The sequence below is a fragment of the Actinomyces sp. 432 genome (assembly GCF_009930875.1).
Taxonomy (GTDB): Bacteria; Actinomycetota; Actinomycetes; order Actinomycetales; family Actinomycetaceae; genus Actinomyces.
On the sequence record NZ_CP025249.1, the window covers coordinates 3,055,636 to 3,113,306 of the forward strand.

The 57,671-nt window shown below is 69.0% G+C and carries 39 protein-coding genes and 2 pseudogenes (2 of these 41 only partly in view); 19 read left to right on the top strand and 22 right to left on the bottom strand.

The window, feature by feature from the left end; genetic code table 11:
* Positions 1-30, top strand: the final stretch of a protein-coding gene (locus CWT12_RS12980) for a septum formation family protein (RefSeq protein ID WP_161925149.1). 633 nt of this gene lie to the left of the window's left edge; only the last 30 of its 663 coding nucleotides appear in the window; its start codon lies beyond the left edge, outside the window; the stop codon is at positions 28-30.
* 101 nt (positions 31-131) lie between these two features.
* Here the strand turns inward: CWT12_RS12980 and CWT12_RS12985 are convergent, their stop codons facing one another.
* Entirely contained in the window at positions 132-5,174 is a 5,043-nt protein-coding gene (locus CWT12_RS12985; RefSeq protein WP_237564424.1) for an acyl-CoA dehydratase activase-related protein, read from the bottom strand.
* Between the two features lie 655 nt (positions 5,175-5,829).
* Here CWT12_RS12985 and CWT12_RS12990 point away from each other — a divergent pair.
* Positions 5,830-6,597 (top strand): TetR/AcrR family transcriptional regulator, encoded by a 768-nt coding sequence (locus CWT12_RS12990; protein ID WP_161925150.1) that lies wholly within the window; start codon positions 5,830-5,832, stop codon positions 6,595-6,597.
* Positions 6,598-6,799: 202 nt separating this feature from the next.
* Positions 6,800-7,137 (top strand): annotated as a pseudogene (locus tag CWT12_RS12995) (type II toxin-antitoxin system VapB family antitoxin).
* A gap of 177 nt (positions 7,138-7,314) precedes the next feature.
* On the opposite strand, the gene CWT12_RS13000 reads toward CWT12_RS12995, so the two are convergent.
* Entirely contained in the window at positions 7,315-8,718 is a 1,404-nt protein-coding gene (locus CWT12_RS13000; RefSeq protein ID WP_161925151.1) for a uracil-xanthine permease family protein, read from the bottom strand.
* A gap of 571 nt (positions 8,719-9,289) precedes the next feature.
* Here CWT12_RS13000 and CWT12_RS13005 point away from each other — a divergent pair.
* The 4 genes from CWT12_RS13005 (at position 9,290) to CWT12_RS13020 (ending at position 14,384) form a co-directional block, all read left to right on the top strand.
* Positions 9,290-10,066: a DUF4956 domain-containing protein gene (locus CWT12_RS13005; RefSeq protein ID WP_202616220.1), complete on the top strand. Its 777-nt coding sequence runs from the start codon at positions 9,290-9,292 to the stop codon at positions 10,064-10,066.
* Between the two features lie 54 nt (positions 10,067-10,120).
* Entirely contained in the window at positions 10,121-10,960 is an 840-nt protein-coding gene (locus CWT12_RS13010; RefSeq protein ID WP_161925152.1) for a polyphosphate polymerase domain-containing protein, read from the top strand.
* A 263-nt stretch (positions 10,961-11,223) separates the two neighbouring features.
* Positions 11,224-13,095 (top strand): carbohydrate-binding domain-containing protein, encoded by a 1,872-nt coding sequence (locus tag CWT12_RS13015; protein WP_161925153.1) that lies wholly within the window; start codon positions 11,224-11,226, stop codon positions 13,093-13,095.
* Positions 13,096-13,478: 383 nt separating this feature from the next.
* Entirely contained in the window at positions 13,479-14,384 is a 906-nt protein-coding gene (locus tag CWT12_RS13020) for an alpha/beta fold hydrolase (RefSeq protein WP_161925154.1), read from the top strand.
* Here CWT12_RS13020 and CWT12_RS13025 read toward each other — a convergent pair.
* Together CWT12_RS13025 and CWT12_RS13030 are read right to left on the bottom strand one after the other, a co-directional pair.
* Positions 14,348-16,414 (bottom strand): alpha-amylase family protein, encoded by a 2,067-nt coding sequence (locus CWT12_RS13025; protein WP_161925155.1) that lies wholly within the window; start codon positions 16,412-16,414, stop codon positions 14,348-14,350. The genes CWT12_RS13020 and CWT12_RS13025 overlap by 37 nt on opposite strands.
* Positions 16,415-16,693: 279 nt before the next feature.
* A complete protein-coding gene (locus CWT12_RS13030) occupies positions 16,694-17,182 on the bottom strand; it encodes a winged helix-turn-helix transcriptional regulator (protein ID WP_237564206.1) in 489 nt (162 codons plus the stop codon).
* Positions 17,183-17,303: 121 nt separating this feature from the next.
* On the opposite strand from CWT12_RS13030, the gene CWT12_RS13035 reads away from it, so the two are divergent.
* Positions 17,304-17,918, top strand: coding sequence for an NAD(P)-dependent oxidoreductase (locus CWT12_RS13035; RefSeq protein WP_161925156.1), 615 nt, complete (start codon positions 17,304-17,306; stop codon positions 17,916-17,918).
* Positions 17,919-18,113: 195 nt separating this feature from the next.
* Entirely contained in the window at positions 18,114-18,953 is an 840-nt protein-coding gene (thiD, locus tag CWT12_RS13040; protein ID WP_161925157.1) for a bifunctional hydroxymethylpyrimidine kinase/phosphomethylpyrimidine kinase, read from the top strand.
* Between the two features lie 331 nt (positions 18,954-19,284).
* Here the strand turns inward: thiD and dnaB are convergent, their stop codons facing one another.
* Positions 19,285-20,727: a replicative DNA helicase gene (gene dnaB, locus CWT12_RS13045; RefSeq protein WP_272927755.1), complete on the bottom strand. Its 1,443-nt coding sequence runs from the start codon at positions 20,725-20,727 to the stop codon at positions 19,285-19,287.
* 453 nt (positions 20,728-21,180) lie between these two features.
* On the opposite strand from dnaB, the gene CWT12_RS13050 reads away from it, so the two are divergent.
* Positions 21,181-22,731: an MATE family efflux transporter gene (locus CWT12_RS13050; protein WP_442862535.1), complete on the top strand. Its 1,551-nt coding sequence runs from the start codon at positions 21,181-21,183 to the stop codon at positions 22,729-22,731.
* 464 nt (positions 22,732-23,195) lie between these two features.
* Here the strand turns inward: CWT12_RS13050 and rplI are convergent, their stop codons facing one another.
* From rplI to CWT12_RS13075, 5 genes are all read right to left on the bottom strand, one after another.
* Positions 23,196-23,651, bottom strand: coding sequence for a 50S ribosomal protein L9 (gene rplI, locus CWT12_RS13055; RefSeq protein ID WP_161925158.1), 456 nt, complete (start codon positions 23,649-23,651; stop codon positions 23,196-23,198).
* Between the two features lie 15 nt (positions 23,652-23,666).
* A complete protein-coding gene (rpsR, locus tag CWT12_RS13060) occupies positions 23,667-23,903 on the bottom strand; it encodes a 30S ribosomal protein S18 (RefSeq protein ID WP_161925159.1) in 237 nt (78 codons plus the stop codon).
* Positions 23,904-24,048: 145 nt separating this feature from the next.
* On the bottom strand, positions 24,049-24,654 hold the full coding sequence (locus tag CWT12_RS13065; protein WP_161925160.1) for a single-stranded DNA-binding protein: 606 nt from the start codon (positions 24,652-24,654) through the stop codon (positions 24,049-24,051).
* A gap of 26 nt (positions 24,655-24,680) precedes the next feature.
* Positions 24,681-24,968, bottom strand: coding sequence for a 30S ribosomal protein S6 (rpsF, locus tag CWT12_RS13070; RefSeq protein WP_161925161.1), 288 nt, complete (start codon positions 24,966-24,968; stop codon positions 24,681-24,683).
* Between the two features lie 248 nt (positions 24,969-25,216).
* Positions 25,217-27,580 carry a transglycosylase domain-containing protein gene (locus CWT12_RS13075; protein ID WP_161925162.1) on the bottom strand — a complete coding sequence of 788 codons (2,364 nt, stop codon included), beginning with the start codon at positions 27,578-27,580 and terminating at the stop codon, positions 25,217-25,219.
* A 225-nt stretch (positions 27,581-27,805) separates the two neighbouring features.
* On the opposite strand from CWT12_RS13075, the gene CWT12_RS13080 reads away from it, so the two are divergent.
* Complete coding sequence (locus CWT12_RS13080; protein WP_161925163.1) at positions 27,806-30,682, top strand: cation-translocating P-type ATPase; 2,877 nt, start codon at positions 27,806-27,808, stop codon at positions 30,680-30,682.
* A 100-nt stretch (positions 30,683-30,782) separates the two neighbouring features.
* Here CWT12_RS13080 and CWT12_RS13085 read toward each other — a convergent pair whose 3' ends face one another.
* The gene (locus CWT12_RS13085; protein ID WP_161925164.1) at positions 30,783-31,910 is read right to left on the bottom strand and encodes a helix-turn-helix transcriptional regulator; all 1,128 of its coding nucleotides are present in this window, start codon (positions 31,908-31,910) and stop codon (positions 30,783-30,785) included.
* A 124-nt stretch (positions 31,911-32,034) separates the two neighbouring features.
* On the opposite strand from CWT12_RS13085, the gene CWT12_RS13090 reads away from it, so the two are divergent.
* A complete protein-coding gene (locus CWT12_RS13090; protein ID WP_161925165.1) occupies positions 32,035-32,451 on the top strand; it encodes a VOC family protein in 417 nt (138 codons plus the stop codon).
* 43 nt (positions 32,452-32,494) lie between these two features.
* Here CWT12_RS13090 and CWT12_RS13095 read toward each other — a convergent pair whose 3' ends face one another.
* Together CWT12_RS13095 and CWT12_RS13100 are read right to left on the bottom strand one after the other, a co-directional pair.
* Entirely contained in the window at positions 32,495-33,463 is a 969-nt protein-coding gene (locus tag CWT12_RS13095) for an NAD-dependent epimerase/dehydratase family protein (protein ID WP_161925166.1), read from the bottom strand.
* 70 nt (positions 33,464-33,533) lie between these two features.
* Positions 33,534-34,847, bottom strand: coding sequence for an MFS transporter (locus tag CWT12_RS13100; protein ID WP_161925167.1), 1,314 nt, complete (start codon positions 34,845-34,847; stop codon positions 33,534-33,536).
* A 249-nt stretch (positions 34,848-35,096) separates the two neighbouring features.
* On the opposite strand from CWT12_RS13100, the gene CWT12_RS13105 reads away from it, so the two are divergent.
* Together CWT12_RS13105 and CWT12_RS13110 are read left to right on the top strand one after the other, a co-directional pair.
* Complete coding sequence (locus CWT12_RS13105; protein ID WP_161925168.1) at positions 35,097-36,404, top strand: MFS transporter; 1,308 nt, start codon at positions 35,097-35,099, stop codon at positions 36,402-36,404.
* Positions 36,405-36,605: 201 nt separating this feature from the next.
* Positions 36,606-37,250: a TetR/AcrR family transcriptional regulator gene (locus CWT12_RS13110; RefSeq protein WP_161925169.1), complete on the top strand. Its 645-nt coding sequence runs from the start codon at positions 36,606-36,608 to the stop codon at positions 37,248-37,250.
* Between the two features lie 114 nt (positions 37,251-37,364).
* Here CWT12_RS13110 and CWT12_RS13115 read toward each other — a convergent pair whose 3' ends face one another.
* The 4 genes from CWT12_RS13115 to serC form a co-directional block, all read right to left on the bottom strand.
* Positions 37,365-38,807, bottom strand: a complete 1,443-nt coding sequence (locus tag CWT12_RS13115) for a glycoside hydrolase family 30 protein (protein WP_161925170.1) — start codon at positions 38,805-38,807, stop codon at positions 37,365-37,367.
* Positions 38,808-38,862: 55 nt separating this feature from the next.
* Complete coding sequence (locus tag CWT12_RS13120; RefSeq protein ID WP_161925171.1) at positions 38,863-41,004, bottom strand: beta-galactosidase; 2,142 nt, start codon at positions 41,002-41,004, stop codon at positions 38,863-38,865.
* Between the two features lie 344 nt (positions 41,005-41,348).
* A complete protein-coding gene (locus CWT12_RS13125) occupies positions 41,349-42,536 on the bottom strand; it encodes a phosphoglycerate dehydrogenase (protein ID WP_161925172.1) in 1,188 nt (395 codons plus the stop codon).
* A 44-nt stretch (positions 42,537-42,580) separates the two neighbouring features.
* On the bottom strand, positions 42,581-43,663 hold the full coding sequence (serC, locus tag CWT12_RS13130; RefSeq protein ID WP_161925173.1) for a 3-phosphoserine/phosphohydroxythreonine transaminase: 1,083 nt from the start codon (positions 43,661-43,663) through the stop codon (positions 42,581-42,583).
* 916 nt (positions 43,664-44,579) lie between these two features.
* On the opposite strand from serC, the gene CWT12_RS13135 reads away from it, so the two are divergent.
* A complete protein-coding gene (locus CWT12_RS13135; RefSeq protein ID WP_161925174.1) occupies positions 44,580-44,783 on the top strand; it encodes a hypothetical protein in 204 nt (67 codons plus the stop codon).
* Positions 44,783-45,526, top strand: a complete 744-nt coding sequence (locus tag CWT12_RS13140; protein WP_161925175.1) for a hypothetical protein — start codon at positions 44,783-44,785, stop codon at positions 45,524-45,526. Before CWT12_RS13135 ends, CWT12_RS13140 begins: the two co-directional genes overlap by 1 nt.
* 63 nt (positions 45,527-45,589) lie before the next feature.
* Here the strand turns inward: CWT12_RS13140 and CWT12_RS14430 are convergent, their stop codons facing one another.
* The 3 genes from CWT12_RS14430 to CWT12_RS13150 form a co-directional block, all read right to left on the bottom strand.
* On the bottom strand, positions 45,590-50,011 hold the full coding sequence (locus CWT12_RS14430; RefSeq protein WP_337247932.1) for a type ISP restriction/modification enzyme: 4,422 nt from the start codon (positions 50,009-50,011) through the stop codon (positions 45,590-45,592).
* An 8-nt stretch (positions 50,012-50,019) separates the two neighbouring features.
* Positions 50,020-50,691 carry a restriction endonuclease gene (locus tag CWT12_RS14435; RefSeq protein ID WP_272927756.1) on the bottom strand — a complete coding sequence of 224 codons (672 nt, stop codon included), beginning with the start codon at positions 50,689-50,691 and terminating at the stop codon, positions 50,020-50,022.
* A 212-nt stretch (positions 50,692-50,903) separates the two neighbouring features.
* Positions 50,904-51,551, bottom strand: coding sequence for a hypothetical protein (locus CWT12_RS13150; protein ID WP_161925176.1), 648 nt, complete (start codon positions 51,549-51,551; stop codon positions 50,904-50,906).
* A gap of 339 nt (positions 51,552-51,890) precedes the next feature.
* Between CWT12_RS13150 and CWT12_RS13155 the strand changes: the two genes are divergently transcribed.
* Together CWT12_RS13155 and CWT12_RS13160 are read left to right on the top strand one after the other, a co-directional pair.
* Entirely contained in the window at positions 51,891-52,235 is a 345-nt protein-coding gene (locus CWT12_RS13155; protein WP_161925177.1) for a hypothetical protein, read from the top strand.
* A 40-nt stretch (positions 52,236-52,275) separates the two neighbouring features.
* Complete coding sequence (locus tag CWT12_RS13160) at positions 52,276-53,712, top strand: ATP-binding protein (RefSeq protein ID WP_161925178.1); 1,437 nt, start codon at positions 52,276-52,278, stop codon at positions 53,710-53,712.
* Positions 53,713-54,412: 700 nt separating this feature from the next.
* Here CWT12_RS13160 and CWT12_RS13165 read toward each other — a convergent pair.
* The gene (locus CWT12_RS13165; RefSeq protein ID WP_161925179.1) at positions 54,413-55,408 is read right to left on the bottom strand and encodes a hypothetical protein; all 996 of its coding nucleotides are present in this window, start codon (positions 55,406-55,408) and stop codon (positions 54,413-54,415) included.
* Positions 55,409-55,721: 313 nt separating this feature from the next.
* Here CWT12_RS13165 and CWT12_RS13170 point away from each other — a divergent pair.
* A pseudogene (locus CWT12_RS13170) lies at positions 55,722-57,067 on the top strand (integrase core domain-containing protein).
* A 392-nt stretch (positions 57,068-57,459) separates the two neighbouring features.
* On the opposite strand, the gene CWT12_RS13175 reads toward CWT12_RS13170, so the two are convergent.
* A protein-coding gene (locus tag CWT12_RS13175) for a CCA tRNA nucleotidyltransferase (protein ID WP_161925180.1) crosses the window boundary here: on the bottom strand, positions 57,460-57,671 show its final stretch. It continues 1,309 nt past the right edge of the window; 212 of the gene's 1,521 nt are visible here — the last part of the coding sequence; the start codon falls outside the window, past its right edge; it ends in the stop codon at positions 57,460-57,462.

Sequence of the window (57,671 nt, forward strand, 5' to 3'; positions counted from 1 at the left end):
ACCGGCTCCGCCCGCGGCGCCGGCAACTGATCGGCAGCTCAGCCACACCAGTGGTCCGCGCCGAGCCGGTGTTTCGCGCCGAGCCGGTGTTTCGCACCGAGCCGGCCAGGAGGCCCCGGGCGGCGTGCCGGCTACGGCCGACCCGCGCGGGTACCGACGCGCTCCGGCGCGGCCACATCCGGTGAAGTGGGCGTACCGTCCGGCACGGGCCCGAGGTCCGCGATCAGGTCCCGGGTGGTGCGGCCATCTCCCGAGGTGTTGTCAATGCCCGTCAGTGGCCGCTCCCGGTGGTCAGCCGCGGCGCCCGGCAGCGGGCCCTGCGCCCGACCGGAACCAACGCCAAGGACGCTTCCCCCGCCCGACGCCGCAGCCGACTCATCCGCTTCCTGTGACCGCTCGCTCCAAGCGCCCACAGCCCGCGCTTCCTCGGCGCGCATCGCCGCGTCCCCAGCCGCATCCTGACGCATCATGAAGGCGGTGGAGATCATCAGCTTGATGCGGTTGAGCTGGTTGACCTCGCTGGCACCCGGGTCATAGTCGATGCCAACGATGTTAGCCTGCGGGTAGCGGCGGCGAATCTCCCGGAACATGCCCTTGCCGACCACGTGGTTGGGCAGGCAGGCGAAGGGCTGGCAGCACACGATATTGGGCGTGCCGTGCTCGATCAGCTCGACCATCTCCGCGGTCAACAGCCAACCCTCACCGGCCTGGTTGCCGAGGCTGAGGATCTCGCTGGCCTTCTCGGCCATTTCCGCGATCGGGGACTCAACGTCGAACTTGCCGCCGGCGGCGGCCAGGGCGGCGCGGGCCGGGGCCTGCACCTGCTCGATGAACCAGACGGCAGCCTTCTTCTGGTAGACGGTGTTGGTCCCGATGCCGTAGGTGTCGGCCTTCCACTGGGCGGTGGTCATGCCGTTGAGGAAGAAGCCCAGCAGCCCAGGGACCACGGCCTCGCAGCCCTCGGCCTCGATGACGTCGACCACGTGGTTGTTGGCGTCCGGCTGGAACTTGACCAGGATCTCCCCCACCACGCCGACGCGCGGTTTGCGGGGCACGTCCGCCAGTTCCAGTGCGTCGAACTCGCGCACCATCTCCCGCAGCAGGCGGCGGTAGCCGATGCGCCCGCCCCAGGTGGCCGAGCGGCCCTTGTGCTCGAAGAACTCGCAGGTGATGGCGTTCCAGCGCTCGTACAGCGCCTGTGCGGAGCCGGGCACCGCCTCGTAGGGCCGCACCCGCAGCAGGCAGGTACTCAGGGTGTCGCCGATGACGACCCCCTGCAGCGCCTTGAAGGCCATGGTGGGGGTGAGCTTGAAGCCGGGGTTCTCCTCGATGCCCTGCAGGGAGACGGCCAGCACCGGAATCTGCGGGTAGCCGGCCTCGCGCAGGCCCTTGCGGAGCATGGCGGCGTAGTTGGTGGCGCGGCACATGCCGCCGGTCTGGGAGATGGCGACCACGCACTTGTCGGGATCGTGGGAGCCGTCCTCGAAGGCGCCGATGAGCTGGCCGATCACCATGATCGCGGGGAAGCAGGCGTCGTTGTTGACGTAGCGCAGCCCCACCTCGAGGTCGGCCTTGCTGGCGGACTCCAGCAGCTCGACCTTGTAGCCCAGGCGCCGCATGAGCGGCACCAGCGGCCGGAAGTGGATCGGGCTCATCTGCGGCATGAGGATGGTGTGCGTCTGGCGCATCTCCTCGGTGAACATCGGGGTGGTGGCGGCCGGCAGGCTCCGCTCGCTGCGGGCCACGCGCCCGGCGAGCGTGTGGTCGCCGTCGTCGGCGGGCGCCGGGTTCTCGCGCAGGGCGGCGCCGTCCTCCTTGCCGACGGCGATGGCGGGCGCGGTGGTGTCGACCTCGACCGGCTGGTCGTCCAGGTCCAGCGCCTGCTCGTCGACGACGGCGTCCGCCGCCTCCTCCCCGACCTCCGCGCCGGCCTCCCGCCGCCGACGGCGCGCCTGGCTGGCGGCGGCGAGCGAGCGCAGGCGGATGGTGGCGGCACCGAGGTTGGAGACCTCGTCGATCTTGAGGGTGGTGTACACCCCGCCCGCGGACTCCAGGATCTCCTGCACCTGGTCGGTGGTGACGGCGTCGACGCCGCAGCCGAAGGAGTTCAGCTGCACCAGTTCCAGGTCGTCGGCCTGGGTGACCAGTTCGGCGGCCCGGTACAGGCGCGAGTGGTAGGCCCACTGGTCGCGCACGCGCAGCTTCGGGGAGACGTTGGCGACGGCGACCGACGCCGTGGGCGCCGGCAGCCCCTCCGCGGTCACGTCGGACCAGTCGGCAGGCGCCTGCGGGTCCTCCTTGTCACGCCCCAGGCCACGGCGGATGGAGGCGACGGCGCGGGACAGCGCACCGCCCGCGACCGCGTGCTCGACGCCGTCGGCAGCGCCGCGCGAGGAGCCGTCGGGGGCAGGCTCAGGCTCGGGCAGGATCGAGTCCTCGGACAGCACCGCCATGCCCAGGGTGTTGATGACGTCGGGGACGCCGTGGTTGATCTCGGGGTCGATGTGGTAGGGGCGGCCAGCCAGCACGATGCCCTTGCGACCGTTCTCGCGCATCCACTCCAGGGTGCGGCGGCCCTCGGCGCGCACGTCGGCCTTGAAGGCGGCGTCCTCGGCAAAGCCCGCGGCGACGGCCTTGCGGGCCTCGGGGAGGGTCACGTCCCAGTCGGCGAAGACCTCCACCAGCCGCTCGGCGAGCTTGGCCGGATCGGCCAGGTTCAGGAAGGGCGCAAGCATGCGCACGCCGTCGGCCCGCTCCCCCTCGGCAGCGGCGGCGCCGTCGGCGTCCTCGCCCTCGCGAATGGCCTCGACGTTGTTGCGGATGACCTCGGGGTAGGTGGCCACGATCGGGCAGTTGTAGTGGTCGTCGGCGCCGTCGACGAGCCCGCGCTCGTAGAAGACGCAGGGGAACCAGATGGTCCTCACGCCCTTGTCGATCAGCGACTGGACGTGACCGTGGGCGAGCTTGGCCGGGTAGCACACGTTCTCGGAGGGGATGGAGTCCATGCCCTTCTCGAACAGCTCGTGGTTGGAGCGGCCCGACAGCATTACGCGGAAGCCCAGCTGGGTGAGGATCGTGAACCACAGCGGGTAGTTCTCGTACATGCCCAGCACCCGGGGCACGCCGATCTCGCCGCGGGTGTCCTGCCCCTGGCGCAGGCGCCGGTAGGCGAAGGTGCGCCGGTACTTGTAGTCGTACAGGTTGGGCATGTCGGACTTGGTCTTGCGGCGCTCCTGGGTGGCGCCGCGCTCGCAGCGGTTGCCGGACACGTGCCGCTGGCCGTCGTTGAAGGTGGTGATGGTCAGCTTGCAGTGGTTCTGGCACAGCTTGCACACCGTGGTCTCGGAGGTGAAGCCGAAGCGGGACAGCTCGGCCAGACTCATGAGCGTGCCGGGGACGCCGTCGTAGGTCTCGTGCGCCGTCAGGGCTGCGCCGAAGCAGCCCATGAGGCCGGCGATGTCCGGGCGTACCACCTCGCGGCCGGTGAGCAGCTCGAAGGCGCGCAGCACGGCGTCGTTGAGGAAGGTCCCGCCCTGCACGCTGATGCGCTCGCCCAGTTGGGAGGCGTCGCGCAGCTTGATGACCTTGTACAGGGCGTTGCGCACCACCGAGTAGGACAGCCCGGCGCTGATGTCGCCGGGGGTGGCGTTCTCCTTCTGGGCCTGCTTGACCGAGGAGTTCATGAACACGGTGCAGCGGCTGCCCAGGTCCACCGGACTGTCCGCAGTGAGTGCCGAGGCGGAGAACTCCTGGATGGACTGGCCCATGGACTGGGCGAAGGTCTGCAGGAAGGAGCCGCAGCCGGCGGAGCAGGCCTCGTTGACGGAGATGGAGTCGATGGCGCCGCCGCGGATGCGCAGGTACTTCATGTCCTGGCCGCCGATGTCGATGACACTGGTGACGCCGGGGTTCAGGTGGGCGGCGGCCCGGTAGTGGGCCATGGTCTCCACGAGCCCCTCGTCAATGCGCAGCGCGGCCTTGACAATGCCCTCGCCGTAGCCGGTGACGCAGGAGCGCACGATGCGCACGTGCTCGGGCATCTCCAGGTGGATGCGGCGCAGGATCTCGACGGCGGCGGTGACGGGATCGCCCTCGTTGCCCGCGTAGTGCTCCCACACGATGCGGTCCTGGGAGTCGATGACGACGGCCTTGATGGTGGTGGAGCCGGCGTCGATACCCAGGAAGCAGTCCTCGTAGCGGGTGGGGACACCGGCGGCCTGGGCGTCGGCGGGCGGGGCGGGCCAGCCGACCCGCTCCACCGTGGCCCGGGCGTGGCGGGCGCGGAAGGCGGCCAGCTCGGCGTCGTCGGCGAACAGGGGGCGCATGCGACTGGCGCCCGTGCCGGCGGCGCGGCGGGAGGCGAGGCGGTCGGCGATCTCGGTCAGCGGCGTCGGCTCCCCCTCCGCCAGGAGGGCGGCGCCGACGGCGACGTAGAGCTGGGCGTCGTCGGGGCAGGTGAAGGAGTCGACCTGGTCGGCCAGGGTGCGTTCGAAGGCCCGGCGCAGCTCGGGCAGGAAGTGCAGCGGACCGCCCAGGAACATGACGTTGCCGCGGATGGGGCGGCCGCAGGCCAGGCCGGCAATGGTCTGGGTGACCACGGCCTGCAGCACGGAGGCGGCCAGGTCCTCGCTCGCGGCGCCCTGGTTGATCAGCGGCTGCAGGTCGGACTTGGCGAACACGCCGCAGCGCGAGGCGATCGGGTAGAGGGTCTGGTACTTGGCGGCCAGCTCGTTCAGGCCGGAGGCGTCCGTGTGCAGCAGTTGCGCCATCTGGTCGATGAAGGCGCCGGTGCCGCCCGCGCAGGTGCCGTTCATGCGCTGCTCGGGGGTGGGGTGCAGGTAGGTGATCTTGGCGTCCTCGCCGCCGAGTTCGATGATGACGTCGGCCTCGGGGTTCTTGGCCTGCACGGTGCGGGTCTCGGCAATGACCTCCTGCACGAAGGACAGCCCCATCAGGTTGGCCAGGCTGAGCCCGGCGCTGCCGGTGACGGCGCCGCGCACGCGCGCGCCCGGGAGGGCGGCGTCGACCTCGGCCAGCAGGCGGGAGACCTCGCCGCGCACGTCGGCGTTGTGGCGGCGGTACTCGGCGAAGACCGGCTCGGGGAAGGGCTCGCCCGCGACCGGCTCGGGCATGAGCACGAGCTTTACGGTGGTGGAGCCGATGTCCAGTCCCATGCGCAGGGTGGCGGCGTGGTTGGAGGCATCGGCGCCGGGGGTCGTTGCCGCGGACGGGGCCCCGGCTGCGGTGACCATGCCGGTGGCGCGCCGGGTGGGGAAGGCGGGCATGCCCAGCGGAATGGCCATCAGGGACGGGGCGGTGCCCGGCTTGGGAGGCTGAGGCATGTCCGCTGGGGCGGGCGCGGCGTCTGGGGCGGGCGCGGCGTCCGGGGCGGGCACGGAACCGGTCCCAGACGGCCCGGGCGCGCGGCGCAAGCCTGCCGACGCGGTCGCGGTGCGGGAGCGAGCGTCGGCGTAGTCGCGGTCATCGTTCTGGAACATGCATTCACCTCTCGACCCAATGGGCGATGTCGCCTGTCGTGGCGGAGTCGTGGCCCGCAGTCGCATAGAACCGTAATCACGCACGCCGCCCCACTTCAACGGCGTTGAAATAACTCTGGCCCAGGTCTTTAGTCCCAGCCGATTTTCCCTGGAAGCGCCGCATTACGGCCCTCCAGGCACCTCCCAGGCCCTGAACGCCGTTGAATACTGCGTCGACTCGATCACCTAATTCAGGGAGAATCAGGGAGCGCTGACTGACCGCAGACGGATGCCTCCGCGATCGCTGGGCGCTACCCAACCGGGAGCCAGCCCGATCAACTAGCCTCTAGGCATGAACGACGTGGCCACAACCCCTGGGGCCAGTTCCCAGAATCGTTCGCGGCGCCTTAACCCGGGCGTCCCCACCCCCGCTTCGGATGGCACCGCCAGCACCCCCGCCGGTATTGCCGCCGCATCCGACACTGGGCGTCGTCGGGGTCCGCGCTCCAGCGGCACGGGCACGCAGTCCACGCGCGAGGCGATCCTCGCCGCCGCCCGCGCCTCCTTCCTGGCCAAGGGATTCGCCAAGACCACCATCCGCGGGGTCGCTCGGGACGCCGGCGTGGATCCGGCGCTCGTGTCCTATTACTTCGGCACCAAGGGCGACCTGTTCGGCGCCTCCATGAATCTGCGCATCCGCGCCAGCGAGGAGATCGCCAGGGTGGTCTCCGGGGACATCCGCACCGCCGGGCCGCGTCTGGTGCGACTGGCGATGACCGCCTGGGACGACTCCTCCGGCGGGGCGACCTTCCGCGCCCTGCTGCGCTGGGTGGCCACCGACGACGGCGCTCCCGAGGCGGTGCAGACCTACGCCACCGAGCAGATAGCGGTGCCCGTGATGCAGGCCCTAGAGCAGGCTGGGGTACTGGGACCCGACGCCCGCGAGCGCGCCACGCTGGCCGGCAGTCAGCTAGTGGGACTGGCCATGATCCGTTACACCTACCGGGTTGAGCCGATCGCCAGCGCCTCCGTGGATCACCTGGTGGAGGTGGTGGGGCCGACCATTCAGCACTATCTGACCGGTCCGCTGCTGCGGCGGCAGGCAACGGAGAACCACTGATCCGCCTCCCGCGCCCGCCGTCGCCGGGATACGCCCGTACGCGCCGGTCCCTAAAGGCCTGGAGGTCCGGAGGGCCGCCGCGCTGCCCGTAACGGCTGGCGCGACCGCCTGCGGCACACCTCCGGGCAGGCGTTTGCGGGGCGGGCCGTCCGAATACCGTTACCTATCCCGGTGTGTCACACGTTCCCGTTAGCATGGGGGCGTGATCTTCAAGGCCGTCGGCGACTGCGCCCCCTACCCCGCACACGGGGTCACGGCGCAGCGCGACTGGGCGGCCATCGCCCCCGGCAGATCCGGCTCGACCAGTTGGTTACTACGCGCGCCCAGCTGGATCTGCGCGGCCTGCTTGACGACGATTCCACTTTCTACGGCGACCTGTTCGCCCACGTGATCGCCTGGAACGGGGAGCTCTACCTGGAGACCGGGCTGCACCGGGCCCTGCGTGCCGCACTCCAGGGGCGCACCTCCATCCACGCGCGGGTGCTGGAGCTGACCAACGACGGCCACCCCCTGCCCGCCCCGCCACCGCCCACGGAGTAGACGGCGGCGCGAGCAGACGGCAGGTGGTGGAAAAGTGTCCGGATCCGGCACAAACGTCGTCCGGGCGTCTCGCGGCGAGCTGCAAAACGGCGCGATTCCAACGTTTTGAATAACCGCGATGGGCGCTGTCGAGTTGTTAATGCCGATTCTGGACAGTTTGCCGACTGGTGCCCCGCGTCACCCCTGCCGACGAGCCCGCTTGGCGTAGGCCGGGCCCTCGAGCTCGGTGCCCGCGGGCGCCGACGCCGGTGAGGCCTCCTCCAGGTTCGTGCCCCGGGCCCGGGAGATGGCGCGCATGGCGTGGTAGACGACGATTGCGGCCAGCGAGCCCAGGGCGATGCCGGCGAAGGTCATGTCGCCCCAGCTGAAGGTGTAGTCGGCGATGGCGATAACCATGGCAACGGCCGCCGTGTTGAGGTTGACCGGGTCGGAGAAGTCCACGCGGTTCTGCACCCAGATGCGCACCCCGAGCATGCCGATCATCCCGTACAGGACCGTGGCCGCCCCGCCCAGGACGCCGGCCGGGATGGTGGCGATGATGACACCGAACTTTGGCAATAGGGACAGCCCCAGGGCGGTGGCGGCGGCGATCACGTAAGCGGCCGTGGAGTACACGCGTGTGGCCGCCATGACGCCGATGTTCTCCGCGTAGGTGGTTGTGCCCGAGCCGCCGCCCGCGCCCGCGAGCATGGTGGACAGCCCGTCCGCGAACAGCGCGCGGCCGGTGACGTCATCGAGGTTCTCCCCCGTCATGGCGGACACCGACTTCACGTGCCCGATGTTCTCCGCAACCAGCACCAGCACCACCGGGATGAAGAGCCCCAGGAGGCTGAGGTCAAAGGTGGGGGCGCGGAACTCCGGCAGGCCTAGCCAACCGGTCTGGGAGACCTGGGAGAAGTCCACCTCGCCGCGCACGCAGGCGGTGGCGTAACCGATCAGCACGCCGATGAGGATCGACAACCGCCCGATAATTCCCTTGAACAGTACCGTGATCACCAGGATCGACACGATCGTCACCAGGGCGGTCACCGGGGCGGTCTTGACGTTGTTCCAGGCACTGGGCGCGAGGTTGAAGCCGATCAGGGAGACAATCGCACCGGTGACAATGGGTGGCATGAGCCGGTCGATCCAGCCGGTGCCGGCCACGTGGACGATTACGCCGATGAGCGCCAGCAGCGCGCCGACGGAGATGATCCCGCCCTGCGCGAGGGAGGCCCTGGCCTCGTCCAGCGGCACGCCCGCGTCAGCCGCATACCCGGTTACCGCCCCGATGGGCGCGATCAGGGCGAAGGAGGAGCCGAGGTAGCTGGGCAGGCGGCCGGAGGTGATAAGGATGAACAGCAGCGTGCCCAAGCCCGTGAAGAACAGGGTGGTGGACGGGTCGAAACCCGTCAGCAGTGGCACCAGGAAGGTTGCGCCGAACATGGCGACGACGTGCTGCACGCCGATGCCGACGGTGCGGGGCCAGCTCAGGCGCTCGGCGGGAGTGACGACCTCACCGGGGGCGATCGAGCGACCATCCCCGTGGAGGGTCCAGCCGCGAAAACGGCGCTTATTGGTAGAGGTCTGGTCCGAGGGCACGTGGGCTCCTGTCGCGTGAGGGGACGGGAACCGGCGTGCTGGAAGAGCTCCCCGCACGCCGGAGCAGCGGGGCCCGACGTAGCCCCGCCGGGGTACCAGTGTAGGAGCCGTGCGATGGCCGCGCCGCCACGACCAGTCGGCCACCAGGTCCAACTGGAGGAGCCCCGAATGCCCGGTGCTCTCCTGCGTGCACGCTCGCCGTAAGGCCGGGGCAGGTGCAGCCCCGCGTCACGCCCCAAACCGGAAAGCCATTAACGTTCGTCTTGCTAGTCGAAGAGGGCGTGCTCATTCCGGGGATCGCCAGGGCCCTGCCCCGCACAGCAGGCTCGAAACGAGCCTGCGTAGTATGCGTGGCAGGTTTGAACACCGCGCATAAGCACGCATGGAGTAGCCCAAAATGAGCAACCGGGAATCTAGATGAGCGGACGCATGCAAGATCTGCTCGACGTTTAAATCGATCACATACGTTCACAACATGCGTTTCACATGATTAACATAGAAACGCCACCTTTACTAAGAGCTGGTCCGAGGCGGCAACAGCCGTCCCCTCCCTAACGAACGGAAGCAGCTTATGTCCCTCAGCACTCTTGCCTACATCGCAATCGACCTGGTCGCCCTCATCCTGCTGGTCGGGGTCCTGTACACACGACGGCACGCCCGCAAGGACCTGCTGGCGGCCTATGTAGGCGTGAACGTCGGCGTCCTGGCGGTCACACTGCTGCTGTCTACGGCATCCGTAGGCGCGGGCCTGGGACTGGGCCTGTTCGGCGTGCTGTCAATTATCCGCCTGCGCTCCACCGAGCTGTCCCAGCACGAGGTCGCCTACTTCTTCGCCGCGCTGGCCCTGGGGCTCCTGGGCGGGATCACCGCCGCCCCACTGGCGATGACGGCGCTGCTGATGGGGCTCGTAGTCGCCTCACTGTGGCTCGCCGACCACCCGGCACTCATGCGCCGCAGCCGCCACCAGATCATCATGCTGGACCGGGCCATCACCGATGAGGACACCCTCATCGCCCACCTGGAGCAGCTCCTGGATGCGCAGGTGCGCACGGTGGAGGTTCAGCGCCTCGATCTGGTCAACGACACCACCCTCGTTGACGTGCGCTTCCGCATCCCCAAGTCGGGCCGCTCCAGGGTGGCTGCCGGAGCACCAGGTCGGCCTGCTACGAGCGCCCCGGCACCCGCCGCGGCGGCCACCTCACCCGCACCCCGGCCGGCGCCGGCCCCCTCCCAGCCCCGTCACAGCGCCGACGCCGCAGCCACCGCCTCGGCCGAGGCCTCCAGCTACCGGTTCCCGCCCACAGTCTCATCCGCGGTCCCGCCGGCTGCTCCGCCGGCGATCCGCTGACTGCCAAACGGCGACCCACGCAGCTACAGCCTCAAGCGACCGGAGTACACCATCATGACCCAGCACCTGCGCACCTCTCATCTGGCGGCAATCACCCTGGATGAGCTCAACGCCGCCGCCGGACTGCTCACCCGCATTGACCGCAAGTACCTCCTCCCGCTGGCTGCGGCCCAAGATGTCGTCAACTCCCTGAGCGGGCAGGCACGCGTGCTGCGGATTGACGGCCTGCGCAACTTCGCCTATGCCTCCACCTACTTCGACACCCCCGAACTGGACTCATACCTGCTTGCGGCCCGCAAGCGTCGTCGCCGCTTCAAGGTGCGCACCCGCTCCTACCTGGATTCTGGTCTGTGCTTCCTGGAGGTCAAGACTCGGGGACCGCGCGGCGCCACGGTGAAGAAGCGCATGCCCTGCGACCTCGACGACGCCGACCGCATTACCGCGGACGGGCGCCGCTTCGTGGCCGAGTGCCTGTCCCTCGCCGGCACCTGCTCGCCGACGCGTGCCGCCGCCGTCGCCGAGGACCTGGTGCCGGTGCTGAGGACCTCCTACGAGCGCTCCACCCTCAACCTGCCCGCAGCCGGCGCCCGGCTCACTGTTGATACCGGCCTGCTCTGGACCGCCGTCGGCCCCCAGGACTCCGACGGCCTGGGCGAGGCGACGGCGTCGGTCGGAGACCTGGCGATCGTTGAGACCAAGAACCCGGCCACGCCGTCACCTGCGGACCGGTTGCTGTGGGCACAGGGGCACCGCCCAGCGCAGATCTCCAAGTACGCGACCGGCATGGCGCTGCTGCACCCGCAACTGCCGTCCAATAAGTGGCACCGAGTACTCGGCCGCGAGCTCGCCGACCAACGCCATGCGGGCCCCGGCAGCCTGGCATCCGCCGCCTGAGCCAGCAAGTCAGCAACCGCCCCGGCTCGGGGCATCCGGCTCAGCCCGGAATTCACCCGCAGCGGTGCAAGACCGCCGCGCCCGGGAGCTGAGGCAATTCCTCGGCACCACGCAGTCACAAGGAAATCGGCTCCGTGCACCCTTTTTAGCGCCGTAGCCGGGAAGCCGCACCCGCACACACTTTCAACTACCACCGCCAGTCACTTCACAGCAATACGAGGACATCACACATGAATTTCTCAGCCAAAAACCCGCTCAGCAGCATGACGGGCAACGGTACCGTCCCCGCCCGGCGCATTCACACCCGGCTCTTGCTCCCGCTCGCCGCGGTCGCGCTGGCCGCGGGCTGCTCCGTCGGCAGCACCTCCAGCGCCGCATCATCCGGGACGGGTATCGAGGCCGACACCTCCTCCAGCACTTCCGGCACGGCCTGGACCACCATCACCAGCGAGGTGGCACAGGCCTCCACCGGCGCCAGCGCCGCCGAGATCCTGGCGGCCAACGCCGATACCTCCGCGGTCACCGCGGCCGTGACCGCGGACGACGACGCCGGTACGTACGCCGCCGCCTCCGCCACCACGATCACCCTGTCCGGCGACTCGGCGAGCGTCGACGGCGACGGGGCCGGCGGGGTGAGCGTCGACGGCGGCACCATCACCATCGGCGCCGCCGGCACCTACGTCCTGTCCGGCGAGCTCACGGACGGCCAGGTGATCGTGAACGCCGACGACGCCGAGGTGCGGCTGGTACTCGACGGCGCCTCCATCACCAACGCCGACGGGCCGGCCATCGACATCCAGGACGCGGGCAGCGCCGTCGTCGTACTGGCCGAGGGGTCCGAGAACACGCTCACCGACGGGCAGACCTACACCGACACCTCTGCGGACGCCCCCACGGCGGCCCTGTTCTCCTCCGACACCGTGGTAATCACCGGCACCGGTGCGCTGACCGTCACCGGCAACCGCAATGACGCCATCTCCTCCAAGAACGGCCTGATAATCCAGGGCGCGCCCACGCTCACGGTGGACGCCGTCGACGACGGCATCCGCGGCAAGGACTACCTGGTCATCGCGGGCGGCACCATCACCGTCACCGCCGGCGGGGACGGGCTGAAGTCCACCGAGGACGACGACGAGACCATGGGCTTCATCGCCCTGGGCGCGGCCGACATCACCATCACCTCCGGTGACGACGGCCTGTCCGCGACCACCGACGTCACCGTCGACGGCACCACGCTCGCCGTGACCGCGGGCGGCGGGCAGGCCAATGCCACCCAGGAGGAGGGCTTCGGCGGGGCACCCGGCCAGCCGGGTGGGGCCGCGACCGGCTCGGGCAGCGCCGTCGGCACGGAGGACGCCACGGACACTGAGGACGAGTCCAGCGCCGACGAGTCCACCAAGCCCAAGGGCGTCAACGCGGGCGTCAGCTACACGCAGGAGGAGGGCACCGTCACCCTGGACGCGGCCGACGAGGGCCTCCAGGGGGCATTCATCAACATCTCGGGCGGGTCGCTGACCATCACCGCGGGTGACGACGGTATCAACGCCACCAACGGTGACTACGTGATCGAGGGGTATGAAAACGTCGACTCCGAGTCCGATGACGGCGCGGTGCTGACCATCTCCGGCGGGCAGGTGCAGGTGTCCTTCACCTACTCAGACGGCATCGACTCCAACGGGTCCGCATATGTGACCGGAGGGCAGGTCGTCGTCTCCGGCCAGGCGGGCGCCATGGACGGGGCGGTCGATGTCAACGGAGAGAGCCAGCTGATCGGCGTCACCGGTTCCCCGAGCGTGTCCGCGGGTGACACCATTACCGTCACCGGCGCGGACGGCACCTCCTGGGAGATGACCAGTGTCTTCACCTCGCAGTACCTCACCGTACTGGGCCTGACCGAGGGCGAGGAGTACACGGTGGCCACCACCTCGGGCGGTTCCGCCACCGGCACCGCCGCAGCCCTAAGCTCCGGCATGGGTGGCGGCATGGGCGGTCAGGGCGGCATGGGCGGCCAGGCGCCGTCCGGCGACGTCGGCGGCCTGGGCGATCCCGGCGCCCCCTCGGGCAACACCAACGGCGGCTTGGGTGGCGGTCCCGGCCAGGCTCCGGCCGACGGAACCCAGTCCACCGAGTCCTGAGGCGGGCCTGCGCACGGCGGCCTGAGACGCCGGTAGCCGTGCGCAGGCCAATCTGGCTCTTCGCGTGTGAGGGTGTGGCGGCTCGCGTGTTGCAGAGTCCGGCACGGTGAACCGGCAGGCTCACCGTGCCGGACTTGGCTGTCGACAACCCCGGCGTCTGGAAGCGGGTCCATCTGCAACGCCGCTTCGGGGTTAACAACGCCGGTTAACCGTCTGCTGAAGGGCGCCGAGGTATACAGCAGGCCGTTAAGTAGCGTTGTTAACGTCCAACCGGCGCAGTAGACACCTCGCCCCACCACCGCACCCGTAAAACGCTAGGAGCCGGGAAACGGACATAGCAGACGAGTTCGGGACCACCAGTGGCGGCGGCATAAGCTCCGGGCATGACCACCGTTGAGGCACCCGCCGTCGCGCCACTCGCCCGCCACCTGGCCGGGCCGCTGGATGACCACGCCGCGCCGGTACTCGTCCTGTCCCACGGCATCACCGACTCGGCGGCCTGCTGGATCGAGGCGGTGGACCGCTGGTCCGCCTTCGGCTACCGGATCGTCGCCCTGGACGCCCGCGGCCATGGTGACTCCCCGCGCTGGGAAGAGCCGGACCTGGCAAACCAGACGACGACCGGCGAGCGCCTGGCCACCGACCTGGTTGACGTGCTGGAGGACCTGCGCGCCCACGGCCTGCGCGGCGAGGGGCCACTGCGAGCGCCACTCGCCGTCGTCGGGCACTCCATGGGCGGGGTGACCAGCCTGGACGTGGCCGCGCACCGACCCGACCTGGTAGACGCCGCCGTCGCCGAGGATCCGGCCTTCGTCACCCCGGTCTGGCGCCATCTACTAGCCATTAACGCCTACCGCCAGGTGCGGGAGATGCGGCAGATCGCCGCCGACCCGCAGGCGCGCTTCGAGCTGGAGATGCGCAACAACCCCACCTGGTCGCGGCGGGAGACCCGCGCCAGCGTCGAGGCCGCATGCGGCGTCGACCTGGCCTTCATCGCCCAGGGCTGCGTCTCGCCGCCGACCCCCTGGGAGGAGGTCATCGACTCCCTGGCGGTGCCGACGCTGATCGTCACCGGCACCGAGCGGGTGGTGCTGCGCGGTGACAACCTCACCAACATCACCCGCCGCGCCAACGCGTCTATCGAGACGGTCGTGATCGAGGGTGCGCCCCACTGCGTGCGCCGCACCTACCCCGACCGCTTCCACGCCATCACCGACCCCTGGCTCGCACGGCGCATGGGCGCCGGCCCGCGTCAGTCAGTGGAGCGCACCAGCCACCAGGCGGCGTAGGGCGGCACCGGCACCTGGCCGTCGCCCGCACCCTCCAGGCTGGTGGACCCGGAGGGCACCGTGTCGGTGAGCACGTCCACCGCTCCGAGCACCCCGTACTCGGCCAGCCGCGCCGCGGGCACGGAGCGCCAGTCCGGGGTCACGTTGTACACGCCCACGAAGCTGCCGCGCGGGTGGTCGCGGAAGGTGACCAGCACGCCGTCGTCGTCGACGGGGGCGACGATGGTGCGCACATCCGCGCTCAACTGCGGCAGTGAGGCCCGCACCTTGCCCATGTGGGCCAAGTCGGTAAAGACGCGGCCCGGCACCGTGGAGCGGTCGTGGCGCTCGGCGACGGCGGCCTCGCTCAGCCGCGGGCGGCCCGCCCAGCGGGAGTCGGACTCGTGGCCCGGCTCGGTGTCCCAGTTGGGGTCGTTGAACTGCGCCAGCTCATCGCCGCTCCACAGCACGGGGATACCGCCCCAGCCGTAAATGATGGCGTAGGCCAAGCGCATGGCGTTGAAGCGCTCCTCCAACCAGGTGCGCAGCTCCTCCTCGCGCCAGGCGGGAGTGTGCTCGTCGATCCCGGCCACCGCCTCCGCCGCGGCCTCAATGCCGATCAGGGAGGCCGCGGTGCCGGCGGTGCGCCGGTCGTTGGTGACCGGGTTGTACTGGAAGGTCAGGCCACGGGCGTCACTCATCGGGTACAGGCCCGTGTACCAGTCGGCCAGGAAGACCCGGTGCCAGTAGCCGGTCAGGCCCACCGCCTCGGCGTCGGCGTCATCGATCGCCCAGCCGATATCGTCATGGCAGCGGATGTAGGTGATCCAGGTGGCCGTTGACGGCTCGATCGGCAGCGAGGAAAGCGTCTGGGCGGCCAGGCTCACGGACCGGCTGGCCAGCATGGACCAGATCTGCACCATCAGGGAGTTGTGGTAGGCCAAGTCGGAGACCTTGCCGGTGTAGCGTCCCTGTCCCAGGTACTGCAGCAGTTCGGTGGGGGCGACGATCGCCTCCGCCTTCAGGGCGATGGCGGGGCAGGCGATGCGGGTGAGTGCCCGCAGCACCTCGGTGATGGAGTGGACCTCGGGCTGCCCCTGGCAGTCGGTGCCCTTGCGCTTAATGGTGAAGGCGATAGCGTCCAGGCGCAGCACCTCCACCCCGCGGTTGGCCAGCTCCATGACGATCTCGACGAACTCCTCCATCACCTGGGGATTGCGCCAGTTCAGGTCCCACTGGAAGGAGTTGAAAGTGGTCCACACCCAGCCGTCGAGGTCCTCTTCCCAGGTGAAGTTGCCCGGTGCGAAGTCGGGGAAGATCTCCGGCAGGGTGCGCTCGTACTCGTCTGGCTCGGTGCGGTCGGGGTAGATGAGGAAGTAGTCGCGGTAGCGCTGCTCGCCGGCGCGGGCGCGCCGGGCCCACTCGTGCTCCCGCGCCACGTGGTTGAGCACTAGGTCAATGACCAGGCTCATGCCCTCCTTGCGCAGCTCACCGGTCAAGTGCTCCAGGTCGTCCATGTCACCCAGGTCGGGTCGCACGGAGCGGTAGTCGGCAACGGCGTAGCCACCGTCAGAGTCGCCGGGGCGGGGGGTGAGCAGGGGCATGAGGTGGAGGTAGCTGACGCCCAGCTCCCGCAGGTAGCCGATGCGCTTCTCCACGCCGCGCAGGTCTCCGGCGAAGCGCTCGGTGTAGCCGGAGTAGCCGATGCGGGAGGGGTCCTGCACCCAGGCGGGGTCAAGGGTGCGGGCCAGATCGAGGTGGCGCAGCTCGGAGCTGCGGGCCGCATAGGTACGGGCGGCCTCCGCCAGCAGGCGAACCGCGGTACTTCCGGCAGCGGGCTCGCCGTAGAGGGTGAGCAGGCCGTCGACTACGTCCGGGTACCAGCGCTCTACGCGGGTCGTGAAGATCTCACGCTCAGCGCGGGACAGCTCAGCGGTGGCGAGGGCGGTGTCAATGGCATCGCGGACCTCCTGGGGCACGGCGGCAGCCGCGGCTCCGGTGGACCAGGTGGATGCGGGGCCGGTGGGGTCGGCGGGTGTGGGAGCGCTCATACCTATATGGTCCCCGATTCAGCGGCTGAGCGGGAGCACTTTCGGGCGGCGATGCCGCCGCAGGCACGACAGGTGTCACAAATTGCACCACTTTAAGGGCGCCCGCCAGCGCACCTGCGTAGCGATCCGCGCAATTCCGCGGCAGAATCGACCAGGCTCCGGGGAGGTGCCCGGAGAGTGGTGCATTCTCTGACACTCATAGCCGCATCCGGTGCCCGCAGACACTCCTCAGACTTCCCGCAGACATGATCCGGCACAACGCGGGCGGATAGCGGTCACCTACTCCTCGGGCTGGAGGTGGGCGCGGTCGTAGGCCTCGCGATGGGCCAGCACCTGCTCGGCGTTGCCCTCCGCCCAGGCGCGCAGCGCGGCGATCGGCTCCGCCAGGCCGGCACCGAGCGGGGTGAGCGTGTAGTCCACGCGCGGCGGCACACCCGGGGTCTGCTCGCGCAGCACCAGCCCGTCCCGCTCCATCGAGCGCAGCGTCTGCGCCAGCACCTTGGGTGTCACGCCGCCCACTGCCTGACGCAGCTCACCGAAGCGCCGTGGTCCTTGCACCAGCACGGCAACGATCAGCGGGGTCCAGCGGTCAACGACGTGCCGCAGCACAGTGCGCGACGGGCACTCGGGCGACAGTACGTCATAAGCGGCGAGCGGCCGGCCTGCGTTGGCGCCCGTGGCGGCGGGGACGGCCTGCGCCGCCTCGGCCGCGGGCACAGCACCCATCCCCGCCGCAGCGGGCGCGGCAGCATCCATTGAATGTGACACGAGCAACTCCATAGTTACCTTGAGGTACTTGGTTTCAAATAAATACCTTAACAGTGTGGCCGCCGCACCGCGAGCAAAGACGGCGCACGACCCGCAAAACCACAAGCACTAGGAGCCCCCCATGAACATCACCGTCATCGGCGGAACCGGCAACACCGGCGCAGCCGTCGTGGCCGAGGCCGCCCGCCGCGGACACACCGTCACCTCCGCCTCCCGCTCCGGTCGCCACGCCGAGGGTGCCGCCAAGGACGCGACCGCCGACCTGACCGATACCGCCGCCATCGTCGACCTGATCAACGCCGCCGACGCGACCGTGATCGCCGTCTCTCCCGACCGTACCGGCGGCCCCGTGCAGCCCACCGTCGACGCCTTCAAGGCGCTGATCGCCGCCCGGCCGACGGGCAGGCTCGTGATCGTGGGCGGGGCCGGCTCGCTGCTCAACGCAGACGGCAACCGCCTAGTCGACTCACCCGACTTCCCCGCCGAGATCAGGCCGGAGGCCCTGGCCTTCAGCGAGGTGCTTGAGGCCTTCCGCGCCGCAGGCGACGCCCTGGCCTGGACCCTTGTCTCCCCCGCTCCGGCCTATCCCTCGGAGCAGTCCACAGGCGCCTATGTGGTCGGCAAGGACAGTCCGGTCGGCGCGAACCTGTCTCCCGCAGATCTGGCCATCGCGCTGGTCGATGAGATTGAGCGCGACGCGCACCGCGGTGAGCGCTTCGCCGTAGCCAGCGCCTAGCCGCTCGCCGTACGGGCGGCGCCGACGTCGCTCTGGAACGGCCGCGCAGCCGGGCTAACCGGGTGCCCCACCGCCGACGTGCTGCGTCGGCGGTGGAGCAGGTGCCGGTGCTTCGCCATCCGGGTGCGGCGGCGAAGCACCGGCATATGAGCTTCTTTGTAGACACGCGCCTACGCTCGGGGCATGCTTTGCCGCATGGCAAGCACAACCGCGAGCACCACTGTCCCCGCAACCCCTCCCATCGCCCTGGCCATCGCCGGCTCCGAGGCCTCCGGTGGCGCCGGCGCCCAGACCGACCTGAAGACCTTCCACCAGCTCGGCGTATTCGGCTGCACGGCCCTGACCTGCATCGTGTCCATGGACCCCAAGAACAACTGGGACCACCGGTTCGTGCCGATCGACCCGCAGGTGATCACCGACCAGATCGAGGCCTGCGCCACCGTGCACACCGCGATCGACGCCGTCAAGATCGGCATGCTCGGCACCGCCGCCACGATCGACGCCGTAGACGCCGCCCTGGAGCAGTACCAGTTCCCGAACCTGGTGGTGGACCCGGTGCTGATCTGCAAGGGCCAGGAGCCCGGTGCCGCCCTCGACGTCGACAACGCCCTACGCGCCAAGATCCTCCCCCGCGCCAAGGTCACCACCCCGAACCTGTTCGAGGCCGCCACCCTGGCCGGGGTGGATGAGATCACCAGCGTCGAACAGCTCAAGGACGCCGCCAAGCGCATCTACGACCTGGGCGTACCCAACGTCGTGGCCAAGGCCGGCCCCACGCTCGGCACCGGCACCGCGCTCGACGTCTTCTACGACGGCCAGACCCTGGAGGTACTGGAGGTGCCGGCGGTCGGAACCGAGCGCATGCACGGCGCCGGCTGCACGCTGGCCGCCGCCATCACCGCCGAGCTGGCCAAGGGCGCCACCCCGCTGGACGCCTGCGTCACCGCCAAGAACGTGGTCTCCGCGTCGGTGAACCCCGGCATGCACGGCAACATCCCGTTCACCTACGTCTACCAGGGCTTCTACCGCGGCTGACGGCACCGGAGCGCGCGCCGGGCCGACCGTGAACCACCGATCCGGCCGACGGCGCCGAGCAGCCCGCCGACCGCTGCCCGGCACGACGGTTCACGTCGCCTCAGCAGACGATTCACGACCTTGGGGTGCGTTCCACGACCACCCCGGGGTCGTGGAACGCACCCCAAGGTCGTGCAGTGCGACGAAGGTAGTGGAGTACGCCCGCCTCAGCCGAGCTCCCACAGGGCGGACACCGGCAGCGCCCACAGCGAGCCGCCCAGGGTGTGGGCCAGACAGCGCCTGTGCGCAGCCCTCGCGCACGAGCGCGCGGTGCCCAGCGCCCCCACTCGAATCACTCGTAGGCCGGCTCGGGCGTGATGTTGCGCGCCATGTTGGCGAAGCGCGACAGGTGTCCCTGGAACGCCACCGGGATGGTGCGGGTCTGGCCGTTGCGGTGCTTGGCGACGATGATGTCGGCCTCGCCCGGCCGCTCCTCCTCCTGGTAGTACTCGGGCCGGTGCAGCAGCATGATGACGTCCGCGTCCTGTTCCAGCGAGCCGGACTCGCGCAGGTCGCTCATCTGCGGCTTGTTGCCAGTGCGCTGCTCGGGCCCGCGGTTCAGCTGGGCGACGGCGACCACCGGGATGTCCAGCTCCTTGGCCAGCAGCTTCAGCGAGCGGGAGAACTCGGAGACCTCCTGCTGACGCGACTCGACTTGCTTGCCAGAGCTCATCAGCTGCAGGTAGTCCACCACCATCAGCCCCAGCCCGTGGTGCTGCTTCAGGCGCAGCGCCTTGGAGCGGATCTCCGGCATGGTCAGGTTCGGGGAGTCGTCAATGAACAGCGGCGCCTCGGAGACGGGATTGTAGGCGCGCGCAACATCCTCCCAGTCGCGCTCGTCCATCTGGCTGCCGCCGCGCAGCTTGTTCATAGCCACGCCCGACTCGGCCGACAGGATGCGCATCATCAGCTCCATACGCCCCATCTCCAGGGAGAAGTAGCACGAGGGGATGAGGTTGCCGTCGGCGCCGCGCGAGTGGATCGACGCTGAGCGGCAGAAGTCGACGGCGAGCGTGGACTTACCCATGGCGGGGCGCGCGGCCACGATGATCATCTGCCCGCCGTGCAGGCCGCCTAGCAGCTCGTCCAGCTCCACGAAGCCCGTGGGCACGCCCCGCATCTGCCCGTCCTCGCGGGCCTGGCCGGCCTCGATCTCAAGGTTGGCCTCGTTGAGCAGTTCCCCGACGGGCACGTAGTCCTCCCGCTCACCCTCCTTGTGGGCGACGGCGTATACCTCCGACTCGGCCAGCGTTACGAGCTCATCGATGTCACCGGCGTCGGTGGAGTAGCCGAGCTGGGCGATGCGGGTGCCGGCCTGCACCAGGCCGCGCATCAGCGACTTCTCCTTGACAATGCGCGCATAGTAGGCGGCGTTCGCGGCGGTGGGCACGGTAGCCATCAAGGTGGCCAGGTAGGGCGCGCCGCCGATGCGCTCGAGCTCGCCGCGCTTGGACAGCTCATCGGCGACGATCAGTGGGTCAGCCGGCTCGGACCGGTTATACACCTCCACGATCGCGTCAAAGATCGACTCGTGCGCGGGCTTGTAGAACTCGGGGCCGCGCAGCACCTCAATGACGTCGGTGATCGCCTCCTTGCTCAGCAGCATGCCGCCGAGCGTGGACATCTCCGCCTCCAGGTCCTGGGGCGGGACCCGATCAAAAGTACCGTCGTAGCGGGCGTCAACCGGGCGGTCCTCGCCACGGGCGCGCGCGCCGATGGTGTCGACGTCGGTCATCTGTCGGTCACTACCCTCCCCTGCAGCGCCCCACCCAGACGGGTCGCGCCGCGACACTAGCGGGCCGGCCGGGCGGTCGCAAACGGTGACCTCTTGCAGGCTGTGGGCAACCACCGCCGACGTGTGGAAAACCCCCACCTGCCTGTGGGCGACGCGCCGCGCAGGGTGTGGAGCGCCCTCCCTCCCACGATCCGCACACCTCCGTGAAACCCCTGGAATACACCGGAATCCCGCCCCGAGTGGCCGACGGTCACAAGCCACAGCACCCCCGCTCCAAACCGCAATCAAAATCTGTGGATAAGTGGGTATTCCTGTGGATGAACCTCAACCTCGACCTGAGGGACTGCCCCGCAACCTCACATGCTCCCCGCCCGTGCCGCGCCGCCCGCGCACGGTCCGTTCTCAGCGGCGCATGAGACACTGGCCCGCCCCCCCACCCCGATGGAGTATCGCGTGCCCGACTCGCCTGCCTCTCGCTCCCGCACAACGCGCTCAGGCGCCGACCCGAGCGATTCCGCCCCGTCCAGCATCACGGCACGGGTGGCGCCCGCCTCCCTGAACCGCCAGGTCCTCTCCCTTGCCCTGCCCGCCCTGGGAGCGCTGGTCGCCGAGCCGCTGTTCGTGCTGATCGACTCGGCGATGGTCGGCCACTTGGGCGCGGGCAGCCTCGCAGGCCTGTCGCTGGCCTCCACCCTGCTGACCACGATCGTGGGCCTGTTCGTGTTCCTCGCCTATGCGACGACGGCGACCACCTCCCGCCGCTTCGGTGCCGGGGACCGGGTCGGCGGCCTGAGGGCAGGCATTGACGGCGCCTGGCTGGCGGTACTGCTCGGCCTGGTGGCGGCGCTCCTGCTCGCCGTCGGCGCCCCGTGGGCGGTGGGGGCCATGGGGGCCGACGGCGCCGTGGCAGATGCCGCCGTCGCCTACCTGCGCGCCTCCGCGCCCGGCCTGCCAGGCATGCTGGTGGTCTATGCGGCCACGGGCACGCTGCGCGGCCTGTTGGACACGCGCACGCCCTTTGTGGTGGCTACGGCGGGAGCGGTCGGCAATGTGGCCGTGAATGCGACGCTGCTGTACGGGGTGCGCATGGGGATCGCCGGCTCCGGCCTGGGCACGGCTATCGCACAGACAGCGATGGCGGTGGCGCTGCTGGTTCCTGTGATCAGGGCGGCGCGCGCGGCGGGTGTGCCGACCTCGCCGCGGGCTGCGGGCCTGCGCGCCTCCTTGGGCACTGGTGCGCCCCTGCTGGTACGCACCTTGTCGCTGCGAGCGGCGATCCTGGCGACGGTCTGGGCCGCTACCGCTCTGGGGGCGACGGCGCTGGCCGCCCACCAGGTGGTCAACGCGCTGTGGAACTTCACCGCCTTCGCCTTGGATGCGCTCGCCATCGCCGCGCAGGCACTTGTGGGTACTGCCCTGGGGCGGGCCGAGGCCGCGCGGGCGGCACAGGTTGCCGCGGATCAGACCTCTGCTACGCCAACCGACCCGAGCTCCCGGCGTACCGGTTCGGGTCTGGCCGAGCGCCGGACTCCCTCCTCAGCGTCCCCGCAGGCATCCGCCGTACCGACGGTGCCGGGTAGCGGCCCCACGGTCGACGCCGTGCTGCGCCGCTGCCTGGCTTGGGGCGTGGCCGCGGGGGCGGTGATCGGCGTGGTGCTTGCGGCCGGAAGCCCATGGCTGCCGCACCTGTTCACCTCCGACCCAACGGTGCTCGCCGCCTCCCGGCCGGCCCTGCTGGTCGCGGCCACCGCAATGCCGCTGGCGGGAGCCGTCTTCCTGTTCGACGGCGTGCTCATGGGGGCCGGTGACGGCCGCTACCTGGCGTGGGCGCAGATGGCGACCCTGGTGCCGTACCTGCCGCTCACCGTCATCATCGCCCAGGGTGGGGCGGTAGGCGGCAGCAACGGCCTGGTGTGGCTGTGGGTAGCCTTCGCCTGGGTGTTCATGGGCGCGCGCGCCCTGGTGACGGGCCTGCGCGCCCGCTCCGACGCCTGGCGGCACTGAGCGCGGGGCACGGAGCCATCGGTTATTACTACAACCACTCGCATACAGCCGTCGTAGCAGGGCGCAACGACTTCCGCGGTGAGCACGCGGCCGTCAAAGCACAGCCCACCCCGGGCGGGACAGGAGGCTGGCGGGACCTGACCGTTCGTGCTCTCGCCCGACGGTTCGTACCTTCAGGACGACGCTTCGTACATCATCTCGACGGTTCGGCACCCCGAGGTACGAACCGTCACCAGAAAGTACGAACCGTCGGAGCCAAGTGCCGAAGCGTCAGCCCGATGCCGCCCGCAACAGCACGCCCTCACCCGTAAACCGGCCTCGACAGCCCCGCGCTCTCAAACCGGAAGCGCCACACACGGGCACGGCTAACACGTTCCATCCGGCGGCCGCGCACAAAGCCGTAGCCGACGCGCCTGGCGGCGCGTCGGCTACGGCGTGCTTGTTCGTGTCGGCTGCTACCCGGTTCAGCGGGCGGCCACGACGTTAACCTCAAGCGGGGCAACAACGTCGGTGTGCAGTCGCACGGAGGCGCTGTGGCGACCCGTGGACTTGATCGGACGGAGGAGCTCGATCTTGCGCCGGTCAATGGCCGGGCCACCGGCCTCCTTGACGGCGTCCGCAAGCTGTGCGGTGCTGACGGCTCCGAAGAGGCGGCCGTTATCACCGGAGACGGCGCTCACCGTGACAACGTTGCCCGCCAGCCAGGCGCGGGCCTCCTGGGCCTGCTCCAGGGAGTCAATGGCGCGCTTGCGGCGTGCCTCAGCCATCTGGTCGATCTGGCGCTGGGCGCCCTTGGTCCACGGGGTGGCCAGCTTGCGGGGCAGGAGGTAGTTCCGGGCGTAGCCGTCCTTGACCTCCACAACCTCCCCGGCTGCGCCGAGGTTGGTCACGTCGTGCGTGAGAATGAGCTTGGTGGTCATGATCTGCGCCTCCTATCAGCGGGTCGAGCTCGTGTAGGGCAGCAGGGCCATCTCGCGGGCGTTCTTGATAGCCCTGGCGATCTTGCGCTGATCCTGCACGGAGACGCCGGTCACGCGGCGGGCGCGGATCTTGCCGCGGTCCGAGATGAACTTCCGCAGCGTAGCGGTGTCCTTGTAGTCAATGGTGCCGACCTTGACGGCCTTCACCGGTGCGATCTTCTTCTTCGGCTTACGAAGCTGGGGCTTCGCCATGGTGGTACTCCTTGGCTTGGGCGCCCACTGGCACCCGTGGGTCTATTGCGAGAATGATGCGGGGCGACGACCGCGCCCACGCGCCCGGCCGAACCGGGCGAAGAGTTGTGTTTGCGCTAATGCTGCACAGTTAAGGAGACGTGGGTCAGAACGGGGGCTCGTCACCGAAGCTGGTGGCGCCACCGGTGGCCCAGGGGTCATCCGCGGCGCCGCCGGCCGGGGCGTTGTAGCTGCCCTGCTGGCCGCCCTGGCTGTAACCGCCCTGACCGCCCTGGGAGCTCTGGTAGCCGCCCTGCTGGCCGCCACCCTGGTTGTATCCGCCCTGCTGGCCTGCGTTGTAGCCGCCGCCCTGAGAGCCCTGGTTGAAGCCGCCCTGGCCGCCCCCGCGGGGCTGGCGGGTGACCTGAGCCTTGGCGTAGCGCAGCGACGGGCCGATCTCGTCCACCTGCATCTCCACCACCGTGCGGTTCTCGCCCTCACGGGTGGTGTATGAGCGCTGCACCAGGCGGCCCTGCGCGATCACGCGGGTGCCCTTGGTCAGCGACTCGGCCACGTTCTCCGCGGCGTCGCGCCAGATCGAGCAGCGCATGAACAGGGTCTCCCCGTCGCGCCACTCCTGGGCCTGCCGGTCGAAGCTGCGCGGGGTGGAGGCGATGGTGAAGGAGGCGACCGCCGCCCCCGAGGGCGTGAAGCGCATCTCGGGGTCCGCAGTCAGATTCCCGATAATCGTGATGACGGTATCGCCGGCCATTGCTTGTCTCCGTTCCGGTTAGGCGCTCAGGCCTCGGGGCGCAGCAACTTGGTGCGCAGCACCGACTCGTTCAGCCCGAGCTGACGGTCGAGCTCCTGGGCGATCTCCGGCGTGGCGGTCATGTCAACCACCACGTAGATACCCTCGGACTTCTTCTTGATGTCGTACGCCAGGCGCCGCTTACCCCAGACGTCGGTCTTGTCCACGGTACCCCCGTTGCTGGGGACGACCTGCAGCATCTTCTCGAGCGTGGGAGCGATGGTGCGCTCATCCGTCTCGGGTGCGAGGATGATCATGATCTCGTAATGACGCATGCTTAGTACCCACCTCCTCTGGTCTGAAGCGGTCACGGTCTCTCCGTGACAGGAGGGTGATGCGTTCGACCGCGCCGCCGCTTACGCGGGTGCGTACGCCGACGAGGCAGTCCGCCCGTCACCATACCCGAGGGCGCCGCCCGCCTTAAAGGCGACGACGGCGCCACTCGGCGTGTGGTGTGCCACGCTCCTTCACCCGGCTCTACGGCAAGCGCCAAGAAGCCGCGGCACACGCGCAGAGGTTGAGATCATCCGCCCTGCTGGCCCCAGCCCTGACCTTGCCCCTGGCCCTGATCAGTCTGCTGGTTCTGGTCGCCCTGCTGGTTCTGCTGCTCTTGATTCTGGTCGTTCGGGTTCAGAGTGCCGCCGTTGTCGGTGTCCTCCTCATCGCCCTCATTCTGCTGGTCGGTCCCGGAGTCCTCGTCATCGTCCTCCTCGGCGTCCGTAGCCTCCTCGGTGGGCTCCGCAGTGGGCTCCGCGGTGGGCTGCTCCACGGTCCCCGTACTCTCCTCCACCGGCGCCACTGGCGCAGGGGTCCCGTACAGGCCACCGGGGGTGTAGGAGCCGGCCGTGCGCTCGGGGAAGTACTCGATCGGCAGCTCCGCGAGCGCCGTGGCCATGTACTCGGTGAAGATGTCAGCCGGGTACGTCGAGCCGGTGATCTCGCCGTAGTAGCCCCAGGGGGTGATGGACTCCTCCGAGCCGTCCTCCCCGGTCTGGTAGAGCGTCACCGCAGTGGCGATCTGCGGGGTGTAGCCGACGAACTGCGCCGACTTGTTGTCCGAGGACGATCCGGTCTTCGCGGCCACCGGCCGCCCCAGCGCAAGCGCCGTGGTCCCGGAGCCGGCATTGACCACCTGCTGCATGGCGTAGGTCGAGTCCGCCATGACGTCGTCGGAGAAGACCTTCTCCCCGTCGGTGGATCCGGTGTAGGCCACCGCGCCGGCCGGGTTGGTGACCGAGTTGACGATGTGGGTGTGGTGCTTGGTGCCCTGCGCGGCGAAGGTCGCATAGGCGGTGGCGATGTCGATCGTGTGGGGTGAGGCCGAGCCGAGGACGTTCTGCACGTAGGCGTCCAGGCCCAGGGTGTCCTCCGGATAGCCCGCGCGCACCGCGACCTCGTTGGTGACCTCCGGGTCCACGTCCCGGTTGAGCTGGAGGTAGGTGGTGTTGATCGAGTAGGTGGTTGCCTTGACCAAGTCCGACCAGCCGTAGGAGACGTTCTGGTAGTTCTGGAAGGTGGCGCCGTCGATGACCATGGGCGAGTCGCCTACGTATCCGTTCGCGAGCGTGTCCCCGTTCTCCAGGGCGGCCACCAGCGCGAAGGGCTTGAAGGTGGAGCCCGCCTGGGCGACGGCGTCGGTGGAGGAGTTGACCTGGTTGGTCAGGTAGTCCTCACCGCCGTACAGGGCCAGAATCCCGCCGGTAGTGGCGTCAATGGACACCAGGGCCGCACGCAGGTTCGGCGAGGCGCCCTCGGGCAGGTTCTCGACGGCGGCAACGGCGGCGTCCTGGTCCTCCTTGTCGATCGTGGTGACGATCTTGTAGCCGCCGGTGTCGATGTCCTCGGCCTCCATGCCGGCATCGGCCTGGAGCTCGGCCCGCACCAGCTGCAGCAGGTACCCGGTGGGCCCGCCGTAGGTCTCCTTCGTCTGGGTGGCCACGGTCTCCGGCAGCTCAGCGGAGTCGTACTCCTCCTGGGTGATGTAGCCGTCCTCAAGCATGTAGTCCAGGACGCGCTGCCAGCGGGCGGCGGCCTGATCCGGGTCCAGGGCGGGGTCCCAGGCGCTGGGCGAGGGCAGGATGCCTGCCAGCAGCGCCGACTCCGACACTGTCATCTCGGAGGCCGGATGCCCGAAGAACGCCTCGGATGCCGCCTCGATCCCGTAGGCACCGCGGCCGAAGTACACCGTGTTGAGGTAAGAGCCGAGGATGTCCTGCTTGCTCATCTCCCGGTCGATCTTGATGGCCATGATCGCCTGCTTGAACTTGCCGGAGTATGAGCTGGTGGTATCGACGTAGTAGTTCTTGATGTACTGCTGCGTCAGCGTGGAGGCGCCCTGGAGGGAGCCGCCGCGCATGTTGTTGACGAAGGCGCGGACGATGCCCTTGGGGTCAATGCCGTTGTTGGAGTAGAAGGAGCGGTCCTCGGAGGCGACCACGGCGTTGCCCACGTAGTCGGGCAGCTGGGAGGCGTCGATGATCTCCCGGTCCACCTCCGCGAACTCGCCCATCACGGTGGTGCCGTCGGCGTAGTAAACGGTGGTGGTCTGCGCCTGGGCGAACTCGCTGGGCTCGGGCACCTTGATCATGGCGTAGGCGACGGCGAAGCCCGCCACCGCCATGACGATCAGGAGCAGGAAGCTGCCCAGGAGGAAGCGCCAGCTGGGCAGCCAGCGGTGAATCGGCCCCTTGCCGGCGCGCGGGTAGTTGAACCGCCGCCGCCCCGAGGACGCCTGGTCGGCCCGGACCGCGGCGGTGGCGGGGTGCCTGGCGTTGCGCGGCTTTAGGACAGCGTTCTTACGGGGCTTGTTGACCCGCCCGGCGTTGGCCGCCTGGGCGAGCTTCCGGCCAGTGGGGCGGGCACCGCCCTGATTCGCGGAGTCTGCCATGCGCTCCTCTTCCTCTACGCAGCTTCATCCGGCTTCATCACATCACGTCAGGGCCGCCCGGGGCCACTGTTCGGGCTGTCAGATGCGTCTATTCCGCGCATTGCGCACCCAGGCACCGCCCATAGGCGCCTTCGCAGCCGCTGGGACAGGGATGGGACCGCGCTGAATCAGTGCCCGCGGCGAACGGTGCTGGTACCGCGCCTGCACCGCTGGTGAGATACGGGTATGAGCGCACGCACCGCCACTGCTCCCGCCGCGCAATCGCCAGCGGCCCCGTGGGCCCTGCCGGGAGTCGACGTCGCCGCCGACCTGGGTACCGATCCCGCCACTGGCCTGAGCGCCGCCGACGCCGCGGCCCGGCTGGCCTCCGACGGCCCCAACGAGCTGCCCAGCAAGCCGCCGGTGCCGGCCTGGCGGCGCTTCCTCGCCCAGTTCGCCGACCCGCTGGTCTACCTGCTGATCATCGCCATCGTCATCTCGGCGGTGGCCTGGGTGCTGGAGGGCGCGCATGGCGTGCCCGTGGACGCCCTGGTGATCCTCGCGGTGATCACCCTCAACGCGGTGCTCGGCTTCGTGCAGGAGAACAAGGCCGCCGACGCCGTCGCCGCCCTGTCCGCCATGACCCAGGCCTCCTCCACGGTGCTGCGGGACGGGGTGCGCGTCGTCGTCCCCTCGGCGCAGCTGGTGGTTGGGGACGTGCTGATCCTGGGCGAGGGCGACCAGGTGGGCGCCGACGCGCGCCTGCTGAGTGCCGCCTCCCTGCGCGTGATCGAGTCCTCCCTGACGGGTGAGGCCGACGCCGTCTCCAAGAGTGCCGACGCCGTGGCCGCGGACGCCGACCTGGCCGACCGCACCGCCATGGTCTTCCGCGGCACCTCCGTGGCCCAGGGCTCCGGCCAGGCCGTGGTCACCGCCACGGGCGGCGCCACCGAGATGGGCGCCATCGCGCGCATGCTCGACGCCGTCGAGGACGAGGACACGCCCCTGGAGCAGGAGATCACCCGGGTGTCCAAGCTGCTCGGCGGCATCGTGGTGGCCATCGCCGTGATTGTGGTGGCCACCCTGCTGGCACTCGCGCCCGAGCGGGACGCGCAGTCCTTCATCGACGCCCTCCTGCTGGGGGTATCGCTGGCGGTGGCGGCCGTGCCGGAGGGGCTGCCGGCGATCCTGTCGGTGGTGCTGGCGCTGGGTGTGCAGCGGATGGCGCTGCACCAGGCGGTGGTCAAGAAGCTCAGCAGCGTGGAGACCCTGGGCTCGGCCTCGGTGATCTGCTCGGACAAGACCGGCACCCTGACCCGCTCGGAGATGACCATCCAGGAGGTGGCCACCGCCTCCGGCACCACCGTGGTCACCGGCATCGGCTACGAGCCCAACGGCGACGTAGCCCCCGACGCCGACCGTGACGGACGCCCTGACGACGAGCCGCTCGCGGGCGCGCTGCGCGATGAGGTCACCGTGGTCCTGTCCGGCGGGGCCATGGCCTCCGACACCGAGCTGGCCGAGGATGCCGGGGTCTGGAGCGTCGTCGGCGACCCCACCGAGGGATCCTTCCTGGTGGCGGAGCGCAAGCTCGGCACGCAGGGCAGTCGCGAGGGCCGTTTCACCCGGGTGGGCATGGTGCCCTTCACCTCCGAGCGCAAGCTCATGTCCGTGCTGTACACCGACGCCAAGCACGGCACCACCATCCTGATGGCCAAGGGCGCCCCCGACGTGCTCATGGAGCGCTGCACCCGGGTGCGCGTGGGCGAGGTCGACCAGCCCCTGGACGCGGCTGCGCGCGCGGAGTTCAACGCGCATATCGCAGACATGTCCGGGCGGGCCCTGCGCACCCTGGCGGTGGCCTACCGGGACCTGGACGCCGACGAGGCGGCCGCCGTCGCCACGGCGGGGACCGACGGCGTCTTCGACCACCTGGAGCACGGGCTGACACTGGCCGGCGTCGTCGGAATCATCGACCCTCCCCGCCCGGAGGCTGCCGCCGCCGTCGCCGAGGCACACCGGGCCGGGGTGCGCGTACTCATGATCACCGGCGACCACCCCGCCACCGCCGGACGTATCGCCGCCGACCTGGGCATCGCCGCGCGCGGGGCCCGCGTGCTCACCGGCCGGGAGCTGTCCGGCATGGATGACGCCGCGCTGGCGGACGCCGTCGGGAGGGTGAACGTGTACGCGCGGGTGGCGCCGGAGCACAAGCTGCGGATCGTCGGGGCCCTAAAGGCGCAGGGGCAGACGGTGGCCATGACCGGCGACGGCGTCAACGACGCTCCCGCCCTGCGCTCCGCCGATATCGGCGTGGCCATGGGGGTGACCGGCACGCAGGTCACCAAGGAGGCCGCCACCATGGTGCTGGCGGACGACAACTTCGCCACCATCGTGGCGGCCATCCGGGAGGGCCGCCGGATCTTCGACAACATCCGCAAGTTCCTGCGCTACCTGCTCTCATCCAATATGGGTGAGGTGCTCACCGTCTTCGGCGGGGTAGTGCTGGCCGGCGTGATCGGGCTGACCGGACACAGCGAGTCCGGGGTGGTGCTGCCACTGGTGGCCACGCAGATCCTGTGGATCAACCTGGTCACCGACTCCGGGCCGGCCCTGGCGATGGGTGTGGACCCGAGCGTGGAGGACGTCATGGGGCGACCGCCACGCCGGCCTGACGAACGGGTCATTGACGGGGCCATGTGGCGCGGAGTGCTGCTGGTGGGCGCCGTCATGGCGGCCGCGACGCTCGGCACACTCGACATCTTCCTGCCCGGCGGGCTGATCGAGACCTCCCTGAGCGTGGACGACCTGACCACCGCACGCACCGCCGCCTTCACCACCCTGGTGCTGGCGCAGCTGTTCAACACCGTCAACTCCCGCTCGGAGACGGTCTCCGCCTTCCGGCACCTGCTGGTCAACAAGTGGCTGTGGGGCGCGATCGCCCTGGGCGTGGTGCTACAGGTGGCGGTGGTGGAGGTGCCGCTGCTGCAGGCAGCGTTCTCCACTGCGAGCCTGGACCTGGTGCACTGGGCGGTGGCCGTGGCCATGGCCTCGCTGGTGCTGTGGGTCGATGAGCTGCGCAAGCTGGTGCGCCGGGCGCGCCTACGCAACCCAGAGTACTGACCGACCGCCCTCCACCACCGAGACCGGCACTTGTAACACACCGAGACCGGTAGAAGCGACGTGCCGAAATGGTGGTGTCAGGGGTGGTTGGTGCCACCGTTCACTCCGCCTCATCCTGATCCGCATAATCGGCCAGCAACCGCGCGGCCAGCCCACGCATGCGCGCCCGCAGGTCACGCGGCTCAAGCACGCGCACGTCCCCTGCCAGGCGGGGCAGCGCCTCCAGGGCGTGGGAGACATCGGCGAAGACCACGCGCGCCCGCAAGGGTGGGCGGTCTCCTCCCGTGGACGCAGGAGTCTCGCCATCGACGACGGCGATATCCGTCTGCTCCCCGCCACCCTCGATCACCTCCGCCTTCACCAGGCTGCGCAACCGGCCTAGGGCGGCAGGCCGCACCTCCAGGAGCGCGGGCAGAGGATGAAACCGGGAGCGGAAGCGCTCGCGGGCGGCATGCCACTCGGCGAGTAGATCGAACTGGACGTCTACAGGTTCTGCGGCGCCTGCAACTGCGACCCTCCCGAAGCCGGTCGACTTGCCGGACCCGTCCTCCGACCCCGCCGAGGCCGACCACGATTCCGCACCGTCGGCCTCGCATGTCTCCAAATCGTCAATGCGGTCCAGGCGGAAGAAACGGGTCCCGTGCTCCGAGCGTCCCACCAGGTACCAGTCGGAGCCGGCACACAGCAGACCCAGGGCCGGGATGACCACCTCGCGGATCCTGCCCGACTCGCCCGCCGTGTACCGGAAGCGAACGCTACGTCCGTGCTCGACCGCCGCCAGTGCCTTCTTAAGCCACGGTCTCCCGCCGACGCCGGGCAACCACCCCTCGGGGTCGATGACCACCCGGGATCCGAACCACAGCACGTCTCCCGAGCTCTCGGATGATCCCCGTCCGGCCGCGGAGACGGCAACCTTGTCGAGCGCCCGGCCGACGGCGTCGTCGAGACCCAGGGCACCGGCGCCCGCTAGCGAGACGACCGTGGCCAGCGCCCGGGCCTCATCCTCATCCAGCCCCAGCAGGTCCGGGCGCCAGTGCGGCAGCAGGCTCACTCCGCCGCCGCGCCCCTGCTGCGTGTAGACCGGGACGCCGGCCGCTGACAGGGCCTCGACATCACGCATGACCGTGCGGACGCTGACTTCGAGGTAGTCGGCGAGCTCGGCGGCCGGCGTCGGCGCGGTGCGCCCGCTCAGCATCCAGATCATGCGCAGCAGCCGATCCGCGCGCATCTGCCCTCCCCATCCATGACAGAAGATGTCTGGTTTTTCGTTTCAGACTTGAGCCTAGCCGGTGACGGCGGGCCCTGCCCGCAGTCCCGGCCGCCACCGAATACAGTCGCAGAAGGAGATCGCGATGAAAGCCGACCTCAGTGCCTATATCAGCTTCGCCGGACAGGCGCGCCAGGCACTCACCTACTACCGCGAAGCCCTGGGCGGAGAGCTGGACATTGAAACCTTCGCCGCCTGGGAGGTTCCCGCCGAACCGGGCCACGAGCAGGACGTGCTTTACGGCGTGCTGCGCACATCGGACGGCTTTGTGCTGCGCGCGACGGACCGACCGTTGTCAGAGGCGCCGGTGCAGGTGGGCTCCGCCGTCGCCCTGTGCTTGAACGGGCAGGAGCGCGAGCGCCTAATCGCCTGCTGGAAGGGCCTGTCCCGGAACGCACAGGTAGCCGAGCCCTTGGAGGAGACGCCCTGGGGAGACCTCAACGGGGTGCTCGTCGACCCCTTCGGTCTGCGCTGGATCTTCAACATCGGCGCCTCGGAGTAATGCGAGTGGGCGCGCCAGCGCGACCCTGCCGGACGCACAGCGCTCAGGCGACTGTCTCAATACCCGCCGAGTTGAGCAGGTCCCGCACGGTCATCGCCAGGGGCCGGGGCAGAAGACCAAGCTCCTCGCGGGCACGCCTACTGGAGACCGCTGGGTTGTCGGCCAGGGCGCCGAGCGTGGCCGGGGTGAACACGTCGGTGCCGAGCCGACTACCCACCGCCTCCCCGAGGGGCGCGAGCGGCCGCGCCCACTCCAGGGGGAGCGCCAGGCGCAGCGGAGGTCGACCGGCCAGCACCGCTCCGAGGGACATCACAGTCACGAGCTGCGCGCGTATGCCGCTCAGCAGGTAGGAGCGTCCCGACCTGCCCCAGTCAAGGGCCACGGCGATACCGGCGGCGACGTCCCGCACGTCCACCCAGTCGAAGCCGCCCGCAAGCGTCGCCGTCCGGCGTCCCCGCGCCGCGGCAAGGATGAGAGAGTTGACACGCGATCCGTGATCGACGGGGCCGATGATCCCCGTGGGCAGGCAGATCACCGCGTCCAGGCCCCGCGCCGCCTCGGCCAGCACCGCCCGCTGACCGACGGCCTTGGAGCGGTCGTAAAGCGGGCGGCCCGCACCCGCCAGTGGCGTCGTCTCGGTGATGACTCCACCCGCGGAGCAGTCCAGGGCGTGGATTGAGGAGCAGTGCACCATGCGTATGCCACGGCGCCGGGCCTCGGCCGCCACCAGCGCCGGGCCGCGGGTGTTCAGCTGCCAGGCCGCGGGGTCGCGGCGCCACAGGGTGACTCGCGCGGCGAGGTGGACCACGGCGTCGCAGTCCTCCATGGCCTCATGCAGCTGCCGGGAGTCCAGCACGGAGCCGGTGACCCACTCGACGCCGACTGGCGGGGCGGCGTCGGAACCCGGAGGGTGCGGCCCCATGGCCCGTACCTGCCAGCCCGCTGCCGCGAGCCGCGGCAGCAGGTTCAACCCGAGGTGCCCGCCGCCGCCGGTCACAAGAACACGCTTCACCCCTCAAGTGTCTCGCAAAGGTCACGTTGAGGCCACCCCTGCGCACCTATTGACCTGTCCTATGCGGGCCTCACCCCAGACCCGGCAGGTCGGCCACCTCGCGGGGCCGGTCGCCCAGCGCCCGCACACCAGTCCGGTAGGCCAGCGCCACGCACCACACGAAGCCCACCAGGGTCACCTGAACCGCCCGTGACCAGCCGACGTCGGGCAGCACCAGCACGGCCGCGCCGGCCGCCACGCACTCGGCGGTGTTGAACAGCACGTCGTAGATGGAGAAGGCGCGCCCGCGGTAGGCGTCGGCGGTGTCGCCCTGGACGATGGTGTCGACGGCGATCTTGGCGCCCTGCACACCCACGCCGAAGATGAAGATCCCCGCGGTCATGACGGCCTGCCGGTAGGTGGCCACAACCAGCAGCTGCCCGATGCTGCCGCCGAGCAGGCACATGACGATCCAGGTCGACGGCGCCACACGCTCATGCGCCAGGGGGGTGAGCACCACCGCCAGGCCATGGCCGGCGACCATGGCCCCCATCAGGGTGGCGAAGATGGCGAGCCCCGTGTCGGCGTCCTCGGGGGCGGCGAGCAGGTTGCGGGCGGTCAGGATCATGGTGATCACTTGCATGCCGTACACGAAGCGGTGCAGCGCCATGGTGGTCAGTGCCAGGCCGGGGGTGCCGCGGCGCACCAGGTAGCGCACCGCGTTGACGAGATCGCCCGCGGTGGCCGCGAGCGCGGCGCCGAGGCCGTCGGCGGCGGGCCTATCCGGGCCGAGCTGTCCCGCGCCGAGCCGGGTCACCACCCCGGCGGCCAGCACGTACAGCACCATGGCGCTCAAGAGGCTGGCGGTGTCCTGCGCGGTCCCAGCCGGCAGCGCCAGCCGCAGCACGAAGCCGATGACCGCGCCGAGCGCGGTGGCCGCGCCGCCCAGGGTGGGCACGATCGAGTTGGCGGTCAGCAGCCGCCGGTGGTCGATGATCTGCGGGAGCCCGGCTGACAGCACCGACAGCAGGAAGCGGTTGATGCCCAGCGCCACCAGCACCAGCACGTACACCGCCGGTCCTATGCCCCAGGCCCGCAGCGCCAGCGTGGTCAGTGCGATCACGCCGGCACGCGCCAGATTGCCGTACAGGAGGGTCTGCCGACGCCGCCAGCGGTCGATGAATGGCCCGGTGAAGGGGCCGACGACGCTGAAGGGCAGCAGCATGACCACCAGTGCCGCGGCCACGCCCGCGGCACTGGTCATGTTCTGCGGCTGAAAGAAGAACAGGGTGGCCAGGCCCGCCTGCACCATGCCGTCGCCGGTCTGCGAGACCAGGCGGACCCCCAGCAGGGTCCGGAAGGCCGGGACGGAGGCGAGGTCCTTGAGGTCGTCGGTCAGGCGCATGGGTCAAGACTTCCCCATGCGAGCGCCGACGACGGTTAGCGTCCGCTGTGAAATCCGGCGACTCGCGCGGGCTCCTCAGCGCACAGAGGCTCACCGGCACATCCGTGTGCCAGCGCGTAGGGCGAACCGTACGCCCGCGCTTGCGGGTTGACAGGCCATCCCCCGGCGGTTAGTCTCACTGTCGCACTTACTAAGTAGTAAGTAACTCGCCTTGGCGAACACAGCCGTTCGACGAAAGGGCCCACGCACATGGCACAGCAGCCCGCGCACGCCACCGAGAATGACACCTCGACCCCATCCAACCTCGCACCCGACACCGGCTTGCCGCTGCCACGAAGCGCGATGGTGCGCTTCGGCATCGGCTTCCTCTGCATCTCCCTGCTTTGGGCGACCGGCCTCAACACCATCGCCGCAGTCCTGCTGCCGCAACGCCTGAAGGACATCGGCGTCGACAACCCCACCGCCCTGCTCGGCACCATCTCCGCGGTGACCGCCATAGTGTCACTGTTCTCCAACCTCATCTTCGGCAACCTGTCCGACCGCACCCGCTCCCGCTTCGGAAAGCGCAGCCCCTGGGTCATCAGCGGCGGCGTACTCGGCGGCCTGTGCCTGTTCGCCATCGGCATCCTCACCAACGCCGGCCTAATCACCCTGGTGTACTGCGTGTGCATGGTGGGCCTGAACATGATGCTCGCCCCGGCAGTGGCCGTGCTGTCCGACCGCGTGCCCGAGACGATCCGCGGCACCATGTCCACCTTCTGGGGAGTCGGCGCCTCCATCGGGTACCCGATCGGCGCAATCGTCGGTGCCCGCTTCATCTCCGAGTCCGGCGCCGCCGTCTCCGGCTTCACCCTCGGCGGCATCCTGATGGGCATCGCCGGCATCTTCGCCGTTCTGGTGTGGCCGCGCGAGCGGTCCTCCGTGAATGAGGCCTCAGACGCCGGCACTCTGAAGGACCTGCTGGTCTCCTTCATCCCGCCGATCCACGGGGCGGCCGACTTCTGGAAGGCCTTCATAGGCCGCTTCACGATGCTGGTGTCCTACCAGATGATCAACGCCTACCAGCTGTACATCATCCAGGACTACCTGGGCCTGTCCACCACGCAGTCCGCGGCCACCGTGACACTGATGTCCACCATCACGCTCGTGGTCGGCCTGATCGGCGGCTTCATCGGCGGCCCGCTCTCCGACCTCCTGCACCGCCGCAAGGTGCCGGTAGTCATGGCCTCCCTGTGCTTCGCCCTGGGAGTTGCCATGCCCTGGATTATGCCGACCACTACGGGCATCTACCTGTTCGCCTTCATCGCCGGCTTCGGCTACTCGGTGTACAGCTCCGTGGATCAGGCCCTGAACGTGGACGTGCTGCCCAACCCCGAGACTGCGGGCAAGGACCTGGGCATCCTCAACGTCTCCACCACTCTGGGCCAGATGTCCGGACCGGTGATCACCTCCGCGATCGTCACCGCCACCGGCGCGTACACGCTGGTGTTCCCCGTGTCTATCGCCTGCGCCGTCGTCGGCTGCTTCTCCATCCTGGCGATCCGCTCGGTGCGCTGAGCACAACCCAGCGCGGCCGACCGGGGTGTTCGTCCCCCGGCCGGCCGTGCCTTGCCGTCGCCGTCCGCGACAGACGACCGCCGTCCGCCTCCCTGCCACCTGTAGAACCGCGCAGTCTCGGCAATCCGTAGTCGCGCCGTCGGCGCTGCGGGAGCGCTTGCCCCACTCTCGGGGCAGTGGGCCGCCCAGTAGGATCGGCGCATGCCGCCATCGTCCTCCACCAAACGCCACCGCATGACCGCAGCCGAGCGGCGCGAGCAGATCGTGGAGGTCGCCACCGAGATGGTGGCCAAGCACGGGTTCAACGGGCTGTCGCTGCAGGAGGTGGCCGACGCCGTCGGCATCACCCAGGCGGGGCTGCTGCACTACATCGGCACCAAGGACGGCCTGCTGGAGCTGCTGCTGGATGACCGCTACGACCGCCAGGGCACCCCGCAGGACTTCATCGACTCCGGCGACCCTGCCGCCACCCACCCCGAGGGCATCAGCCTGCCGGCCTACTTCCGCTACCTGGTGGCCTTCAACGAGGCTCGCCCGGAGCTGATGGAGCTGTACATGACGCTGGGGGTGGAGGCGACCGACCCGCGCCACCCCGCCTACGAGCGCTTCATCGACCGGCCCGACCAGGTGTGGGACTACTACTCCACCTTTACCTGGAGGCTGCCACCCGAGGTCATGGCGGCGGGCGGCTGGGAGACCATGCGGCCGCTGGTGGAGATGGCGATCGAGGCGATGGACGGGGCGCAGATCCGCTTCTTTCGCCGCCCGCCCATCTCTCTGACCGAGGAGTGGGCGCGCTGGGAGGCAGTCCTGTTCCCCTCCCCGGTCTGGGACGACTACCGCTAGCACTTCCCCATGCATTGCACGACCCCGGGGTACGTTTTACGACCCCGGGGTGGTCGTGGAACACACCCCAAGGTCGTAAAACGTCACCAAGGTCGTGGAATGCCTGCGCGCGGCTCAGGCCAGCGGCTTGGCAGCCACCTCCACGTGCTCGGCGGGCACCACCACGGTCACCAGCGAGTCGGCCGGGGCGGTGAAGGACACGTTCTTGTTCCCCACGCCCACCACGAACTCCTGCGGGGTGGTCATGTCATTCTGGGCGGCCACCACCACCGAGCCATCGGGGTTGTGGAAGGCCAGCAGGTTCTCATACCCCGTGTAGGACAGGGTCGGCACGAAGCGCGCGCCCGGCTGCACGAAGCCGGACAGGTGCCGCAGCACGTAGTACTCGTAGGTGAAGCGACTCTTGCCGGTGGCCGGGTCCACGGTCACCAGGGAGTTCTGGCTCCAGCCCCAGCGGGAGACGCCGCCCTCGTCCAGCGCCAGGTTCCAGTAGTCGTAGACGCTGGCGCCGTTGTTGAAGTAGTGGCGCATCATCGTCCAGGCGTAGCGGGCGTAGCGCCAGTCGTTCTTGCCGTCGCCGCACTCCTGCTCGGACTGGTAGATCTTCAGCTCCGGGTGGTTGTGGTGGACGAAGGGCACCGCCCGCTTGCCATCCCACTGGAAGCCGACGCCCTCGATATGCGGACCCACCTCCGGATCGGCCAGGACCTTCTCCACCATGGTGTCGTCCGGGCGCTCCATGGTGCCGAAGAAGACCTTCACGCCGCGCCGCTCCATCTGCGGGATCAGGTGCTTCAGGAAGGCGATCAGTCCCTCCGGCGTCCAGGTGCAGGCAGGGTAGATCTGGGCGGAGTTGAACTCGTTCTGCGGCATGACCATGGAGATGTCGATGCCGCGCTCGGCGTAGGCGTCGATGAACTTGCCGAAGTAGCGGGCGTAGGCGTCCAGCACCTCCTCGGTGAGAATCAGCCCGTCGGTGCCCTCCTCGATCTGGTTGTCCGGGGACAGGCCGTTGTCAAAGGCGGTCTGCTCGCTCATCGGGTTGGGGGCGGCGCAGGCGTAGTGCTTATTGCGCTTGAACCAGGACGGCGGCCCCCAGGGGGAGGCCCACAGGGTCAGGTCGGGTCGGTGGGCCTTTGCGGCCTGGATGTAGGGCACCAGGGTGGCGTCATCGTGCTCGACGCTGAAGTGCTCCAGGGCGAAGTCGCCGTCGACCTCGTCGTAGGAGTACCAGTCGGTGGCGAAGTCGTTAGCGCCCACCGGCATGCGGCACACGGTGAGGTTGGTGCCGACGCCGGGCGCGAAGACCTGCCGCAGCACCTCGCTGCGCTCGGCCTCGGACAGGCGGGACAGCGCCACCCAGCCGAGCTCGTTGAAGCAGACGCCGAAGCCGTCGATCTCCTGTGCGGGTGCGTCCAGGCGCAGGAAGGCGCCGGGGAAGGTCTGCATCGGCTCGATGGTGACGGGCGTTTCCGGGGTGAACCAGGGGTCGGCCTCGGTGGTGGCGTAGAACTGGAAGCCGGCGGCGGGGGTGTTGGCGGGGCTGGTGTCGGTCATGGGGTTCTCCTAATGGTGCGGGTTTTGTGCTTCGTTGCGGTTTGCCCGGGGCGGCTCAGGCCTCGACGGCGAGGACGCCCCAGGCGGGGATGGTCACGGTGGCGCCGGCCTCCAGGCGAGCGCCCGGGGCGGCGACGGCTCCCAGGACGTCCTCCCCGCCCTGCGGCAGGGCGATCTCGACGGCGTCGCGGGAGTAGTTCAGAAAGTAGCTCAGCCCCCGGCCGCGGCCGTTGGTGCCGCGGCGCACGGTGACGGTGCCGGCCAGGTCCTGCGCCCAGTCGGTCACGCCCGCCCGCTCGGCCACCAGCCGCAGCACGGCGCGGGTCAGCGCCGGAGCGGTCATGGTGGCCAGGTGGGTGATCGAGCCGGCGCCGACGGCGCGGGTGGCGACCGCCGGCCCGGACCAGGCGTGGTGGTCGTAGGTGGCGAGCACCTCCACCTCGGCGTCGCCCTCGCGGGCGTCGGCGTCGACGGGGGTGAGCAGCTCCATGAAGGTGGAGGCGGCCAGCTCTGCCGGATCTGTCGGGCCGACCGCGACGCCGTCGTCCAGGGCCGCGGCGAGCGCTCCCACCGGGCGCAGGGCGACGCCGTCGGGGCGGGTGAACTGGTCGGTGCCCAGGCCCAGCAGGCCGGACAGGCCATGGGGCTGGCGGTCGGTGAAGACCTGCAGGTTCTCGTCGGCGACGCCGGCGCGGAAGGTGGTGACCAGGTGGCCGCCGCCGGCCACATAGGCGCGTAGGGCGTCGGTGGTGGCCTGGGGGGTGACGTACAGGGCGGGCGCGACCAGTACGGCGTAGCGGCCCAGGCGCTCGACGGGGGCGTCGGCGGGGACGACGTCGACCTCCAGGTTCAGGTCGAACAGGGCGTCGTAGAGCCAGCGGAAGACGTCGTTGTAGTTGGCGCCGCCGCCGGCGTACTGGCGGGGGAAGCCGGCCTCGAGGCTGAACCACTCCAGGGCGGTGTAGGCCTCGTTGGAGACCATGATGGCGATCCGGTTGTGCTTACGCAGGCCGGTGAGGGATTCGGCATGCTCGGCCAGTTCGCGGCCGATCGTGACGGCCTCCCGGTAGGTGGGGTTGGGCGTGTAGTCCTGGCTGAGCAGGCCCTTCCAGTAGGTCTCGAAGGAGTTGTGGATGGAGCCCCAGTGCCAGTACATGACGCCGCAGGCGCCGGAGGCGAGGTGGGAGTATGCCTGCAGGCGCAGCTGGCCGGGGTAGGGCAGCCAGCCCATCTGCCCCTGAGCCTGCGTCTCGATCACCAGGTAGGGGTCGCCGTCCTTCAGGGAGCGGGAGATGTCGCCGCCGAAGCCGATCTCCCTGCCGGTGAGCTGGTCCTCGCCGGGGTGGTAGATGTCGACGCCGGCCAGGGTGACGGCGTCGGCGGCCCGGAAGTGGTCGACGGCGGGCTGGATGCCGAAGGAGTAGCCGCGCCACTCGTAGTCGAAGTTCTGGGTGACGAACTGGTCCTCACGGCGGTACTCATCTACGATGGCGCGCTGCCAGGCGAGGAAGTCGGTGACCAGGCCGCGGCGGAAGGCGTCGAAGGCGGCCGCCAGGGAGCCGTTGATGGTGCCGGTGACGTCGGGGAAGTCCTCCCAGGCGTTCACGCGGTTGGACCAGTAGTTCAGGCCGAACGCCGAGTTCAGAGCGTTGAGGCCCTCCTGCCCGGCGCCGAAGCGCTGCTTGAGGTGGTCGACGAAGGCGCGCTGGATGTCGGCGTTGGCGGCGTCGTAGTACTTGGTCTCGTTGTCCAGTTGGAAGCCGACCACATGCGGGCGCGGCGCGGTGTGCTCTACCAGGGCGCGGATGGCGGCCTCGGCGTAGTGGCGGTAGGCGGGGGCGAGGATGTTCATGTTCTGGCGCGGCCCGTACTTGTTGGGGCCGGCGGCGGTGACACCGAGGACCTCGGGGTGGCGGGAGGCCAGCCAGGTGGGGATGGCGGCGGTGGGGGTGCCGATGATGACGTCCAGGCCGTGGCGCTGCGCGGCGTCGAGGGCGCGGTCGATGTGGGTGAAGTCGAAGACGCCGGGGGCGGGGTTCCAGGTGCCCCAGGTGAACTCGGCGATGCGGATCGTGGTGAAGCCCGCCTCCACCATCATCTGCATGTCGCGTTCGAGCCGTTCGGGGCCCGCGGCGGCGGGGGTGTACTCGTCGTAGTAGGCGGCTCCGAAGATGAGCCGGTCCGAGTGCTGCGTCATTGTGCCCTCCTGCGCGGCGCCGTCGCCGCTTATCTAGTAGTTACTAAATAGTAGATCAGATGGGTGCGGAGCGGAAGGGCCGGTTCCAGTGGAAATCACCGGGCAGGCGCGGCTCACAGACGGTAGAAGTGTCCATCTCTCGCCACTTTGCGCTCTTCATCCACCGCACAACGTCAGCTCCCCGGCATTTGCCCAGGTCAGAGCCGGTATCCATTAGCCCCGCGGTTGCGTGACTGGTGAAAGTGTGGAGAGATGGACACTTTTCCCGGTGGCGTTGCCAGGCGCAGCCACGTTGCAGAACGCAAGTGCCCCCGCTCAAGCCGAGCGGGGGCACCGCCGACGCCTCAGGCGGCGGGCTCGATGGCGCGGGCGGACAGCACGCCGTCAATGGCGCGCAGCTGGTCGAGCACGTCCTCACCGAGCTCGCCCTCGACGTCCACGAGCGTGACAGCGAGGTCACCGCGGGAGCGGTTAAGGAGGTTAGCGATGTTCTGGCCGCGCTCGGCCACCAGGGTGGAGACCTGGCCGACCATGTTGGGCACGTTCTGGTTGACGATCACCAGGCGGCGGGTGCCGGGCTCGCGCGGCAGCACCGCCTCGGGGAAGTTGACCGAGTTGTGAACCTGGCCGTCCTCAAGGAAGCCGCGCAGCTCATCCACGGCCATGACGGCGCAGTTGCGCTCGGCCTCCTTGGTGGAGGCGCCCAGGTGGGGCAGCGAGATGCACTTGGGGTGCTTGTGCACGGCGGTGGAGGGGAAGTCGCACACGTAGCCGCCCAGGGTGCCCTCGTCCAGGGCGGAGACGACCGCTGCCTCATCCACGATCTCAGCGCGTGCGAAGTTCAGCAGCACCGCCGTCTCCTTCATGATGGCGATGCGCTGAGTGGAGACCAGGCCGCGGGTGGACTCGATCAGCGGGACGTGCACGGTCAGGATGTCGGCGCGGCGGAACACCTCCTCCATGGATTCGGCGCGCTCCACCTCGGCGCTCAGGTGCCAGGCGTGCTCCACGCTGATGCCGGGGTCGAAGCCGACCACGTTCAGGCCCAGCCCGAGCGCAGCATTGGCGACCTGTACGCCGACGGCACCCAGGCCGATCACGCCCAGGGTGCGGCCGGGCAGCTCGAAGCCGACGAACTGCTTCTTGCCGGCTTCGACGGCGCGGGCGATCTCGGCGTCGTCACCGGTGAGCTCGTGGGCGAAGCGGGCGGCCGGGATGAGGTTGCGGGAGGCGATGAACAGGCCGGCGAGAACCAGCTCCTTGACGGCGTTGGCGTTGGCACCGGGGGTGTTGAACACCGGGATGCCGCGCTCGGTCATGGCGGCGACGGGGATGTTGTTGGTGCCGGCGCCGGCGCGGGCGATCGCCATCACCGAGTCGGGGATCGGCACGTCGTGCAGCTTGGCCGAGCGCACCAGCAGGGCGTGGGGCTCGGTGACATTGCCGCCGACGTCGTAGCGGTCGTCGGGGAAGCGGGACAGGCCGGCGCCGGAAATGGCGTTGAGGGTCTGGATGCGGAACTGCTTGGTCATGGCTGTACCTTCTCCTGGGTTCTGCTGAGCTTCCGGCGGCGCCGTCAGGCGCGGGTGCGCTCGAACTCGGTCATGTAGTCGATCAGGGCGGTGATGCCGTCGGCGGGCATGGCGTTGTAGATGGAGGCGCGCATGCCGCCGACGCTGCGGTGGCCCTTGAGGTTGGTCAGGCCGGCGGCGTCGGCGCCAGCGAGGAACTCGGCGTCGAGGGCGGGGTCGGCCAGGGTGAAGGGGATGTTCATCCAGGAGCGGGAGCGGGCCTGAACGGGGTTGTTGTAGAAGTCCGAGGCGTCGATGGCGGCGTACAGGCGCTCGGCCTTGGCGCGGTTGCGCTCGCCCATGGCCTCCAGGCCGCCGGTGGACTCGATCCAGTGCAGGATCAGCCCGAGCAGGTAGATGGAGAAGGTGGGCGGGGTGTTGAGCATGGAGTCGGCCTCCGCCATGACCTTCCAGTCCCAGATCGCGGGCACGTCCTCGCGGGCGCGGCGGAGCAGGTCCTCGCGCACGACGACGATCGCCAGGCCCGCCGGCCCGAGGTTCTTCTGAGCGCCGCCGTAGATGACGCCGAAGCGCTCGACGTCGATGGGGCGGGAGAGGTAAGTGGAGGAGAAGTCGGCCACCAAGGGGACGTCGCCGGCGTCAGGGATGTAGGGGAACTCGACGCCGCCGATGGTCTCGTTGGGCGTGTAGTGCAGGTAGGCGGCGTCAGCGGGGACGGTGAAGGAGCCGGGCTCGGGGGTGGTGGTGTAGGCGGAGGCGGCCTCGTCGGCGACGACGCGCACGTCCACGCCCTGGCGGCCGGCCTCCTTGATGGCCTTCTTGGACCACTGGCCGGTGTTGAGGTAGGCGGCGGTGGCGCCGCGGGCGGCCAGGTTCATGGGGATCGCGGAGAACTGGCCGGTGGCGCCGCCGGCGAGGAAGAGGACGCGGTAGCCCTCCGGGACGCCGGCGACGCGGCGGAAGGCGGCCTCGGCGTCGGCGGCGCAGGCGACGAAGTCCTTCCCGCGGTGGGAGACCTCCAGCACGCTCATGCCGGAGCCCTGCCAGTCGGTGAGCTCGGCGGCGGCCTGCTCGAGCACGGGCAGGGGCAGTTGTGCGGGGCCTGCGGAGAAGTTGTACACGCGCATGGCTCCACGATAGCCGGGGCGTGGGGCGCGGCCGTAAAGCGTCTCATGGGGCGGGGCTGCCTCCGTCCGGCCCGTCCCAGCCCGTCTGGCCCGTCCCAGCCCGTCTGGCCCGTCCCAGCCCGACCCAGCCCGTCCGGCCCGTCCTAGCCCGACCCCGAAGTCGTCTGCTACGCCGGTTCGGGGTTAACAACGCCAGTTAACGGCCTGCTGTATACCTCCCAGCCCTTCAGCAGGCCGTTAAGTAGCGTTGTTAACGGGAAAGGGGCGTAGCAGACGGCGCCGCGGGCACGATCACCACTGCCGACAACGCCCGCCCCGGCCAACGCCAACTTCCCGCCACACACCACCGACGCCGCACACCGCCACACGCCGCGAGCCGACAACGCCGCGCACCACCGCCACCGCCCCGCACCCCTACAGCCACAGGTCACGACGCGGCCCCACAAGCATCCTGTTGCGCATCGCAATGTACGCATAGATTCGGAACAACAACGGAAGAAGCCCCGGTGGGCAGGACGGCGACCATCACCGTTCCGGACAGCCTGGCTGCTGAGCTGGATCAGCGTGTGGCATCAGGCGCGTACGCCAGCCACAGCACCGCTGTAACTAACAGGATCCGTGAACTGCTCAACCGCGAAGATGCACTCGATTCCCGGCTCCACAATGAAGTGGGCCCGGCCTATGCCGAGCTACGCGAGGATCCCACCCGCGCCTTGTCACCCGAAGCAGTGCGCGCACACATTGCCGGCATCCATGCCCAACCAGCGTCCAGAGCCTGAAGCGAAAGCCCGCCACGTCACCTACTCCCGCCCGCCTGGGTACACACGGCGACGGTGATGGAGCGGGCGGCCTGCTAGGGGCGCTGGTTCCTGTCATACGGTGCGGCTACAGTGAAGGGAGCAGGAAGGAGGCCCGCATGTCAGCACCCACGAACAACCTGGTCCGCGTGTTCACGGAGGATGAGCTCAAGGCTCGGGAGTCGGATGTGGTCGATAAGCTCACGCGTCGCTTCGGCAGTCTTGAACGCGCGCTTGAGCGCGAGGAGGACTGGGACTACGACGAAGACGAGGCCACCCTCTTCTCCGAGTATCACGCCGTCACCTTCCTACTGTCCGACTGATGGAGGACTTCTCGGCGCAGGAACGCCAGACCCACGACTTCGCGGCCCAGACCACCGCCACCGTGCGCACGGTGTGCCCCAATGCGCCCGGTTTCGTCGCTGATGCCGCTACCCACAAGAACGTCTGGAAGGCGACGGTGGCCACCCCAGGAGACAAGCCGGTGGTGCTGACCGTGGGCGGGAGGCGCCTGCTGAAGTTGAAGGTCAGCTACGAGTGCACGGCGTCAGCGCGCCACTCCTTCATGCTGGTCGAGAAGTCGGCCTTCATCCTGCTGCCCGCAAAAGGCAGTGAGCCCCTGGTACGGCTGGAATATCTACGCCACCCGCACTCCGACGTGCCGTGCTGCCACCTCCAGGTCCACGCCCATCGCGATGACTGGACCTTCGCCATGACCCGTGACGGCGTCGGAAGCGCAAGACGCGAGGTGGCCCGCCGGGCCAGTGCGGAGCGGGCCCCGCAGCTGTCTGACATTCACTTTCCTTCGGGAGGTCCACGACTGCGGCCCACCCTGGAGGACTTCCTGGAGATGCTCGTCCATGATCTCGGAGTGGACCACACCGAAGACGCCCTGGAAGTCCTCGAAAAGCAGCGTGCGGCCTGGCGATCCGATCAGGTGCGCGCCATGACGGCCTCTCTTCCCGATGTGGCCGCAGATGTGCTGCGCGATGCGGGGTACACGGTGACTGCACCGGACGACGGCAGCATTGATCCCGACCGGCAGGCCTGGCTTACCCGCTACTGACCACCGAGTACGCCAGCTCCCGCCACAAATCGGCGAATACATGACGCGCCCGCCGGGGTGCGGTCAGTCGCGCACGTCCAGCGGGGGCAGGGAGTTCACGATCTGCTGCGTGCGCACGGAGACAGTGGTGACGCGGGCGATGAGGTCGAGGAGGTTGCGGGGCTGAGGCCCCGCCATGTTCCCCTGGCCCGCACCCTCGGCCATCCAGTCGTTGGGGTCGTTGACGATGCCGGAGGCCTTGTCGGTCTTCACCTGGTAGCGGTCGATGAGCCAGTCCAGGCCGCTGCGCGAGCCCAGCAGGTAGTCCTGCGCCGCCTCCGGGATGCCCGAGATGGTCACGTGCTCGTTGTAGACGATGCTGGTCTTGTCGGCGACCGGATTGCCGTCCGCCCGGGTCTTGGCGTAGCGCAGCTTGGTTACGTGCAGCAGCGCCGGGTCAATCCGGTCGCGCTCCGCCCACGGCACCTCCTTCCCGTCAACGGTCACGGTCAGCTCCCACGGCTCCACGGTCTCGTAGTCCAGGTGGAGGTCGGCCAGCCCGCGCCCCGCGGTGGCGATGGCGACGAAGTCCGCGCGGGAGGCGACCAGCGGGATGCGCGGCAGGGACTTCTTCAGGTCCGCGCCGTAGCGGCTGCGGTAGTCGGGCGAGTGCAGCAGCCCGTATACGTAGTAGAAGACGTCATCCTTGCTGACCGTCGGCCCGTAGGCCTCCCGGTAGGCGTGCAGGGTGGCGTCAGTGATGTTGTCCACGCGCCGGTAGCCGCCGATCACCTCACCCGCGACCTCGCCGTCCAGGCTCCCGCCCTCATCGCCGACGACGGCGCCCGCAGTCAGGTCGAGCATGCCCGCGTCCCGGGCGGGCTGGTCGACCGGCTCCCAGGTCCAGCGCGGGAAGAACTGGCCACCGCTACCCGCTCCGGTGACATGCAGATTCGGTACTCGATCAGTCATCAGCGCCGAGAACGGAACGGCGGACGCTTGACCAACTATGTAGAACCCCAGATTGTCGTGCGCCGGCGTGGGGAAGTAGCGGTGCAGGACTGCCGGGAGGTAGATGATCCCGTCGGAGGCGTTCAGCCACTGCTTACAGAAGGGCCGGTAGAGACCTATGTAGGTGGCGTGCGCGTTATAGTGAATAACACGGTCCTTTTCCGCAGACCGGTATAGATCGCGAGTCCACTTGATCTGGGTCTCGTCCGTGGTGACCAGGTCCTTAGCCGCAACACCCGCGGACAACTCGGTGGCATGATCGCTGTGGATGCGCTGCCGCTCGGCGTTATAAGTACCGATGAGACGCTGGCAGGATTCCCGCAGAGTCGCCGCGGAGAAGTTGTACACCCAGGCGTCGCGTCCGGTTTCGACTCCACGCGAGTACGATCCGAAAACCGGTGCCTGCCCCTCACCGATTGACTGCCAGCTTCCGTAGCGGGGGTCGCGCTGGTTGATCCAGTCGCCGGCGGCGTTGGGAGTGATCACCTCCCAGTTCATGGCCTCAATGCGCGAGCCGCCCACGATGCGCAGCTTGTCCTCGCGGCTCAGGTAGTCGCCGATGTCCCGGTAGTGCAGTACCGCCGGCCCGCTGTGGGCGGGGTCCTTCACCAAGAAGGTAATCGCGACGGTCGCGCGCGAGCCGCCTCCGAATACCTTCCCTCCCTCGCGCCGCGAGAGTTCCCCCGCGGTGCGCTGATTACCCCGCAGGTTGAACACGTAAATGTGCGCGAACTCCTCGGCCAGGCTGAGCCGCACGCCGTCGGCGGTGTTGGCATCAATAAAGCCGCCGTTGGTGACGAAGCCGATCACCCCAGCGTCGCCCAGCCGGTCGGTGGCCCAGCGGATCGCCCGCAGGTAGGAGTCGTACAGGGAGTTCTTGTTGGTGCCCGTGGAGCGGGCCGCATAGGTTTCGGCGATCCGCCGGTCCAGGTCCGGATAGCGCTGGTTGGCGTTGTTGTCATTGGCAGACTCCTGCCCCACCGAGTACGGCGGGTTGGCGACGATCAGCCGAATGTCGAGCTTGCGCTGGGCGGCGGCGCGGTCGTTGTTGGCCACGAAGAAGCTCGTGTCCAGGGTGCCCTCGCCCTCACTCATCTGGAAGGTGTCGGCCAGCACGATCCCGTCGAAGGGCACATAGCCGCCGTCGTCCGCTCCCTGCGCCCCGGCACCGGCGTCGTTCCCAGCCTGCTGCGCCTGCCCGAGCAGGTCGCGGTAGGCGACCTCAATGTTCGCCGTCGCGATGTAGTAGGCCAGCAGCAGGATCTCGTTGGCGTGCAGCTCACTGGCGTACTTGCGCGCCAGGTCGGCCGGGGCGATCAGCCCGGACTGTAGCAGGCGCACAATGAAGGTGCCGGTACCGGTGAAGGGGTCCAGCACGTGCACACCCGCGTCGGTGACACCCCTCCCGAAGTGCTCACGGGACAGGTGGTCCACGCTGCGCAGAATGAAGTCGACGATCTCCACCGGCGTGTACACGATCCCCAGGGACTTCGCCGTCTTGGCGAAGGCCTGGGAGAAGAACTTCTCATACAGCTCGGTGATGATGCGCTGCTTGCCCTCGGCGTTGTCGATGCCGGCGCAGCGCTCACGCACGGAGGTGTAGAAGCCCTCAAGCTCCTCGGTCTCCGCCTCCAGGTTGGCGCCGTCGAGCACGCGCAGCATCCGCCCCATCACCTGGGCCACCGGGTTGGTGGCGGAGAAGTCGTAGCCATCGAATACGGCGTCGAACACCGGCTTGGTGACCAGGTGCTGGGAGAGCATGTCGATCGCTGAGTCCGGGGTGATCGAGTCGTTGAGATTGGCTCGCAGGGCGTCGAGGAAGTGCGCGAACTCCGGGGCGACCGCCGGGTCCGCCACCCGCTGCTCCAGGCGGGCGCGGTGGCGGGCGGCAATCTTGGCGACATCCTTGGCCCACTGCTCCCAGTAGCGGCGGCTGCCGACCTTCTGGACCAGGCGCGCGTAGATCGCCTCCTTCCACTTGCCCAGTGACGCCAGGTCGAAGGCCGCCTGCTCACCCAGGTCTGCCGCGTCGTCGTCGGGATCGTAGGCGGGCGTGCCGAAGGGATCGATGATGGCGACCTTGTCCGGCTTGGAGCGGTTGAGGTCGATCTTGTTGACCATGGCGTCGAAGCGCTCGTCATGCGCGCGCAGCGCCTGCAGCACCTCCCACACCACGCGGAAGGTGTCATTGTCAGCCAGCACGTCCTCCGGGGCCATGCCCGTGGGAATAGCCACCGGCAGGATGATGTAGCCGTAGCGCTTGCCCGGGGCCAGCCGCATGACCCGCCCCACGGACTGCACAATGTCCACCTGGGACTTGCGCGGCGATAGGAACATGACCGCATCCAGGGCGGGCACGTCCACGCCCTCACTCAGGCAGCGGGCATTGGACAGCACCCGGCAGGACACCGCACCGTCGGCGTCGTCCTCACCGCCACCGGATCCCTGGCTGCTATCGGCGCCCGACGACAACGCTACCGGCTCGACCGTAGTCTCGCCGGAGAGCCAGCCCAGCAGGCGGTTTCGCTCCATGATGTTCATGGAGCCATCCACGTGCCTGACCTCGACCGACCCCAGCCGCCGCTGCAACCCGGCATCATCGCCGCCCGCCGGAGCGACGGCGTCGTCCCGCTCGGGCAGGCCGCTGCGGTAGTCCTCGGCGACGTCGTTGAAGGATGCGGCGAAGCGCTTGGAGCTTCTGATGTCCCGGGCGAAGGCGACGGCGGTGCGCATGGGCTGAACGTCCGAGCCGTACTCGGACAGGTTAACGGAGCGCTTGGCCAGTGCGTTCCAGCAGCCGACGATGCGGGCGGCGTCGTCCAGGGTGAGCTCGCCGTTGCGCGCAAGGGAGGACTGCATGCGGGAGGCGACGGCGTCCTCGGAGACGGTCAGGACCAGTACCTTGTAGTCGGTGAGCAGGTTGCGGGAGACCGCCTCGCCGAAGCCCAGGCGGAAGAGCTCCTCGCCGTAAGTGTCGGCGTCGTCCATGGAGGCGAGCACCGCGTTCTTCTGGCCGGCGCGCGCCTTGGTGGAGTCGTCGTAGATGCGGGGAGTCGCCGTCATGTACAGGCGCTTGCGGCCACGTAGGTAGGCGTCGTCGTGGACGCGGACGAAGGCGGACTCGTCCGCTCCGGCGAGCGTGGCGCCGGTGGTGCGGTGGGCCTCGTCGCAGATGATCAGGTCGAAGTCTGGGGCCCCGAGTTCCTGCGCCCGGGCGACGACGTCGATGGACTGGTAGGTGGAGAAGACCACCGTCATGGGGGTCACGCCGTCGACGGGGGCGGCGGGCCGGGTGAGCCGACGGGCGAGGGCCTCGGCGTCGGTGGTGGCAGGGATCGCCAGGTCGACCACCGAGATGTCCTCGCTCAAGTTGGTCTTGCCGCGGCTCTTGCCGACCTTGTTGTCTGAGCAGGCCGCGAAGGACCGCAGCGGCTCCTGGGCCTCCGCGCTCCACTCAAGCAGCGTCTGCGACAGCAGCGCAATGGAGGGAACCAGGAATAGGGCTACCCCCCCCCGCCGCTTCCAGCCATGGCCTCGGCAATGCGCAGCGAGGTGAAGGTCTTACCGGTGCCGCAGGCCATAATGAGTTTACCGCGGTCGGCCGTGGCGAGCCCCTGGGTCACCGCGTCCAGTGCGCGGCGCTGGTGCTCGCGCAGCGTCTTACGGCCAGCGCGCTCCATTACCTCGGGGGTGGCGAGGTTGAACTTGTCCCAGTCGATGGTGGAGTTGAACAAGTCCCTCAAACCGATACGGGATACCGGGACGGCCTGGTTCTCCACGGTGGCTGCGGCCGCGGAGTTCCACTTGTCGGTGGTTGACACGAACAGACGCGAGCTGAACTCGCCTGTGCCCGACTCAGCCAGGAAGGAGTCGACGTCGCCCTTAGTGACCTGGGACTGCGGGTCATAGAACTTGCACTGCACCGCGCACAGGTCACCGGTGTCGCGCTCGCGGGCCACCAGGTCGACGCCGCGGTCCGGGCGGGCGCCGCGCCCCGGCCAGTCCTTCCACATCCAGACCTCGTCAAAGCGCTCGGCATAGCGGGGGTCGGTCAGGAGGAACTGCCGGACCAGGCGTTCGAAGCTCGTGCCCTTGCCCCGCTGCGTCTGCGCATTGAAGTACAACTCGTCAAGGAGGGCTGCGACGCGGGACTGGTTCTCGGGCGACTGGCTCACGCAGGGCAGCATAGGCGTGGCGAGCAGCGAGCGGGCGTGTTCCGGTCTACAAACTCGGGCTGCGCTCGTCGACGGGCACACGTTGGGTGGATGCAAGCACCATGGCCCATCGCAACCGTATTCAGAGCATGACTCGGCTCACCGACATCAGTCATCCCGAACTCGGAACCGAGACCATCCTGCCGTCGTCGACCGCCTGATCGCCTAGGCGGTCAAGACTGATTCTCCCAATGGGAGCGGAGGAACCGCTTCTTCCCGTAGAAGTTGATCTGGTGATCGCCCCACCAGGAGAGGAACTCCTCTGCGGTCTCACCGTTGTGCTCTAATTCGAAGGCGCTATCGAAGGATGCGATAACGCCGTCGGTGGCCTCCGCGAGCGCCGCCGCGGCCAGACCGTAACCGGTCGATGCAACGGCCGGCCCAGCGGCGTTGCGGTACTCGCTCCAGTAGTGCCGACGTGCGTCGATCAGGTCAAGCGTCTCCGGGGCGAGCCGGTGGGCTAGCTCGGGAAGCAAGCCCCAGCGTCCGATGAACGAGGGGTAGGCGAGGGCATCGGGATCGTCTTCGTAGATGAGGTCGTCATCGTCGCGCACAAGGCACTCCGGCCACGAGTTGCTATCCCAGACACCGTTGAGCCAGTATCCGAATCCAATCTCCAAACCCGGCGTCCAGCGCACGTCGGGCGGGACCATGCGCAGTTCCTCGCCCCGCTCCCGCGGATAGCAGGCAGTCACGTCAAGGGTCGAGTCGATGCCGTGCCTGGCCAGGAGCTCACGAAACAGCTCCTCGGTTCGCGCCCGAGTCTGGTGCACCAGCGGGAAGACATCCGTCGTGGAGTAGACGTCGATCGTCGTTGACATGCAGAGAGCATACAAATGCCGACTGACATGAATAGTAGGCACCAGTGCCGTCGCCCTCCATACGCTGAATCGCCGTGCCCCGTGCCGACTCGGGGTCTGACATCTACTACGCCGGTTCGGGGTTAACAACGCCAGTTAACGGCCTGATGTATACCTCCCAGCCCTTCAGCAGGCCGTTAAGTAGCGTTGTTAACGGGGAAGTGGCGTTGCAGACGAGAAGAGCGAGTCCCTGTCAGCTCGTAGATCAGGTTGGTTGCCGACACCACCCACCCCGACGCTTCCTGCGCATGCTCAAGCGCACCATGACGTGGTCCAAACGCGGCACCTCTACGGGCGCGGGTGAGCCTCGGCGCCTTCATTGCTGCCGACCACCTCGCCGGAAGCACGTCCACGACGCTTAACGCCACACTTACCTCCCCCGGCGGCCGGTGGGCCGAGGTCGAGGTGACATCGGGCAGCTCCCAGATCGAGAAGGGCGCCCGCTCACTGGCCCGCACCATGCAGCAGATTGACACCTCTGTGGTCGGGAAGCCGGTACTCAAGCCGGTGACCACCGGCACCGGCACGACGGAAACCCTGCCGAACGCCCTCAACCCTGACACAGAACGCCCTGGGCCACCGCGCACCGCCCAGCCCCGAATCAACTTCGCACTTAACTTCACAACTTACTTCACACACTGTTAAGATAGTTGCGAAGTGTGAAGAAGGTAGGACGCAGCAGCCCATGGACTCCGAGCAACTCTCCACCATCGTCGACCAGCTCCGGGTCATCGGCACCGACCAGCAGGTGCTCGAGGTCAAGTCGAGCGTCGGCAAGGACATTCGTGCCACCCTCAGTGCCTTCTCCAACTCCGCAGGAGGCACCATCCTCATCGGTCTCGACGAGGCACAGGACTTCGCCCCCGTCCCGCACTTCGACGCCGCCCGCACCCGGAACCAGCTCGTTGCCCGTTGCGAGCAGATGACCCCGGTAGTCCGTCCCCTCATTGAGATCGTCTTACTGGGTAAGGCTCCTGTCGTAGTCGCCACGATCCCGGAGATCGAGCCGCGCCACAAGCCCTGTTACGTCACTGACCAGGGGCAATACGGCGGCTCCTACACCAGATCGGGCGACGGCGACCATCGCATGACCCAATACGAGGTTGAAAGGCTCCTGGAAGAGCACACTCAGCCGCGGTGGGATGAGGAAGTGGTGCCCGACGCCACCCTCAACGACCTCGCCGACGACGCCCTGGGGGCCTTCCTTGATGGTCAACAGACCCTCCGCCCCAAGACTTTCGCCGACGGCGACGACACTGCCCGTGAACGCCTGCGCATAACCCGGGACGGGCGCCCCACCCTCGCGGCGCTACTGGCGTTTGGAGAGTATCCGCAGCAGTTCTTCCCAAGATTGACCGTCACCTTCGCCGTGTTCCCCGGTACCGACCGGGGCAGCGTCACCGAGGGCGTGCGCCTGCTCGACAGCGCCACTCTGACCGGTCCGATTCCGGAACTCGTCGAATCCGCCGTCGACGCCGTTCGTCGCAATATGCGCACGGCCGGCCTGATCGGGGATACCTTCCGCACGGATATGCCCGACTACCCACTAGTCGCCGTGCGTGAGGCCGTGGTCAACGCCCTCATGCACCGGGACTACTCGCCGGCCGCGCGCGGCGCACAGGTACAGGTCAGCATGTTCGTCGACCGGCTCGAGATCATGAACCCGGGCGGTCTATACGGCGCCGTCACGGTAGAGACCTTGGGCCAAGCTGGTGTGAGCACAAGCCGCAACCAGCGCTTGTCAACCCTATTGGAGTCCACCACCTTCCCCAATGGTGGTGCCGTGGCCGAAAACCGCGGTACCGGAATCGCGGTCATCCGGCACGCCCTTGCCGAGGCCCTCCTGCCGCCGCCCGAAATCAAGAGCTCGGTCACCAGCTTCACCATCACACTCCGACGCCGGCGCGTCGTGCCAAGGGAGCGGAACGCACCCGCTCGAGACCGTATCGCCGATTACCTCACCAAGCATGAGAGCGCCTCGGCCGCCGAACTCGCCGAGACCTTCACCCTCAGCCGCAGCACCATCCAGAACGCCCTGAGGGGATTGATTGCCGACGGGACAGTGGAGGCGACCGAACCTCCGCGTAGCCCGAAGCAGCGCTACCGCTTGGCACGCCAGTAACGTCACGCTTAACTTCACAGGGTGTGAAGTTGGGCGTGAAGTTGACTGGTAAGTCCGGCATCAACGCCGTTCGACCCAGCCAGCCGCCTCCATTCAGTCCGCGAACCTCCGCCTTCCGCCTCACTTACCGCATGGACACGCGGGACTCATTGGGTCATGACTACCTGCCCGCGTCGTCGACGCCCAGCTTGGCCGCACCGTGCAGCAGATTGACACCTCCGTGGTCGGGGAGCCGGTCCTCAAGCTGGTGGTCACCGGCACCGGCCCGTCGCCGCCCGGCCGGCCCGTCCCAGCCGCGAGGGCGTTTGCTACGCCGGTTCGGGGTTAACAACGCCAGTTAACGGCCTGCTGTATACCTCCCAGCCCTTCAGCAGGCCGTTAAGTAGCGTTGTTAACGGGAAAGGGGCGTAGCAGACGACAAGAGCGCATCCTCCAGCAAGTGGCCCAGGGCTAACACCGTCGCCGACGCCGCAACCGCCACCCGCTACAGGCCACCCGTCTCGCCGCCTACCGCATGCCGCCGCCTGGGGTTGTGCCCTCCTCCAGGGGGGTGAGGCAGGGAACCGGACCGCATACACCAAGAGAGCGCCGCCCCTTCACGACACGACCAGGGGATGGCGCAGGGAACCGGGCCGCATACACCCGGCGCTTGCGGCTCGCCCCTTAGGCTGATGCGGGACATCACCACCGATCCGCACCCCTACAGCCACAGGTCACGACGCCGTCGCACCCCGCGCGCGCTCTCCGGCGGAAACAGGCTCTCCACCCGCCGCACTAGCCGCTCGGGATCGGCCAGCTCCCGCCACTCGAAGCGATGCACCGTCCACCCGCCGCGGCGCAGCACCATCTCCCGCTGCTTCTCCGCGCGCACGTCCGCCGACGTCGCCAGCTTGCCGTAGCCGTCGAACTCCAGGTCGACCATGGCGCTGTCCACAGCGACGTCGAGGAAGTACTCGCGCGCATCGTCGCCGATCCAGCGCCGCTGTGTCACCGGTTCGGGCACCCCGGCCACATCTACCGTCCAGCGCAACACGCTCTCACCCGGCGACTCCGCGAAAGGATCCGCCCGCTCCACCGCCACCCTGGCGCGGCGCTTTCCGTGGCGCTGGCCCTGGCCCTCCACCATGCGCATCAGCCGCTCGCGCGCCGCATCGACCTCCATCTCGCCGTAGCAGCGCCGGTTGAAGCGATCGGGTCTGCACACCACCCGCAGGGCGGCATCCACCACAGGCAGTGACTCGCGCACCGGCAGGTCGAAGGCGCAGTCCATGGCTGTGCGCAGCGGCGTGGTCACCCGCAGCCCGCCCACATTGATGACCTCCTCCGGCGGTGGCGCGGTCGTCGAACGCAACAGCTTCACCGACCGACCACGACGTCGACCCTCCGGAGGCCCATACATGACCGTCGGGAGGACAAGGGTGCTACGCGACCGGTTCCCGGGCACAGCCAGGCGGACGTTCGGCTCCGACTCCAGAATGGGCAGGCCCAGCACCACCGCTGCGGCTTCGTGGGTCAGGGCGATTGCCGACGGCGACACTCGCAGCGCCGCCTCGCAGCGCGCCAGCGTGACGAGCTGCTTCAGGCGCCAGGTCGGTGTGTCGCTGCCGGGAACGGTCATGTAGCAGCCGCGCGCCACCCGTATTAGATCCCGCCGACCGGCCAGGTCCCCGTCGGAGCGGTCGGCAGTGAATTGCATCCGGGGACGCTCCGGCGGCGTCGGGTAGTGCTGCATGCCAGCAGGATTGCCTCAGTCCGACGGCGGTGCCACCGCGCCCCACGAGCTCTGTGGACAGGGGTGCCGCGAACGTTGCCTGTGGACGCCGGTGAGAGGTCGGTGGCGGTGGCGGGCCGGTGATGGCCCGGTCGAGCGCCACGCACTCCACCGAAAGTCGCCCAGTTGCGGGCGCCGCGCGCCGTGTTATGTCTCAGGACATCGGTGACAGTTCTGCCTCAGGACATCGGTGACAGTTCGGGGTTATTGGTGGTGACAGTTCGGCTGTGATGGGCCGGTGAGTAATGATCCTGTTGACCCGCGTATCAGACTTGCGATTGCTCAGTGGCCCGACGACGCCCCGCGTGGTGCGGTGACCTCGTTTTGCGCCGAGCACGCCATCCGCCGCAACACCTTCTACAAGCTGCGACGCAGGGCCGTCGAGCTGGGGCAGGCCGCTGTCCTCGAGCCGCTGTCCAGGCGTCCGAGGTCTAGCCCAGCCGCCTTAGGCCAGGACATCAAGGACCAGGCGGTGGCGGTGCGCGCCTCGATGGCGTCCTCCGGCCTGGACCACGGGCCGGTATCGGTTCATGACAAGATGGTGGCGATGGGACTGGACGCGCCCTCGCCGGCAGCTCTGGCGCGCATCTTCCGCCAACGGGGCGTGGCAAGACGCGAGCCGCACAAGCGGCCTAGGTCTGCGTGGAGGCGGTTCGTCTACCCCGCCCCGAACGCCTGCTGGCAGACGGGGCGCCACCGAGTACGTCCTCGCCGGAGGACGCAAGTGCGTCGTATTCCAGCTCATCGACGATCACTCCCGCCTGGCGGTGGCGTGGCTGGTCGCCTGGTCGCAGAACCAGCGATGCTGCTATCGCGGTTTTCGACCGGGCCGTCGCCCGCTACGGGGTGCCCCAGCGGCTATTGACCGACAACGGTGCTGCTGTGAACCCCACCAGGCGGGGCATGCAGGGCGCGCTGGTAGAGCACATCAAGACTCTTGGGGTTGATGCGATCACCGGCAAGCCGTACAAGCCAACCACTCAGGGTAAGAATGAGCGCTTCCACCAAACCCTGTTCCGCTACCTGGACAGCCAGCCCTTAGCCAAAGATCTCAAGGAGCTGCAGGCCCAGGTCGACGCCTTCGATCACCTGTACAACAACGAGCGCCCCCACCAGGGCCTGCCCGGGCGCATCACCCCGGCCCAGGCATGGCAGGCCACCCCCGTCGCCGCTCCACCGCGCCCCGACCCCGCGCGTGATGAGCCGGTGATCCCTGGAGGCCCACCGGACCCGAGCGCCGCGGTCGCACAGCAGGCCCTGGACGACTACGAAGTCCTGGCCGACAAGGGGCGCCGCAGCCGGTCCCGGCTCGGCGAGCAGGGCGAGCGGGCCAAGACGATCGCATCCAACGGCACCGTCACGATCGCTAACACCTCGTTCCTGGTCTCCAGGAAACGTGCCGGCCAACAGGTCACCGCCTGCTGGGACGCCACCGCTATCCGGTTCGTCGACACCGACGGCGAGGTCATCACCAGTTACCCCTGGCCCGACCCAGCCACCAGGTACGTCAGCCACCACGACCCCAGCACACGCTCCAACCGCGGCAGACCCCGAAAACAACCACAAGTGTCACCGATGTCCTGACACACCAAGTGTCACCGATGTCCTGAGGCAGAACTGTCACCGATGTCCTGAGACATCACAGGGCGCCGCGCGCCGCCCAGCCCTCGACACGTCCCCGCACGCCCCAACCGGCCCGGCACGGCGCAGCCGCGAGGGCGTTTGCTACGCCGGTTCGGGGTTAACAACGCCAGTTAACGGCCTGCTGTATACCTCCCAGCCCTTCAGCAAGCCGTTAAGTAGCGTTGTTAACGGGAAAGGGGCGTAGCAGACGGCGCTGCGGGCACGATCGCCACTGCCGACAACGCCCGCCCCGGCCAACGCCAACTTCCCGCCACACACACCGACGCCGCACACCGCCAACGCCGCAAGCCGCCTCCCGCCGCAGGCCGCACACCACCGACGCCGCCCGCCGCCTACTTCGCGCCGCGCGCCGCCCACCAGGAGTGCAGTGCCTCGCGCGCCAGGTCCTCGCCCAGGGGTCCCTTCTCCATGCGCAGGTCCATGAGGAAGCGGTAGGCCTCGCCAACCACCGGCCCGGGCCCGACGCCGAGCTCTGCCATGATCTGCTTGCCGTCCAGGTCCGGGCGGATGGCGGCCAGCTCCTCCTCCGCGCGCAGCTGCGCGA

Bases quoted from the DNA above. Each gene is read 5' to 3' on its own strand.
- CWT12_RS13035 (WP_161925156.1), top strand. From the start codon at position 17,304: ATGAACATCACCGTCATCGGCGGAACCGGCAACACCGGCGCAGCCGTC.
- CWT12_RS12985 (WP_237564424.1), bottom strand. From the start codon at position 5,174: ATGGGACTGGACATCGGCTCCACCACCGTAAAGCTCGTGCTCATGCCC.
- CWT12_RS13100 (WP_161925167.1), bottom strand. From the start codon at position 34,847: ATGCGCCTGACCGACGACCTCAAGGACCTCGCCTCCGTCCCGGCCTTC.
- CWT12_RS13010 (WP_161925152.1), top strand. From the start codon at position 10,121: ATGACCCAGCACCTGCGCACCTCTCATCTGGCGGCAATCACCCTGGAT.
- CWT12_RS13090 (WP_161925165.1), top strand. From the start codon at position 32,035: ATGAAAGCCGACCTCAGTGCCTATATCAGCTTCGCCGGACAGGCGCGC.
- CWT12_RS13140 (WP_161925175.1), top strand. From the start codon at position 44,783: ATGGAGGACTTCTCGGCGCAGGAACGCCAGACCCACGACTTCGCGGCC.
- CWT12_RS13015 (WP_161925153.1), top strand. From the start codon at position 11,224: ATGACGGGCAACGGTACCGTCCCCGCCCGGCGCATTCACACCCGGCTC.
- dnaB (WP_272927755.1), bottom strand. From the start codon at position 20,727: ATGACCGACGTCGACACCATCGGCGCGCGCGCCCGTGGCGAGGACCGC.
- CWT12_RS13150 (WP_161925176.1), bottom strand. From the start codon at position 51,551: ATGTCAACGACGATCGACGTCTACTCCACGACGGATGTCTTCCCGCTG.
- CWT12_RS13085 (WP_161925164.1), bottom strand. From the start codon at position 31,910: ATGCGCGCGGATCGGCTGCTGCGCATGATCTGGATGCTGAGCGGGCGC.
- serC (WP_161925173.1), bottom strand. From the start codon at position 43,663: ATGCGCGTGTACAACTTCTCCGCAGGCCCCGCACAACTGCCCCTGCCC.
- CWT12_RS13110 (WP_161925169.1), top strand. From the start codon at position 36,606: ATGCCGCCATCGTCCTCCACCAAACGCCACCGCATGACCGCAGCCGAG.
- CWT12_RS13115 (WP_161925170.1), bottom strand. From the start codon at position 38,807: ATGACCGACACCAGCCCCGCCAACACCCCCGCCGCCGGCTTCCAGTTC.
- CWT12_RS13065 (WP_161925160.1), bottom strand. From the start codon at position 24,654: ATGGCCGGCGATACCGTCATCACGATTATCGGGAATCTGACTGCGGAC.
- CWT12_RS13125 (WP_161925172.1), bottom strand. From the start codon at position 42,536: ATGACCAAGCAGTTCCGCATCCAGACCCTCAACGCCATTTCCGGCGCC.
- CWT12_RS13165 (WP_161925179.1), bottom strand. From the start codon at position 55,408: ATGCAATTCACTGCCGACCGCTCCGACGGGGACCTGGCCGGTCGGCGG.
- CWT12_RS13020 (WP_161925154.1), top strand. From the start codon at position 13,479: ATGACCACCGTTGAGGCACCCGCCGTCGCGCCACTCGCCCGCCACCTG.
- rpsR (WP_161925159.1), bottom strand. From the start codon at position 23,903: ATGGCGAAGCCCCAGCTTCGTAAGCCGAAGAAGAAGATCGCACCGGTG.
- CWT12_RS13105 (WP_161925168.1), top strand. From the start codon at position 35,097: ATGGCACAGCAGCCCGCGCACGCCACCGAGAATGACACCTCGACCCCA.
- thiD (WP_161925157.1), top strand. From the start codon at position 18,114: ATGGCAAGCACAACCGCGAGCACCACTGTCCCCGCAACCCCTCCCATC.
- CWT12_RS13005 (WP_202616220.1), top strand. From the start codon at position 9,290: ATGTCCCTCAGCACTCTTGCCTACATCGCAATCGACCTGGTCGCCCTC.
- rplI (WP_161925158.1), bottom strand. From the start codon at position 23,651: ATGACCACCAAGCTCATTCTCACGCACGACGTGACCAACCTCGGCGCA.
- CWT12_RS13135 (WP_161925174.1), top strand. From the start codon at position 44,580: ATGTCAGCACCCACGAACAACCTGGTCCGCGTGTTCACGGAGGATGAG.
- CWT12_RS13120 (WP_161925171.1), bottom strand. From the start codon at position 41,004: ATGACGCAGCACTCGGACCGGCTCATCTTCGGAGCCGCCTACTACGAC.
- CWT12_RS13080 (WP_161925163.1), top strand. From the start codon at position 27,806: ATGAGCGCACGCACCGCCACTGCTCCCGCCGCGCAATCGCCAGCGGCC.
- CWT12_RS12990 (WP_161925150.1), top strand. From the start codon at position 5,830: ATGAACGACGTGGCCACAACCCCTGGGGCCAGTTCCCAGAATCGTTCG.
- CWT12_RS13025 (WP_161925155.1), bottom strand. From the start codon at position 16,414: ATGAGCGCTCCCACACCCGCCGACCCCACCGGCCCCGCATCCACCTGG.
- CWT12_RS13160 (WP_161925178.1), top strand. From the start codon at position 52,276: ATGGACTCCGAGCAACTCTCCACCATCGTCGACCAGCTCCGGGTCATC.
- rpsF (WP_161925161.1), bottom strand. From the start codon at position 24,968: ATGCGTCATTACGAGATCATGATCATCCTCGCACCCGAGACGGATGAG.
- CWT12_RS13075 (WP_161925162.1), bottom strand. From the start codon at position 27,580: ATGGCAGACTCCGCGAATCAGGGCGGTGCCCGCCCCACTGGCCGGAAG.